Genomic DNA, 56,319 nt, shown 5'->3' with positions numbered 1-56,319 from the left:
TACGCACAGGTGAACTGGAAGGGCGAATCGCGCGAATACCAGAGTGCCGGTGGCGCGGTGCTGCTGACCTTCGCCATGGCGCTGCTGGTGGTCTACCTGGTGCTGGCCGCGCAGTTCGAGAGCTTCATCCACCCGCTCACCATCATGCTGACCGTGCCGCTGGGCGTGCTCGGCGCGCTGGTCGGGTTGTGGGTGAGTGGCGGTACCGTGAACCTGTTCAGCCAGATCGGCATCGTCATGCTGGTCGGCCTGGCCGCGAAGAACGGCATCCTGATTGTTGAATTCGCCAACCAGCTGCGTGACGACGGAAGAACCGTGCGCGAGGCGATCATCGAATCGGCGATGGTGCGCCTGCGCCCGATCCTGATGACCTCGATCGCCACCGTGGTCGGCGCGATTCCGCTGGTGGTGGCCGGTGGCCCCGGTTCGGCCAGCCGTGGCACCATCGGCATCGTGATCATCTTCGGTGTGACCCTCTCGACGTTCCTGTCGCTGTTCGTGGTGCCGGCGTTCTACGCGCGGCTGGCGCCCTACACCCGCTCGCCGGAAGCGGTGAAGCGCGAGCTGGAGAAGCAGGAGGCGGAGTCGCCGTCGGTGGGTGGGCATGCCTGATCCGACCACCGTGCTGCGAGGCGACGGCTTCCAACTGCGCCCCTGGCGCCCGGATGATCTGGAATCGCTGCTGCGCCATGCCAACGACGCCGAGGTATCGCGGGGCCTGCGTGATCGTTTCCCATACCCGTACACGCGCGAGGATGGCGAGGCCTTCCTCGCCGGTCGCGTGCTGGCCCCTGGCACCCTGAACCTGGCCATCGAGATCGACGGCCAGGCCTGCGGCAGCGTCGGGGCCCAGCAGGGCAGTGCCGAGCGCGGGCACATGGCGGAACTGGGCTACTGGCTCGGCCGGGCCTACTGGGGCCAGGGGCTGATGACCCGGGTGGTCGGCCTGTTCGCACCCTGGGTGATGGACGAGCTGCGCCTGTTCAGGCTGCAGGCCGGGGTGGTCGACTTCAACCTCGGCTCGGCCCGGGTGCTGGAAAAGAACGGTTTCCAGGAAGAAGGCGTGGACCGCTGCGCGGTCTACAAGCGCGGGGTGCTGCACGACCTGCGCCGCTTCGCCCGGGTGCGCACGCAGCTGCCCTGAACACGCGGGCCGGCCGCGGTAGAGCCGAGGCCGTGCTCGGCCGCCGTCATCACCACGCCGAGCATGGGCTCGGCTCTACAACACAGCGCTACCGCAGCGGCCTTCGATCAGGGAGAATCGACCGGTCCCCTCCAGCCGACGGGACGTCCTTACAACCCGCCGACTGGAGAGAGCGCGCGTGGAAGCTACCGTACATTTCATCAACAGCATCATCTGGAGCAAGGCACTGATCTTCGTGTGCCTGGGCGCCGGCCTGTTCTTCAGCCTGCGCACGCGCTTCATGCAGATCCGCGGCTTCCTCGAGATGTGCCGCCTCACCGTCAAGGGTGAGAAATCCGACGCCGGTGTGTCGTCCTTCCAGGCCCTGGCCATGTCGATGGCCGGGCGCATGGGTATCGGCAACATCGCCGGCGTGGCCACCGCCATCGCCTTCGGCGGCCCCGGTGCGATCTTCTGGATGTGGGTGATGGGCTTCCTCGGCGCATCCACCTCGTACGTGGAATGTACGCTGGCACAGATCTACAAGACCAAGGACGCCGAAGGCCGCTACCGTGGTGGCCCGGCGTACTACATCGAAAAGGCCATGGGCCTGAAGTGGTACGCGCTGGTCTTCGCCATTGCCACGATCATTGCGGCCGGTTTCCTGATGCCCGGCGTGCAGGCCAACGCCATCGCCGACAGCATCATCAACGCCTGCCGTGGCACCGCGCTGTGTGGTCCGCTGGATGGCCAGACGATGGGCATGGAGTCGGTGCAGGCGCTGAAGCTGGGCATCGGCATCGTGGTGGCGCTGCTGCTGGGCGTGGTGATCTTCGGCGGCGTCAAGCGCATCGCCAACTTCGCCGAAGTGGTGGTGCCGTTCATGGCGGCAGCCTTCATCCTGACCGCCATCGTCATCATGATCATCAACTACGATCGCGTGCCGGAGATGTTCGGCATCATCTTCAGCAGCGCCTTCGGCACCCACGCCGCGTTCGGCGCGATGATGGGCCTGGCGGTGGAGTGGGGCATCAAGCGCGGCATCTACGCAAACGAAGCCGGCCAGGGCTCGGGCCCGCACGCGGCAGCCGCCTCGGAAGTCTCGCACCCGGCCAAGCAGGGCTACGTGCAGGCCTTCGCCATCTACTTCGACACCATGATGGTGTGCACCGCCACCGCGTTCCTGATCCTGGCCAGCGGCACCTACAACGTGTACTCGCCGGCAGGTGCCGGCGCCCCGCCGATCTTCCAGGGCCTGGCCGGCATTCCGGAAGGCGCGGGCTACGCCCAGGCGGGTGTGGAAGCCGTGCTGCCGGGCTGGGGCTCGGCGTTCGTGTCGATCGCGATCTTCTTCTTCGCCTTCACCACGATCATGGCCTATTACTACATGGCCGAAACCAACCTGACCTACGTCAACCACAACAAGAAGCGCCCGCTGACCGTGCTGGTGCTGCGCCTGGGCATCATCGGCATGGTGGTGTTCGGCGCGTTCCATAATGCAACCCTGGCCTGGGCGCTGGGTGACATCGGCGTGGGCCTGATGGCCTGGCTGAACATCATTGCCATCCTCATCATCCAGAAGCCGGCCATGCTGGCCCTGCGCGATTACGAGCGGCAGAAGAAGCTGGGCCTGGATCCGATTTTCGACCCCGATGCCCTGGGCATCAAGAACGCCGATTTCTGGCGTCAACGCAAGCTGGAGTTGTCCCGTAGTGAATGATCCCTGGAAGAATGCCCGCCGTCCGTCGTCGCGACCGCCGCGGGCCACCCCGCTGCCGCCGCGTGAGGGCGGCACCCCGCCACCGCCGGGGCGGGGCAACGACGAACTGCGCCTGTACGGCTGGAACGCCGTGCAGGCCCTGTTCGCCAAGCGCCCGCAGGCACTGCGCAAGCTGTACCTGGTGGATGCGCTGATTCCGCGCATGCAGCCTGTGTTGAAGTGGTGCGTGGCCAACCGTGTGGGCTACCGCGTGGTGGAGGAGGGCGACCTCAACAAGCTGGCCGCTACCACGCACCACGAAGGCCTGGTGGCCGACGTGCTGCGCGCGCCCGTCGTGCCGCTGGCGCAGTGGCTGGAGGATCTGGGCGAAGGCTCGGCGCTGGCGTTGTGGCTGGACGGTGTCGGCAATCCCCACAACTTCGGCGCAATCCTGCGCTCGGCCGCGCACTTCGGTGTCAAGGCGCTGCTGCTGCCGTCCGGCAGCACGCTGGCGTTGTCCGGTGCCGCCGCACGCGTGGCCGAGGGTGGTGCGGAGTCGGTGCCGCTGGTGCAGTTGCCGGAGACTGCCCAGGCGATGGCGCAGCTGCGTGCAGCCGGCTTCGGGCTGGCTGCGACCCTCGTTGAGGGTGGCGACGACGTGTTCCGCGCATCGCTGCCGTCGCGTCTTGTGTACGTGATGGGCGCTGAAGGCGAGGGCATGGACCGCAGCCTTGCCAGCGAATGCGACCTGCAGGTCTCGATTCCCGGCAGCGGCGCGGTGGAAAGCCTGAACGTGGCCTCGGCCACCGCCGTGCTGCTCGCGCAGTGGGCCAGTCGACGCATGAGGTGAGAACGGCAGGGGGCCAGGTCGAGTTGAGCTGAACCCTGGGCCGTTTGAAGTGTCTCGGCTCGGGAAGTGAACGAGCCGGGACGCTATTCCAGCAACGTACGGGCTAGAACTGCACTTTCGTCTGCCAGGAGGTTACGAGCTCCACGTTGGCGCTCAGCAACGCAAGAGCGCACGCCATCTCTCCAGCCTCGAAACATTGTCCGGGCTGGCAAGTGGTGTCGGCGGGATTATGCATGAGCTGGTTTCTCAGATTGCGCAGATAAGTGAGAGCTGGCTTATGCTGGTCGCTAAGCGGTCCTCCTTCACAAAGATTGTCGATGAGCTTCCAGGTTTTGGGAGATTCCGCGCTTCCCGGATTCTTCATCATCCAGTGCCATCGAAGGGAGGATTCGATGACGAACCACGACAGGACGAACGACATTCTGTAGTCGTTGTCGGAGTATGCAGTTTTGGCTTTGAGTAGATAAGAGAGCCAGGTAACGCGATGTTCGTCGCGTGCAATGAGCGCGAACTTCTGAAGCGCAAGACGCGCAACCTCCACATCAACTACCTCGTGTGGAATCCTCCAGCCGGGTGCTTCGAGAGGAGACGGGGCCAGTGCGCCGTCGGAAACCCATCGCGACATTGCATGCATGACCGTCGTCAAGGTGCGGGCGCTGCCAAAACTGACGTTCACCGGGAAGCCATCGAGAAATCCGATCTTGCAGATGTCGTTAGCACGGGTTGCTGTAGCGGAAACTTCGTAGGAGTCCGGATGCTTTATCGACTCTGATTCCAGGCACAACTGCAGTGCGTTGGCGTAATCCAGATGTCGATCCATCCATAGCGCGGACTGATCAAAATCACCTGCAACGCTCATGTCTGGTGTGGTTCGAGAAAGGTGATGCACGTGCAAAAGCATTAGACCGTTGACGCAGATTGCCGCATCGAATTGATCGGTCTGAAGGCTTGCCCTCACCTCCGGAATAATGCCGCGCAGGCAATCATTCTGTTCGGGATCGTAGATGTCGATGCGTTCTCCCAGCCAGAATGGATGGGCGCTGTGGAATCCCAAGTGGAATTCCATTTTGTCGAGCATTTCGAAACCTTCCATGGGCATTTTCCTTGATGATGGGATGCCTTCATGCGGGAGGGCGGCAGATGAAAGGAAGAGGAGAAGACGCCAAACCTGAAAATTGGCGTCTTCCGTCGTCACCGCATCATTCGTTCGGCGGCGTGGTCGCCTTGGCTTCGCTGCCGAAGTTGCCATCGGCCTCTGCCGCCAGGTACGCGAACACGGTGTATGCAGCCACGTTCTGCGCCAGCGCCTTCGGGTCGATCTTGTCCAGCGTGTCGTCGGCGGTGTGGTGCAGGTGGAAGTAGTCCGAGCCGTCCTGCGCCAGCCATGCCCACGCGCCACCCTTGGCGGCCAACGGGCCGACGTCCGGGCCCGGGCCACCCTTGTCGGCCTGGTACTCGATGCCCAGCGGCTTCATCACTTCGGCAATCTGCTTCGTCGCTTCGCGCGAGCCTTCCGGGTTCGGCGAACCGGTATTGAAGGCATAGATGCGGCCGGCACCGAAGTCACTCTCGGCCGCCAGCTGGTGCAGGGCCACGTCCTTGGCATGCGCCTCGGCGTAGGCCTTGCCGCCATACAGGCCCTGTTCTTCGTTGGCGAAGGCGATCACGCGGATGGTGCGCTTCGGCGCCTGCTTGAGCTGGCCGATCAGATGGCCCGCAGCCATGGTGATGCCCACGCCTGCGCCGTCATCCACCGCGCCGGTGCCCAGATCCCAGGAATCCAGGTGGCCGCCGATCACCACCACTTCCTTCGGCAGGCTGCGGCCGGTGATCTCACCGATCACGTTGTACGAGGTGGCGGTGCCATCCCAACCGCAGTCCAGCGCCACCTTCACCGTGGTGCTGCCACGTGCCAGCAGGCGGGCCAGCTGGTCGGCGTCGGGCACCGACAGTGCTGCAGACGGCACCGGGGTCAGGCCGTCGTCGAAGCGGGTGATGCCGGTGTGCGGCACGCGGTGCGAGTCGGTACCGGCCGAGCGCATCAGGAAACCGATCGCGCCCTTGCGGATTGCTTCGGACGGGCCCTTGCTGCGGATCGCGCCACCACGGCCATAGTCGCGGCCATCGCGGAACGGCAGCATCTGGTAATCGACGAACGCGATCTTGCCCTTCAGCGAACCGGCCGGTGCGGCCTGCAGTGCGGCCAGGTCGGCGAAGCGGACCACTTCGGCTTCAACGGTGCCGCCCGGGCTGCCACCCAGCGCCGTGATCTGCAGCGGCTGCGGGTTCCTGCCGGTCACCGCGGCGTGTTCACTGCGGCGCTCCCACTTCGGGAACGTCACCGGTTCCTTCCACACCTTGTCGAAGCCGAGGGCCTTGAACTTGGCTTCGGCCCAGGCCACGGCGCGGGCGTCGGCTTCGCTGCCGGCGATGCGCGGGCCGATTTCGGTGGTGAGCGATTCAACCACCTTCCAGCCGGTGTCATCGGCCAGCGCCTGGTCGCGCAGCTGCGCAGCGGTGGACAGCGACGCCGGGGGCAGGGTGGTGGTGTGCGGCGCCGCGAAGGCCGGGGCGGCCAGCAGGGCGAGGGAGGATGCGATGGCAAGGACGCGGCGACGCATGGACAGCTCCGGGAAGGGACCAAGCCTTGGAGCTTAACAGTCGTTCAGGCCGGCGCATGGGCGGGAGGTCATGGCTGCCGCGAACGCTGTTTTCCGCCACGTCCGGCAAAGCGAAAGCCCCGCCAGGGCGGGGCTTTCGTGCAGTCGCGGTAGTGCCGGCCGCTGGCCGGCTCCCGCATGTTCCGATGTTGCCGGCCAGCGGCCGGCACTACCGGTAGGCGGCCTTACTTCTTCAGGCTGTCGCGGATCTCGCGCAGCAGCACCACTTCCTCGGCCGGTGCGGCCGGGGCGGCTTCCTGCTTGCGCGACAGGCGGTTGATCGTCTTGACCACCAGGAAGATGGCGAAGGCCACGATCACGAACTGGATCAGCGTATTGATGAAGTCGCCGTAGCCGATCACCACGGCCGGGATTTCCTTGCCGTCGGCACCGATGCTGGCCGGTGACAACGTCCACGCCAGCTGCGAGAAATCCACCTTGCCGATCAGCATGCCCAGCGGCGGCATGATGATCTTCTCGACCAGTGCGGTCACGATCTTGCCGAAGGCCGCGCCGATCACCACGCCGACGGCGAGGTCGATGACGTTGCCGCGCATCGCGAATTCCTTGAACTCGGTGAGCATTCCCATTGTTGTTTTTCTCCGGTGGGGGAAGTGGACAGCGCGCAGGGTAGCGCAGGTGATGTCAGCCGGCGATCACGCCGTGGCGCTCGGCCACGTTTTCCAGGCGGGCACTGAAGCGGTCGCCGGGCTTCAGCGCGGCCACTCCGGACGGGGTACCCATGAACACCAGGTCGCCGGCACGCAGCTGCCACAGCTTGGACAGCTCATGCAGAATCTCCGGCACGTTCCAGATCATCTGGTCCAGCAGCGCCTGCTGGCGCACTTCGCCGTTGACCTCCAGCGACAGGTTCAGCGCGGCCAGGTCGCCGACTTCCTCGGCGTGGACGATTTCACTGATCGGCGCGGAAGCATCGAAGCCCTTGGCCGCATCCCACGGGTGGCCCTTGTCCTTGGCGGCGGCCTGCAGGTCGCGGCGGGTCAGGTCCAGTCCAACGGCATAGCCGTAGACCAGCGCCTCGGCGTCGGCCATGGCCAGCTCGCCCACGGGCGCGTCACGGCCGATCGCCACCACCAGCTCCACTTCGTGGTGCAGGTTGGCGGTTGCCGGGGGATAGGGAATGGCATCGTCGTGGCCGACCACGATCGCATCGGCCGGCTTGCTGAAGAACATCGGACGGCCGCGATCGTCGGCCGCCGGCACTGCTGCGCCCATTTCGCGGGCATGGTCGGCGAAGTTGCGGCCGACGCAGTAGATACGGTGCACGGGGAAACTGCCGCCACCGGCTACCGGCACACGCGGCAGGGCTACGGCAGGGATCACATCGGAGACATCGGACATGCGGGCATCCAGGAAGGGCGTGCCCGCAGTCTAGAACGCATGGCGCCCGCCGTCAGCGGGCGCGGAGGGCGTGGATCAACGCGAGGCCGGCAGCACCGGCTTGCGCACCACGCGGTACTCGCCTTCGACCACGGTCGGATCGACCGGACGGGCAACGCCCGGCTTGCGCGAGGCCAGCAGCTTCCACGCCAGGCCGACCAGGATCATCGCCGCACCGACGAACACGCCGATGAACACCATCGCCGCCAGGATCGCCAGGCCAAGCAGGCCCACGGCAACGCGCACCAGCGGGTGACGCGGCTTGCGCGGCGCGAACAGGGTGCGGAACTGGTTGAAGGCGGATGCGCGATTGAACATGGCGGCTCGATAGGCTGGGATCAGCGAAACCAGAGTATCGGGAGGTGCCACTGTCATTGAGTGAAAAACTCGTTAAATATAGCCTGTGCTTATTACGAATCAATGACTTGTGTTCATGTTGCAGCCAGTCACCTGAGCGGGCGTGCGACAATGCGCGTTTACTGTCCGAGCCTTCGCCATGACTGCCGCCGCTGCCCTGATCGCCCTTGATGCCATTGCCGATGGCGCGTTTGCCGAGGTCGAAGCGGTGGTTGATGGCGATGCCGAATCGCTGGTGCTGTACCGCGATGGCGCGCAGGTGCGCGCGTTCCTGAACATCTGCCCGCACGCCGGCCGTCGCCTGGACTGGGCGCCGGGCCAGTTCCTGAAGAGCCGCGAGGGCCACCTGGTGTGCGCCGCCCACGGCGCTTCGTTCGCGCTGGACAGCGGCGACTGCATCGCCGGCCCCTGCAAGGGCGACCGCCTGCGCGCGGTGCCGGTGGACGTGCGCGACGGGCAAATCTACCTGGCCTGACCTATCGGTGTGCGGACCAACGGTCCGCACCCACCGGATCAACAGATATCCAGAGATCCATCCACGCATGGCGTGGATCTACCGTGTCGACCAAGGTCGACATCTACCAAAGCAGTGCAGGACGCCGTTCCGACAGATCGCAGAAATCTGTCGAAGGCGGGGTGGGTCCGGTTGCGGGGGCGTGAGCCGCATGGATGCGGCGACCGAGCTTACAGGGACGTACTCGCAGCGTCCCCCGCAACCGGACCCACCCCGCCATCCCACGGATAGCCCGCTGTTGCTGTTGCTTCGGCCGTTGCCGTTGCCTCTGCGGGTGCAGGGCGCAGCCCTGCCAACAAACCCAACCCTCAGAACATCAGGTTGATCATCAGCACCACCACGCAGGTGTAGATCAGCGACAGCGGGCCGCCGACCCGCCACATCTCGCGCGGGGTGTAGTTGGCCGGGCCGGTGATCATCGAAATCACCGGGTTGGAGGCCGTCATCAGATTGTTGGACGCCGACAGCGCCACGATCAGCGCGAACGCCGTCGGGTTGCCGCCCGCCGCCAGCGCCAGGTTCACCGCAATGGGCACCATCACGATGGTGGCGCCCACATGGCTGATCACCAGCGAGAACGCCGTGGTCAGCAGCGCCAGCGCCACCTCCAGTACCCATACCGGAATACCGGTGGGTAGCTTGTCGATGGTATGGCCGGCCACCCATGCCGCCGCGCCACTGGAATCCATCGCCCAGCCGAGCGGGATCAGCCCAGCCATCATGAACACTGTCTTCCAGTTGATCGAGGCGTAGGCCTCGTCCATGCGCAGCACGCCGGTCAGCAGCATGCCGGCCACGCCGGTCATCAGCGTCAGCGCCACCGGCAGCTTGCTGGTCAGCGCGATCAGGATGGTCAAGGCGAAGATCGCCATCGCGATCTTGAACTTGTGCGGGCGCTGCTCGCCGGTCGGGTAGTCGGTCACCACCACGAAGTCACGGCTGCGGGCGGCCTGCGCCAGGTCGGTCCAGATGCTGTGGAAGACCAGCATGTCGCCGGCGCGCAGCTGCATGTCGCGCACGTCCTCGCGGATCACCTGCTTGTCGCGGTTGATCGCCAGCAGGCTGATGCCGCGCTCCTTGCGCAGGCGCAGATCGGCCGCGCTCTTGCCGATCACGTTCGAGGTCGGTGGCACCACGGCCTCGGAAATGCCGGCGCGGCTGGGGTTGAACAGGTCGCCCAGGTGCTTCAGCCGCGAAGACATGCGCAGGAACTGGTTCTGCGCGAAATCGTTGATCTGCTCGCGCGGGCCCATCGCGCCGAGCACGCTGCCGACCCAGATGCGCATCTCCGCCGGTGGCGCCAGGCGGGTGTCATTGCCGGTTTTCAGGGCCAGCAGCAGCGGGGCATCGTGCAGGTTCTCGGCCTCGCCCAGGGTCATGCCCACCAGCGGGCTTTCGGCACTGACCACCAGCTCGAACACATCGCCTTCGATGCCATAGGTCTTGGCGAAGTAGCTCTCGGTGCGCGCGGGCGTGACCCCGTCGTTGACCAGGTTCTCTTCCTCGATCAGCTTGCGGTCGCCGTAGTAGCGGAAATACAGCAGCGAAGCGATCAGCAGCGCCACGCCGATCGGCAGCGGTGCGAACATGCGCAGCGGCTCGATGGTGGCCAGGCCGGAAGGCAGGTTGTTGTTGGCCGAGGCCAGCAGATCGTTCAGCAGGATCAGCGGTGAATTGCCGACCATGGTCAGCGCACCACCCATCACGATTGCCGCCGAAATGGGCAGCAGCAGGCGCTGCAGGGTCAACCCGGTGCGCGCGGCCAGTCGCGAGGCGACCGGCAGGTACAGCGCCATCACCGACGGGTTCTGCATGAAAGAGGAATTCAGGCCGGCAATGGCCGTGGTCATCATCAGCAGCCGCTGCTCGACACCATGGCCGCGCCGCAACAGCCAGGCGGCCAGCCGGTTCAGCGCCCCGGTGCGGTCCAGGCCCGCACCGAGGATGGTGGTGGCGATGATGCTCATCACCGCGTTACCGGAGAAGCCGCCGAAGATTTCCTCCGGCGCGATCAGCCCGGTGACACCGAGCACCACCAGCACCACCAGCGCGACCACGTCGGCGCGGATGCGCTCGAACAGGAACATCGCCATCGTGAAGCCGACCAGCCCGAGCACGAGCTTCATGTCGTTGGTCAGCGTCAGCGCGGTATCCATGTGGGGCGCGGTGTCCTCAGGCGATCGTCAGGTGCGGTCGTACAGCAGGTCCCAGACGCCGTGGCCGAGCTTCTGGCCGCGGGTCTCGAAGTGCGTCTGCGGCCGCCAGTCCGGGCGCGGCACGCTGCCACGCGGGCCGGCGCGGTTGACCAGGCCAGCGGTGGCGTCGAGCACGTCCCACATCTGCTCGGCATAGTCTTCCCAGTCGGTAGCGCAGTGCAGGCGGCCGCCCGGGCGCAGCTTGCGCACCAGCAGCTCGGCAAATGCAGGCTGCAGCAGGCGGCGCTTGTTGTGGCGCTTCTTGTGCCACGGGTCCGGGAAGTAGATGCGCACTTCATCCAGTGCGCCATCGGCAATCTCGTTCTGCAGCACTTCCACCGCATCGTGGTGGTACAGGCGCACGTGGTCGGCGTTGTCGTCGGCCAGCGCGTTCAGCAGCCGGCCCACGCCGGGCGCATGCACTTCGATGCCGATGTAGTCACGCGACGGATCATGCTGGGCGGCGAAGCGCAGCGCGGCACCGTTGCCGAAGCCGATTTCCAGCACCTTGTGCGCCTGGCGGCCGAAGGTGGCGTCCAGATCACGCGGCTGGCCGTTGTAGTCAATGCCGAAACGCGGCCAGCGCTCGTCGAACGCGCGCTGCTGGGCGGGGGTGAAGCGGCCCTGGCGCAACACGAAGCTGCGCACCTCGCGGCGGCCCTCGCTCACGGTGAAGGGCTTGGGCGGGGCCTTGGAACCGGCGCTGTCGAAGGGATTGGTCATCAGCCGATCAACCCATCCACCGGGGAGGAGGCGCTGGCGTAGCGCTTGCGCGGGATGCGTCCGGCCAGGAAGGCCTCGCGGCCGGCCTCGACCGCCTTGCGCATGGCGCTGGCCATCAGCACCGGGCTGCGTGCACCGGCAATGGCGGTGTTCATCAGCACGCCGTCGCAGCCCAGCTCCATCGCGATCGCCGCATCCGACGCGGTGCCCACGCCGGCGTCGACGATGATCGGCACCTTGGCGTCTTCGATGATCTGCAGCAGGTTGTACTTGTTCTGGATGCCCAGGCCCGAACCGATCGGCGCAGCCAGCGGCATCACTGCAGCGCAGCCGATCTCTTCCAGGCGCTTGGCCAGGATCGGGTCGTCGGAGGTGTAGACCATCACCTCGAAGCCGTCCTTGACCAGCTGTTCGGCGGCCTTGAGGGTCTGCACCACGTCCGGGTACAGCGACTTCTGGTCGCCCAGCACTTCCAGCTTGGTCAGGTTGTGGCCGTCCAGCAGCTCACGGGCCAGCCGGCAGGTACGCACCGCGTCTTCGGCGGTGTAGCAGCCCGCAGTGTTGGGCAGGATGGTGTAGCGCTCCGGCGGCAGCACGTCGAGCAGGTTCGGCTCGCCCGGGTTCTGCCCGATGTTGGTGCGGCGGATGGCCACGGTGACGATCTGGGCGCCTGCAGCCTCGGTGGCCAGGCGGGTTTCTTCCAGATCCTTGAACTTGCCGGTGCCGGTCAGCAGCCGCGAGCCATAGGTCTTGCCGGCGATCACCAGCGAATCGGGGGAGACATGAACGTTCATGGCGCGATTATCGCTTATCCGCCTGAAGATGGGATCACGCAATGGCGTGCAGCCAGCAGAAGGGTAAAGGTAGTGCCGGCCGCTGGCCGGCAGATGCAGGGTGCCTGACAGCGTCGGATTGCCGGCCAGCGGCCGGCACTGCCCGGGATGGCCTCAGCCCCCGCCCAGCGCGTGCACGATCTCCACCACGTCGCCTTCGGCCAGGAGATGCTCGCCATGGCGGCTGCGGCTGACGATCTCGCCGTTGACCTCCACCGCCACCCGGCGCTGCAGCAGCTGCTCGGCCTCAAGCAGGTCGTGGAGGGTCGCCGAAGCGGGCAGGGTGCGGGGTTCGCCGTTGAGCTGGATGTTCATCCCTGCATTGTCGCTGAAAGCCCGTCGGGATCGGAACGTTTGTAATTTGAACCGGGCGCCAGCTCCGGCACAGCAGGTTTCGGCGTGGTCAGGCGACAATCCATGCGGCGGCGCAGCGTGAGCAAACGGCGGCGCGGTGAAACCATTGACCGTGCGCCGGCGTACGTGCGCCGGATTCCAACTTGTTTACCCCACAGGAGTTCCTAGATGCAGCTCAGCAAACACCCGATCCGCTCCCTCATGGCGGCTGCGATCGCACTGGCCGCGCTGCCGGCCATGGCAGGCGAAAATCCGTATTCCAAGGCGGTGTTCTTCGGTGACAGCCTCACCGATGCCGGCTACTTCCGCCCGCTGCTGCCCGAGGCCACGCAGGGGCTCTCCGGCCAGTTCACCACCAACCCGGGCTGGGTGTGGTCGCAGCAGGTCGCCAATTACTACGGCCTCAACAAGGACCCCAACGGCAACGGCCAGAACGGCGACAACTACGCTGTCGGCGGCGCCCGCGTGTCGGTCGAAGGCAGCGGTGCCCTCGGCGCGATCCCTTCGTTGAAGTCGCAGGCGGCCCGCTACCTGGCGGCAAACGGTGGCAAGGCTGACCGTAACGCCCTGTATACCGTCTGGGGTGGCGCAAACGACCTGTTTGCCGCCGCCGGCGCTGCCGGTGCGGGTGCGCCGCCGGCCCAGGTGCAGGGCATCATCGGCGCGGCGGTCACCGACCAGATCGCGCTGGTCGGTGCCCTGAAGCAGGCCGGTGCCCAGTACGTGCTGGTGCCGAACCTGCCGGACGTGGGCATCACCCCGCAGTTCCGCGGCCCCAATGCAGCGGCTGCCACCGCCATGTCGGTCGGCTACAACAAGGCGCTGTATGGCGGCCTGAAGCAGGCGGGCATCGAGTTCATTCCGCTCGATACCTTCAGCATCCTGCGTGAAGTGACCGCCAACCCGGGCATGTACGGCTTCACCAACGTCACCGGCACCGCCTGCAAGATCAACCCGGCCAACACCACGGGCAGCATCATCGGCTGCAACCCGACCACCTACGTCAGCCCCGATGCGTACCAGACCTATCTGTTCGCCGATGGCGTGCATCCGACCGTTACCGGTCACCAGCTGCTGGGCCAGTACGCCGTCTCGGTGCTGGAGGCTCCGCGCCTGCAGCAGGTGCTGAGCCACTCGGCACAGACAGTCGGCCGTTCGCGTGCGGACCAGGTCAGCAACCACCTGGGCGCCCGTCCGGCCGATGGCCTGTCGTGGTGGGGTGGCGTGCGCGGTGACCTGCAGCGCTATGACCACGCCGACCTGTACGACGGCGTGGCGCCGGCCGGCCTGTTCGGTGTCGACTGGGCACGCAACGGCGTGGTGGTCGGCGGCTTCGCCGGCTTCGGTCGCATGAGTGCCGACTTCGGCAACAGCCGTGGCGATTTCACCCAGAAGGACACCACCGCCGGCCTGTTCGCTGCCTGGTATGGCGACCGCGTCTGGGTCAACGGCCAGGTCAGCTACACCTGGTTGTCGTATGACGTGAACCGCAAGGTCCAGCTGGGCCCGGCTACCCGCGAACACGGTGGCTCGCCGGACGGCAGCAACCTGACCGCTGCACTGAATGCCGGTTACGAGTTCGGCACCGAAGGTGGCTTCCGCCACGGCCCGATCGCTGCGGTGATCTGGCAGAAGGTCAAGATCGATGGTTACAGCGAAAGCGCTGCTGCGGGCACGCTGGCCACCGCCCTGGGCTACGACCGCCAGAACGTCGACTCGACCGTCGGCCGCATCGGCTGGCAGGCCCGCTTCGATGGCGGCACCGTCAAGCCGTACGTGCAGGTGACCTACGACCACGAGTTCGAGGACACCAAGCAGGCCAGCGCGTGGCTGCAGACCCTGCCGGAACTGGGCAGCTACCGCGTGCCGGGCCTGGACTTCGACAAGAACTACGCCACCGCTGTTCTGGGTGCGCGCATGGACCTGTTCGGCCTGCAGGGCAACGTTGGCCTGAGCACCACGGCCGCGCAGAAGCGCGCCCGTGACGCGACGATCTTCGCCACCGTGGGTGGCAGCTTCTGATGAATGCAACATCCCGGGCACCGCAAGGTGCCTGGGATGCCTGCACGGCAGCGCCGGGTCATGCCCGGCGGGTGCGGCGGCCACCATTGCGCAACACCGGCCGCTCCGCATAGACTTTCACCCGCAATGCGGGCGTAGCTCAATGGTAGAGCTGTAGCTTCCCAAGCGTGCGACACGAGCCGTGCCGCACGTTCAACCGACCAGGCGGTTTCCTGGCCACAGCTGTACAGATCTCGGTCTGGCAGCAAAACGTCCCCCAGCAACACGGTGGACGATACGTTGAACGGTAGGAGTACATCCCTACTGGCACGGCGAAGGCTGTGCATGCAATTGTTGGTCGTCCACCCTGCCAAGGGTTCTCGAACCAACCCGGTGTTCAGCCACCGGTAGCCAAGGAGTGGTGCGGGAGAAGTAATTCTCCGGTGCTAAGCTCTCCGTTAATGTAGCCATCCTCACGGATACGATTCTCCCGTGAGGGAGGACTCGTGACCTCGGTAGTCGTAACCGAGTAGGCGCTAGGCTGAGTATCAAGGATCAGTACAAACGAATCGCCATATAAACGTCGTCAAGCTAGACGGGCCAACTGCGACTGGGCCCTACCCAAAACGGGACGAGGTCGGATGTTTCTCTGCTTGGTAGAGACACGCTGACAATTGCACCTCCGGCGAAAAGGCGAGATCCTAGGTACTCTGTTGCATGTACGGAACGTGGTAAGCCCAACTGGTTGTCGCCTCGGCGACTAGGTTCTCCGCAAGGAGAAACGATGACCAAGTGGGTATAGGATGGTGGAGTAAGCGAACGCCTCTCTGTAATCGAGGGGATAGGGGATGAAAAGATCGCCCCAACCCGAAAGGGTGCTGACTTCCACCGGGTGGTCTGTCGCTAAACAGGCTTCGCAAACTCATACCCAACGGGGAACGACTCCCCTTTGGGGCGTCTATCCCCTGACGGGCTCTGGGCGGGTGTAGCTCAATGGTAGAGCTGTTGCTTCCCAAGCAACTGACGAGGGTTCGATTCCCTTCACCCGCTCCACTTCAGGAGGTAGATATGGACGCCATCATCGATGGTGATGTCGCCTCCTCACACCTCAGCAACTGGCACTCCATCAACTGGAAAGCCACAAGCTGCGCTGTGTCGAGGATGCAGGCAAGAATAGCGAAGGCAGCTAAGGACAAGCAGTGGCGTAGGGTTAAACGCCTACAAAAGCTACTTGTCCGCTCAACTGCAGCCAAAGCAACGGCTGTACGTCGAGTCACGGAGAACCAAGGCCGTCGTACCCCGGGTGTAGACCGTGCAACGTGGTCGACACCTGCGGCCAAGTGGAATGCCATCAACTCCTTGCAACGTAAGGGATACAAGGCAAAACCGCTTCGCCGAATCCACATCCCCAAGGCCCGAGGTGGCACCCGCCCTCTCGGTATACCGACGATGAAAGATCGAGCAATGCAGGCGCTGTATCTGTATGCACTCGACCCCGTCGCCGAAGCTTATGGGGACATTCACTCATACGGGTTCCGTAGTTTCAGGTCGACAGCCGACGCTGCCGCCCACCTGAAGACCTGTCTGAGCACGAAGACCAGCTCACGCTGGGTGATGGAAGGGGATATCAAAGGTTGCTTCGACAACATCAGTCACGACTGGCTGATGAAACACGTACCAATCGACCGGCATGTGCTGTCGCAGTGGCTGAAAGCAGGCTTCATGGAAGACCGTAAGTTGTTTCCGACGGATGCGGGCACACCACAGGGCGGCATCATTTCCCCTGTGCTCGCAAACATTGTCCTTGACGGGCTGGGCCGGCTCATCGATGCGCTCCCACGCCGCAACAAGTGCAACTTCGTCCGCTACGCAGACGACTTTGTAATCACAGGAGCCTCTGCGGAGATCCTGGAACGCAAGGTCAAGCCGATCGTCGTCAAGTTCCTCGCGGAAAGAGGGCTCACGCTCTCCGAAAGCAAGACGAAGATCACGCACATGGACGAAGGCTTCGACTTCTTGGGTTGGAACTTCCGGAAATTTGGAAATCTCCTCCTTAGAAGGCCGTCGAAACAAAACACCAACGCCTTCATGGCTAAGATCCGCAGCCAGCTCCGGCTGTTGCGGGGATCCACGCAAGACGACGTGCTGCATGTCCTGAACCCGATCATTCGGGGGTGGGGTATGTATCACCAAGTTGTGAACGCCTCAGAACCGTTCGCAAGACTGGATCACCTTATCCACCACGCGGTCTGGTGTTGGGCCAAACGCCGTCACCCCACCAAAGGTCTCCGCTGGATCAAACGTCGGTACTTCCGGCGCAACAAGTCCCGCGATTGGATCTTCGGTGTCGGTAAACACACTCTGATGCGCCTGTCGTCCCTCAAGGTCGGCGAATACATCAAGGTGCGGTCTGACGTTAGCCCCTACGACCCCAAGGACGAGAGCTACTTTAATCAGCGGTTGCAATACCGCATGAAGCGCTCGCTGACCGGAAAAAGGAAACTGCTATGGCTTTGGACAAAGCAAGAGGCCAAGTGCGCCTGCTGTGGGCGGAAACTGACCAGCACCAGCTGGCACATCCACCACAAGGTTTTCAGGGTGTACGGGGGGTCTGACCGCCTCTCCAACCTTGTTTTGCTCCACACCACCTGTCACGAGCAGCTTCACGCCCGTGCCAGGCTACGGCTGTCGCCCCCTCCCATAGACGAAGGGGGTTTGTGACTGCTTGAGCCGTGTGAAGGGTAACTTTCACGCACGGTTCTGAGGGGGGAGGGTGGCCGCGAGGCCACCTTCCCACCCGACTACTGACGTGGGTTCGATTCCCATCGCCCGCTCCATGTCTCCAGGGTGTTCACCCCAGGCAGACGCGGCGCAATCGTTGAACCACACCCCAGTCCAGCGTGTGGCAACGGCGCCGGAACCTCATTCTTCAATGCGTCGGGCTGTGGCTCTTCCGAACCACAGCCCGGGTGGCTTATGCGCCTGCTTGCGCAGCCGCGTCCTTGGCCGCGGCAGTGACGGAACTCCCGAAACCGGTATAGGTCGATCCGTTGCAGTGCAGGTATGCGCGGAAGACGACGCCATTCAACTCGGCGTTGTCAAAATAGCAGTGCGTACCGGTCTTGGATGATTTCTTCACAAGCCGCATTGCCATTGCGTTTGAATCGTCGACGCTGGAGCCAAGACCGGCAACGCTCCAGGACTGGCCCGGGCGGTTGCAGGTGTAGGGATACTTATAGCCATGCGCCGACCCATAGTAGTAGTCGACATTGCACCAGGCCTGCGTCGCCGCCAGGTTGATGGCCAGCTCAAGCACGTTCTGTCCCGCAGTAGTGGTCGTCATGCCATAGGCGGAAAGCGGAGAGGAACTGCATTCCGCTTTGATGCCAACACCCGGTGCCGGGATGCTGACATAGGGATCGCGTGCGAAGACACTGCAGACGGGTCCTTCCTCGGCGACGGCAAGGAAGCCATTGGCGTTGGCCGTCGCAGCATCGATATTGCTGCCAACGCCAGCGACCGTTCCATTCGTGCCGCAGCGCCGGATCACCACCCCTCCGCCGTTCGGCAGCATGTCCATGCCGGGGTCGCAGATGCCAGGCCCGATCGAGGATGCCCCTGCCGGTCCGGTGTAATCACGTTCGGCGTTTGCGGCCATCGGGGCCTGCGCGGAAAGCAGTGCAAGCATCAGCGGAAAAGAAATCGCAGCCATTCAAAACCTCGAATCCATGAGTGAGTCGTGACGCTAGCAGAGGCGCAATTCTGGAAAACTGGAATTCGACCAATCCGCCACTGCTGCAAGCCAGTGATTCGATTCAGAATGCCCACGCCCATGGAAATGTGCGGTAGTTCGCGCTGCGTCTCCGGCTGCGCGGCTGCTGCGGCTGGCTCCTGCAACCTCCGCTGTCTGCCGGGCCTGCCGGGCCGCAGGGTTCAGTTGGTGCTGGGCTTGGGGATGCTAAAAGATCGTTAACCCTTGCCTCCCATCGTCCGCTGCCCGGAGCGCGAATGATCCCCGCACTTTTGCCCCTCAGGCGTTGCTTTGATTTTTCAGGGCGATCCAACCGGAAGGAGTTCTGGTCATACTCCCTGTCTGCTGCCCTTGTGGTGGCAGTGGGCTACACCTTGATGGACGGCGGATACTGGCTGACGGGCACCGTGCTGCTCGACGGGGAGGCCTTCGAGCCATTCCGGACGCTGGGGTGGGTCATGACGGTCTGCGCGGTCATCGTCCTCCTTCCGCCCATGCTGGCCCTGGCCGTTCGACGACTGCACGACATCGACGAGTCCGGCTGGTACGTCGTGATCGCGTTCATCCCGTTGGGCGTATTCGTCCTCTTCCCGGTCATGCTTCTGCCGGGCAACGAGGAAGAGAATCGATTCGGCGGTGTTTCCGGCCTGCCAGGTGCCTGACTCAACGCCGGGCGAAGTCCACCAGGTCGGAAGGGTAGTGGGGGCAGGTGCGTAGCGTGGCGTCGTCACCGCCATACAGCACCACCAGCGCAGCCACTTCAAATGCCCAGTAGCCCCAAGCGTTCGGCCCGATCAGGCGCCGGGTCCGCTTCTGAGCCTTTGGCGGCAGCAGGAAGAAGTCGCGGTACTGCACCTGCAGGTAGCCGGCCAGCAGTGAAGGGTCGAACGCTTCAGCGTCGCGCAGCGGCGCGAACAGCTCGGCGAACGGTCGCGGATGAAAGACCTCATCACTGGCTTCCACCAGGCCCAGCGCCGGCGCGCTGAGGTAGTCCAGCACGCGGTCGGTGTCGAAACAGAGCACCTTCTCCACCAGCGCCGGCAGGCGTTCCTGCGCATCCAGCAGCACGCCCAGTGACAACAGCTGCAGTGCGTATTCGTAGTGCTGCGTTGTACGCGATTGCAACGACGCAGCCAGCGCGATGTCGTGGCCTTGCTGTTGCAGGCTGTCCCGGGCAAGGGCCAGCAAACGCGCATGCTCGAGCCAGAGATCTGCTACGTCGGCATGCATCTGCTGCAACGCCGTGGGGGCGAAGCCGCGGTCAACGCCTTTCAGCAGCAGGTTGCTGCCGGTCTGTGCAACCGTCTCCCAGCCGTAGGCATGCTCCAGGGCCGCATGTCCCTGCAGCGGTTCCTGCACAGATTCACCGCCATTGCGCGCATGGCGTGCAAGCAAGGCCATGCCTGCGTTCCAGTCCGCCTGCCAATCCGGCAGGCGAAGCGTGCGGCGCGGCTGGCCCGGGGCCTTGGCCAGTGCTCTCCATCGCGGCAGCATGTCCTGCAGCAGATTCCGGCGATTCACGGCAGTCATCGATTGCATCATCAGCGAGAGTCTAGCGGCATTGCCGGTTCGAACCCATTGCCTGGCACAGCGTTGAAGGTTTGAATGGTGCACAGTCGCCGCCGCCCAGCCTGCATGACCGTTGATCGAATCGCCCTCCGCCGCTTCACCCAGTGGCTGCCGTTCCTGATATGGGTAGCGATCTGCGTGGTGTGGTGGTCGCCTTGGGGTGTGGTCGTTGGCCTGGCCGCATGCCTTGCCCTGGGCGGCGTGCTGCAGCACTTCGATCTGGTCGGCGATGCCGTAGGGGGCGCACTGCTGCGCTCGCGGGCGAAGCTGCCCTTCGCCACCCGGCCGCCCACGCATGATGTCCTGTTGGATTGGGGCGAGCTGGGCATGGGCGGGCCGGCCTACGGCACCCTGATGCTGCGCGATGGCGCCATTGTCGAGGGCGTATCCACCGCAGGCAGCCACGATGCCAGCGGCGAGTGGCTGGCGCTGGCGGGCAGCGCGCTGCGTGTGGCCAGTGGCTACAGTGATCGCAGCGAAGCGGTGATCGTCTACGACGAAGCGGACAAGAGGGTGATGCACCTGCTGTCGATTGTTCCCAGCCTGTTCTGGCAGGAACTGCACGAGCGCCGGCAGCTTGGCGGGGATGCAGAAGCCGCGATGTGGTTGCGGGATATTCCCAGTCGATCGACCACGCTGCGCCCCTGCCGGGGTCTATGGCTGGAACAGGAGCATCCGGCGCTGGCCGCCGGGGTGCCGCAGGTGTTGCGGCATGTCCTGCCTGATGCCCGGGTGCTGAAGGCCATCCCGCTGCTTCCCGACGACCTGCGCCTGACTGCGCATCCGACCTTGTTCGCGCGCATCTGCCCGTACGCGCTCTGTCTTGATGGCGCGCCCAGTGACCGTCACGTCTGCGATCTGGAGACGGTCATTGCCAGCCCGTCCGGTCGATGCGTGGTGGTGGCGGGAAGCGTGCTTGATGGGGATCTGCGTCCCATCGAGGGCGTATGGCTCGTTCACTGGCAGGGGCGTTGGCAGGCCATTGGCCGCCGTGCGATGGGCGGCACTGGCAAGACCCGGAGTGGGGCCTGGATCGATGTGATCGCGGTCGGCGATGACGGAACGCTTCGCTGCGAAGCCTATGAGGAACACTGGACGTTCGAGGCGATCACACGCGTCCCCACGCCACACACGGCATTGGCGCTGCCTGTGGAATGGCGGGAAACCGCATTGGCCGTGCGTGTCCGCGATGGGGGCTTCTCGCTGCGCCTGCCCCGCGCGGATCAGCGGCCCTCAGTCACAGGTTAGACTGCGTCGAATCAAGCAGGGAGGTTCCGGCATGCGTCGTCGATGCAGGCCGGGAAAGCGCTGGAAAAGCTGAAGAAATGGGCTGCGGGCAGTACCGGATGCGGATGACCGGCCTTTCGTATGGCTCATGCGTCTGCCGCCTGCACCTGTTGCGCATACTCCTCGGTAAACAGCCCTGACAATGCCCGGCGCTGCTCTGCATCGATGGCGCGCGAGGCGTTGGTTGTGTAGTCGAAATGCACCATCACGCAGCGCCCGCTGGCCACCAGGGCCTCGAACTGGAACGCCTGCTGCACGATCGACAGCGAGGAGCGGCCGATGTTTTCGATGCGGGTCTCGATGCGCACTTCGTGTCCCGGCTGTATCTGCTGCAGGAAGTCGATTTCGTAGCGGCGCAGGATCAGCGTCAGGTCGCGCATGCTGGCCTCGCGGCTGAAATGACGGAAGATCTCCTGGCGACCTTCCTCGAACCAGACGGGCAGGGCGGTGTTGGTGACGTGGCCGAGTACATCCACTTCGGAGAAACGCGGAAGGATCGTCAACGGCATGAAGTCTCCGGGGTGTAGTGGGTGGGGTCTCCGGCGACGATGCTGCCATCGCCGGAGACAGTGCGGCGACTACCGGCTGTCAGTCTGAGTAGAAGCCGTTGCCGAGGGTGCCGGGCAGGCCGGGTTCCGGCCACGGCATCAGTGACGTGCAGGCGTCATACAGCGTGCAGAAGTCCTGCCGCAGTTGTGCAGGCACCCAGCTGCCATAGGAAACGTCGGTCGAGTCGCCCTGGCAGGCGTAGGAAACATCGATCCAGCGGGTATTGGCGTGTGAGGCAACGCCCTGGTGCTGTGTCTTGCCCGTGCAGTAGCGCAGGCCCTGCCCGATCAGGGTGTTGTTGGCATCGAAGTAGAGCCGGGAGACTGCGTGGGTTGGCGCAGCCTGTACGTGTGCGGCGCTCCCCATCAGGCCAAACAGCAACAACAGCGGAATTCCCATTCGCATCTGTGGTTCTCCTTGGGTTGTGTAAGCCGGCCGTGTCCTGTCCTGTAGCCGGCAACAGCCATCTTCGCACAGCCCCGGCAGGCACGCAGATGCGGCGGCCTGCAGGGCATCATCCGCCCGCCACACGCCCGCGCTATGCTGCGCGCCTGCCGTCCGATCGTGCCGCGATGAAGCTCGCCATCCTGTCCCGCAACAGCTCCCTGTACTCCACCCGCCGGCTGGTCGAGGCGGCCCGCGCGCGCGGCCACACCGTTCGCATCCTCGACCCGCTGCGCTGCTACATGCGCATCGCCGCCGATGGTTTTTCGATGCACTACAAAGGCCGGCCGATGACCGGCGTGGACATGGTCATCCCGCGCATCGGCGCCTCGATCACCCGCTATGGCACCGCCGTGCTGCGCCAGTTCGAGCTGATGGGCGCGCGCACTCCCAACCCGTCCGATGCGATCCTGCGTTCGCGCGACAAGCTGCGCGCGCACCAGTTGCTGGCAGCCAAGGGCATCGACATGCCGGTCACCGTGTTCGGCGACAACCCCGATGACACCGTCGACCTGCTGTCCATGCTCGGCCCGCCGCCGCACGTGGTGAAGCTCAACGAGGGCACCCAGGGACGGGGCGTGATCCTCACCGAGAAGGCCAGCGCTTCGCGTGGCATCGTCGAGGCCCTGCGGGGCCTGTACGCCAACTTCCTGATGCAGGAGTTCATCGGCGAAGCCAAGGGTGCCGACCTGCGCTGCTTCGTGGTCGGTGACCAGGTGGTGGCGTCGATGCAGCGCCAGGCGCCGGAGGGTGACTTCCGCTCCAACCTGCATGCCGGCGGCACCGCGGTGGCGGCCAAGGCCAGCCGCGCCGAACAGCAGGTGGCGGTGCGTTCGGCCAAGGCGCTGGGCCTGTCGGTCTGTGGCGTGGACCTGATCCGCTCCGCGCGTGGCCCGCTGGTGCTGGAGGTCAACTCCACACCAGGGCTGGAGGGCATCGAAGCCGCCTGCGGGGTGGATGTGGCCACGCGTATCATCGAGCACGTCGAGAAGATCAAAAAATCATGATTAATCAATGGCTTGAAATTCTCATGGGCAAATGAGGCCGGCTTTAACACGCCTTTAATCGGCGTCGGCGTAGCCTTCAGCGAACCGCAGCTCTGCCTCTCAGCAGGATCGGTATCGGGATACGACTTCAGACCCAGGCGGGGCCCCGCCTGGGTCTTTTTTATGCCGCCGGAAGTCCCTTGTGGAGGCAGCGTGACGGCCGTAGAGTGGCGCCCATCGTTCCTGGATGGATCCGGAGGCTGGCGATGTACCGCATCACGATGATCGCGTTGTTGCTGGGGCTGTCTGGTGCTGTCTCCGCCAAGCCGGAGAAGACCGCCATACAGATGGATGGGCAGGCCCCGGTGGCCGAGCAGGTCCGGCGGGTTGAGAAGGCCCTCGATGACGGCGAGTACAACGAGATTTCCGCCGATGACCGCGCCCAGGTGCAGCAGGCACTGGCGCGCATCACCCAGCGCATGGGCGACCACCGCACGCTTCAGGAGCTCCCGCCGCAGGTCCAGGCGGAGGTGTTCAACGACCAGGAGCGTATCAATACCGTTCTTGTCCGCGCCCACGAGGACAGCCGCCAGATCTGCCAGCACACCCGCACCACCGGCAGCAACATGCCTAAAAGCCGCTGCCTGACCGTGGCCGAGCGCCGCCGGATCGAAGAAAAGGGCAAGGCACTGCTCAACGACCAGCGCACCTTCAACAACTTCAACCCCGCCACCAACCACTAGGCCGTCCGGTGCCCCTGCGCATGGCACTTGCTGGCGTGAAGGTGGTGCGAATACAGTCAACACTCAACTCAAACAAGGATTCGTTTGTCATGAAGTCCCTCCTGATGTCGGCGGTCCTGATCTCGGGCCTGACCCTGGCCACCGCCGCCTCTGCATCGAACCAGTCCGGTGAGGTCTTTATCCCCGGCAAGCCGCTGCAGCAGCAGATCGAGCGCATCGAAATCGAACTCAACGATGGCGAGACCTACAGCGAACTGAAGCAGACCGACCGCAGCCGCGTACGCGAGGCGCTGGTGCGCATGCGTACGGCTGTCGAGCAGCATCCTGACCGCGATTCCATGCCTGAACAGGTACGAACCGATGTCTTCAACGACCAGCAGATCGTGAACACGGTTTTGACACAGGCACGTGAAGATAGTCGTCTAATATGCCAACGTGAAAAGGCCACGGGTTCGAACCGGTCCACGACGCAGTGCACTACCGTTGCCGAGCGCGCCCGGCGGAAGGACAAGGCACAGCGTGATATGGGCCAGGCCCAGCGCATCGGCAAATTCGTAAATTAGAGGTGACAGTGAGAATCCTGGTAATCGAAGACAACAGCGACATTGCGGCCAACCTGGGCGACTACCTGGAGGACCGGGGCCACACCGTGGACTTCGCGGCTGACGGGGTTACCGGTCTGCACCTGGCCGTGGTGCACGAGTTCGACGCGATCGTGCTGGATCTCAATCTGCCAGGCATGGACGGCATCGAGGTCTGCCGCAAGTTGCGCAATGAAGCGCGCAAGCAGACCCCGGTACTGATGCTCACCGCCCGCGATTCGCTGGACAACAAGCTGGCCGGCTTCGATTCCGGCGCGGACGACTACCTGATCAAGCCGTTCGCGCTGCAGGAAGTGGAAGTGCGACTGAACGCCCTGTCGCGACGCGGCAAGGGCGTGCAGACCCGCGTGCTGGAAACCGGCGATCTGGAATACAACCTGGATACGCTGGAAGTGCGCCGCCAGGGCAAGCTGCTGCAGCTCAACCCGACCGCACTGAAGATCCTGCAGGCGCTGATGGAAGCGGCCCCGGCCGTGGTGACCCGCCAGGAGCTGGAAACCCGTGTGTGGGGTGAAGAACTGCCCGATTCGGATTCCCTGCGCGTGCACATCCATGGCCTGCGCGCGGTGGTCGACAAGCCGTTTGAAGTGCCGCTGATCCAGACCCGCCATGGCATCGGATACCGCATCGCCCCCCCGGAAGCCTGATTCGGTGGCAACCAAGGGGGAGCGCCGGCGCACGCCTTATCGGCGGCGCCTGCGCAGCCGCATCATCGTTTCGTTCGTGTTGTTGGGCTTCTGCCTGACGACACTGTTTGCGTTCGCCACCAACTGGGCCCGCCTGCGCGTGGAAAACCAGCTGGTGGAAGAGCTGATGAACCGCAACATCGACGAGTATGCGCGCCGCTATTACGAGCACCCCGGGCACAACCCGGACGCACCGGTGCTGCAGATCAAGGCCTATGCCTATTCGAAGGACAAGTTCGACCGGGTGCGCGAAGAGCGCGCGCAGTGGGCGGGCTTCTCCGATGGCATCCACAGCGTCAGCGGCGATGAGCACGGTGAGCCGTACTCCTACAAGCTGGCCGTACGCAAGACGCCCGACGCCTGGTTCTTCCTCGCCTATGACATGACCGACAGCGTGCGCGGCGGCAAGCAGCTCAACCGCGCGCTGGTGCTGTCGGTGCTGGTGTTCAGCGTGCTGTCGCTGGTGCTGGGCTGGTGGTCGGCCTCGAAGGTGATGAAGCCGGTGTCGGATCTGGCCGCGCGGCTGCGTGCCTATCGCGGCGGCACCAGTGATCCCGAGCCGTTGGCGCCACGCTTCCCCGACGACGAAGTGGGGCAGCTGGCCCAGGCGCTGGACGACTATTCCTCGCGGCTGACCGAAGTGGTGCAGCGCGACCGCGAATTCAATGCAGATGTCAGCCATGAGCTGCGCACGCCGCTGGCAGTGATCCGTGGCGCCACCGAGCTGCTGCTGACCCGGCCCGGCCTGGACGAGAAGGTGCTGCAGCGCCTGCAGCGCATCCAGCGCGCCGAACAGCAGTGCAGCGATCTGATCGGCGCGCTGCTGCTGCTGTCGCGCAACGAGCGCGGGCAGGGCACCAGCAACGTCGCCCGCGTGGCCGAGCAGCTGCTGGACGCACACCGTGCGCAGCTGGGTGGCAAGCCACTGGAGCTGCTGCTGGAAGGTGAGCGCAATCTGGTGATCGACGCGCCCGAGGCGGCGTTGTCGGTGGCACTGGGCAACCTGATCGGCAACGCCGTGAAGTACTCGCAGGACGGCGAGGTACGCGTGTTCGTCGGCACCAACTCGGTGTCGGTAACTGACAGTGGCCCGGGCCTGAGCGAGGAAGACGCGGCCAAGCTGTTCCAGCGTGGCTACCGCGGCACGCATGCCGGCCACTCGCAGGGCGGCGGCATCGGCCTGTCGATCGTCAGCCGCCTGTGCGACCTGTACGGCTGGCAGGTAAGCGTGCGCCCCGGCGGCCAGCGTGGCGTGATCGCCACCCTGACGTTCTCGCCGAAGCCGTTGTAAGGGCCCCTGCTTTGGTGGGTGCCGACCTTGGTCGGCACGAACCCCGCCGACCTTGCATCGCGCCCTGTGTCGCTTGTGCCACCACCGTGATCGCTGGCGCGCCCCGCGCGTGTAGATCCACGCCATGCGTGGATGCGCTTCGGTAGTGCCGGCCGCTGGCCGGCAACCAGGCCTCACCCCCCGGCCAAGCCCAGATACTGCGCATGCAGCTGTTCCACCTGCACCTTCAGGTCCTCCGGCTGCCCGTCATTGACCACCACGTCATCGGCCAGCGCCAAGCGCTGCGCACGGCTGGCCTGCGCCGCAATCATCCGGTCGGCCAGCGCAGCATCAATGCCATCGCGCTGCATCAGCCGGGCGTGCTGCACGGCTTCCGGTGCATCCACCAGCAATACCCGGTCCAACCAAGGATAGGCCTTCCGCCCGCCCACCTCGGTCAGCAGCGGAATGGCCGCAATCGCATAGGGGCTCTCAGCCTGCTCGCACTGCTGTTGCATCAGCAGGCGGATGGCCGGGTGGGTGATGGCTTCCAGCGCCGTCCGCTCGGCCGGATCGGCAAAGACGTGGGCGCGCAGGCGGGCCCGGTCCAGGCCGCCGTCGGCCAGCAGCATGTCGGCGCCGAAACGCTCGGCAATGCGGGCCAGCGCCGGGCTGTCGGCAGCCACCACGGCCCGGGCGGCCAGGTCGGCGTCGGCCACCACGATGCCCAGCGCTTCGAAGCGCCGGGTCACTTCACTCTTGCCCGAGGCGATGCCACCGGTCAGGCCAACCACATAGCGGCTCATGGGGCCTCCCCTCAGCGCAGCCCGCTCATCACCATGTACTGCTCCACCAGCGGCGCACCCCACATGAAGTACAACCAGCCGGCAATGGCCAGGTAAGGGCCGAACGGAATCGGCGTGGCGCGGTCACGGCCCCGGCTGTACAGCCAGATCGAGCCGATGATGGCGCCCAGCACCGACGACAGCAGGATGATCGGCAGGATGCCCTTCAGGCCACACCAGGCGCCCAGGGCTGCCAGCAGTTTGAAGTCGCCGTGGCCCATGCCCTCCTTGCCGGTCAGCTGCTTGAACAGCCACCAGACCGTCCACAGCGACAGATAGCCCACCGCCGCGCCCACCAGGGCGGGCTTGGCCGGCATGTACAGGTTGTCGATGCTGCCTATCAGCCCCAGCCACATCAGCGGCAGGGTGAGCTGGTCGGGCAGCAGCTGGGTGCGCAGGTCGATGCCGGACAGGGCGATCAGGAAGCAGGTCAGCACGATGGCGCCGAAGCCCTGCCAGCCGAAGCCGAACTGCCAGACGCATGCCAGCACCAGCACCGAGGTCAGCGCCTCCACCAGCGGGTACTGCAGCGAGATCGGCGCCTTGCAGTGGCGGCACTTGCCACCCTGGATGATCCAGCTGAACAGCGGGATGTTCTCGTACCAGCTCAGCTTGTGCTTGCAGTGCGGGCAGTGCGATGGCTCCACCACGATCCCCGGTGGGGGTGGTTCATAGAAGTCCGGTTCCTCCAGGACTTCGCGCGCATCGCGCTTCCACTGCCACTCCAGCCGCTTGGGCAGCCGCAGGATGACCACGTTCAGGAAACTGCCCAGCAGCAGTCCCAGGGCGGCCGCGGCGGGGTAGCCGAGGCCGGGGTGCTGGTCGAGAAATGCCATTGATACCTTTAGCCGACGACGGCGCCGAGTTTGAAGATGGGCAGGTACATCGCGATGACCAAGCCACCGACAATGGTACCAATGAACACCATGATCATCGGTTCCAGCAGGCTGCTCAAGGCATCCACGGCATTGTTCACTTCCTGCTCGTAGTATTCAGCCACCTTGAACAACATGGCGTCCAGGGCGCCCGCCTCTTCGCCGATGCCGGTCATCTGGATGACCATGTGCGGGAACAGGTTCAGCTGCTTCATGGCCATGTTGACCGGGTAGCCCACCGAGACGTCGTCGCGCATCCGCAGCACACCCTCAGCATAGACCTTGTTGCCGGTGGCGCCAGCCACGATGCCCAGCGCCTCCACCAGCGGCACGCCGGCCTTGAAGGTTACCGCCGTGGTCCGTGCGAATCGAGCAATCGAGCTGTTATGCATGATCTGGCCGATCACGGGAACCTTCAGTATCAGCCGGTCGACCGTGTGCTGCATCTTCTCCGAGCGCCGGTAGGTCATGGCGATGGCGACCACGGATCCGATCATGACAATGGCCATCAGCCACCACCACGACACCATGAAGCGGGACAGGTTCACCACCATCTGGGTGAAGGCCGGAAGGTCGGCGCCGAAGCTCTTGAAGACCTCCTCGAACTGCGGCACCACCCAGACCAGCAGGATGGTGCTGACCAGAAAGGCCACCACCAGCACCATGGCCGGGTAGAACAGAGCCTTCTTGATCTTGCCCTTCAATGCTTCGATGTTCTCCTTGTAGGAGGCAATCGTGTCCAGCACCGTTTCCAGTACACCGGCGCTTTCACCGGCGCGTACCAGGTTGCGGTAGAGCTCGTCGAACTGGACAGGGTGACGGCTGATCGCCTCGTTCAGAGAAGAGCCGCCCTCGATGTCGGCGCGGATCCCGTCCACCATCTTCTTCATGCGCGGGTTCTTGTGCCCGCTGCCGATGATTTCCAGTGCCGAGACGATCGGCACACCGGACTTCATCATCGTCGCCATTTGTCGGCTGAAGAACGCAATGTCCTTGGCGCCCACAGGCTTGCCGGCCGCACCGAACAGCGGCTTCGGTTTGGGCTTGACCTGGCCGGGGTTGATCCCCTGCTTGCGTAGTTCGGCGCGCAGCAGATTGGCGTTCTTCGCCAACTGCTCGCCCTTCATCTTGATACCCCGCTTGTCGGTCCCCTCCCAGACAAACGGCTGCAGCTCCATGGTGCTACGCGCCACGGGCTCTTTCTTGATCGCACTGCGACTGACAGACATGTTGGCTCCCCAAGGCCCGCCATCCCCAGGCGGGTATCCTGACCGGCGATGGTAGCCGGTTCAGGGCCGTCCGGGGAGCCTGCCGGCGTGACGCCGCGCAGGGTTTTCGACCTGGCGAGACGAAAGGTGACGTACCGCGTCACATTGCCGCGTCCATCGCAGATTCGCTTCTGGGGGGTTCCCATCCGCGAAATTGCTGCCATCATTGGCGCGGGGAAATCGGGGAGACGCTGCCATGGGAGATTGGCACGTAACCTGCGTTGATCCACCCGCGGGGACGGGCAGCCTGCTCATCCGGTCGTCTGACCGGCCGGCAGCCACCCCCGACATCAACCACCACTTATCTTGGGGATGTACCACCATGAAGAACCAGAAGGGCTTCACCCTGATCGAACTGATGATCGTTGTCGCGATCATCGCCATCCTGGCTGCCATCGCGCTGCCGGCGTACAGTGACTACACCAAGAAGGCTAAGGTCTCTGAGGTTATCCTCGCTGCTTCGTCCGTTCGAACCTCTGTCTCCGAATATGCTGCCGGCAATGGTTCGCTGCCTCCGGCCGGTTGGACCCCCGAGACGCAAGCCTCGGATTATGTGACTAGCGTTGCCTGGGATGCTACCAATAAGCGAGTTGAGGCAGTTTCGAAGGTCAGTGGCGCCACTGGTAGCGTCTATTTGACTGCTACCCTCCAGACTAATGGTCAGGTCACTTGGGTTTGTGGCGGTACCGTTGATAAAAAGTACCTTCCGGGTACTTGCCAGGCAGGCGCGGGCACCTGATCTAGCAGGCTATTTCCCCAGCATCGGCAACGGTCATTAGCGTGATCCTGCCAATAGGATGCACTGCAACAGCTAAGGGCCCGGTGCTAGCGCACCGGGTTCTTTTTTTGGGCAGGAAATGAACTATGTTCACTCCTAGGTCGTCGGATGTCTGCCAGCTTAATAGTCGTTTGTAGACTTGGCGCGGTTCCGTGTGGCTAGGCGCGGATATGGGGTGCATGCGAAGAGGTCATCTATATGTTCTTGATAACTCTGGTCGGCAAATTGTCGTCACCCGCTTTCGGAAGTGCGAGGGAGCATTGTTGTTTGAGTATGTTACGCCTCACCTGTAGTTCGGAGGCCGCCGGAGGAGCTGCATGAACGCCGCAATCACCGCCAACCTTGTCGGCATCACCGGCTTGGCCCGTCGCTTGGTCCAGGACGGTGCCTTGGACGAGGCCTCCGCCCGCGACGCCATGGCCAAGGCGGCGGCTGCCCGCCAGCCGCTGCCTACGTGGTTCGCGCAGAACAAGCTGGTCAGTGCCTCGCAGCTCGCCGCCGCCAACGCGGTCGAGTTCGGCATGCCGCTGTTCGATGTTTCCACGTTCGATGCCAGCCAGAACGCGATGAGCCTGGTCAGCGAGGAGCTGCTGCGCAAGCACAACGTATTGCCGTTGTTCAAGCGCGGCGGCAAGCTGTTCGTGGGTACCAGCAACCCGACCCATGCGCTGGACGAGATCAAGTTCCACACCAATCTGGTGGTGGAGCCGATTCTGGTCGATGAGGACCAGATCCGCCGCACGCTCGAGCAGTGGCACGCCAGCCACGATGCCATCGGCAACGCACTGGGTGGCGATGACGAGGGCATGGGCAACCTGGATGTCGCGGCCGGTGACGAAGATCTCGGCGCCAGCAGCGGCGACTCCGGCATCGACGCCAAGGGCGACGACACCCCGGTGGTGAAGTTCGTCAATAAGGTGTTGGTCGATGCCATCCGCAAGGGCGCATCGGACATCCATTTCGAGCCTTACGAAGACGACTACCGCGTGCGCCTGCGCATCGACGGCCTGCTGAAGATGGTGGCGCGCGCGCCGGTGAAGTTGAACCAGCGCATCGCCGCGCGCCTGAAGGTGATGGCGCAGCTGGATATCGCCGAGAAGCGCGTGCCGCAGGACGGGCGCATCAAGCTGAACCTGTCCAAGACCAAGCAGATCGACTTCCGCGTCAGTACGCTGCCGACCCTGTTCGGTGAAAAGGTGGTGCTGCGTATCCTGGATGGCAGCGCGGCCAAGCTGGGCATCGACAAGCTGGGCTACGAACCGGACCAGCAGAAGCTGTTCCACGACGCCATCCACAAGCCGTACGGCATGGTGCTGGTGACCGGCCCGACCGGTTCGGGCAAGACCGTGTCGCTGTATACCGCGCTGGGCATCCTCAACGATGAGACGCGCAACATCTCCACCGCCGAAGACCCGGTGGAAATCCGCTTGCCCGGCGTCAACCAGGTGCAGCAGAACAACAAGCGCGGCATGACCTTCGCTGCCGCGCTGCGCTCGTTCCTGCGACAGGATCCGGACATCATCATGGTCGGCGAAATCCGCGACCTGGAGACGGCCGAGATTGCGATCAAGGCGGCGCAGACCGGCCACATGGTGCTGTCCACGCTGCATACCAACGATGCGCCGCAGACCATCGCGCGTCTGATGAACATGGGTATCGCGCCGTACAACATCACCAGCTCGGTGACGCTGGTGATCGCCCAGCGTCTGGCGCGCAGGTTGTGCGGCAACTGCAAGCGACCGGCCAACCTGCCGGAGCACGCGCTGCTGGCCGAGGGCTTCACCCAGGCGCAGCTGGATGCGGGCATCCAGTTGTACGAGGCGGTGGGCTGCGATGAGTGCACCGAGGGCTACAAGGGCCGAACCGGTATCTACCAGGTGATGCCGATGACCGATGAGATCGCCACCATCGTGCTGGCCGGCGGCAACGCACTGCAGATTGCCGAGGCGGCGCAGCAGATCGGGGTGAATGACCTGCGGCAGTCGGCGTTGAAGAAGGCGGCAGCGGGTGTGACCAGCCTGGCCGAGATCAATCGCGTTACCAAGGATTGAGGTAGATCCACGCCATGCGTGGATGACGCGATGCATGAGGTTGCCGGCCAGCGGCCGGCACTACCACGTTGGTGGGTAGATCCACGCCATGCGTGGATGACGCGATGCATGAGGTTGCCGGCCAGCGGCCGGCACTACCACGTTGGTGGGTAGATCCACTCCATGCGTGGATGGCGCGATGCATGAGGTTGCCGGCCAGCGGCCGGCACTACCGCGTTGGTGGGTAGATCCACGCCATGCGTGGATGACGCGATGCATGAGGTTGCCGGCCAGCGGCCGGCACTACCACGTTGGTGGGTAGATCCACGCCATGCGTGGATGACGCGATGCATGGGGTTGCCGGCCAGCGGCCGGCACTACCACGTTGGTGGGTAGATCCACGCCATGCGTGGATGATGCGATGCATGGGGGTTGCCGGCCAGCGGCCGGCACTACCGCGTTGGAGGGTGGATCCACGCCATGCGTGGATGGCGCGGCGGCGCACGCCAACCAAGGTTGGCGCCTACCAGGGCCGTTCGGCCCTTACTCCATCCCCAGCTTCTTCAGCTTGTAGCGCAGCGCGCGGAAGGTAATCCCCAGCTGCGCAGCCGTGCGGGTCTTGTTCCAGCGGTTCTCTTCCAGCGCGCGCTGGATGGCGCTGCGTTCCAGCTGCTCGATGTACGAGGGCAGGGCGGCGCCGCCCGGCTGCAGGTCTGCCACGGCTTCTGCGGGTGCTGCGCCGCCGGGCGCTCGCGGGGCGTGCTGCGGCAGGCGCAGGTCGTCGGCACCAATGCGATCTTCTTCGGCCAGTGCAAGCGCGCGCTCCAGAATGTTCTCCAGCTCGCGCACATTGCCCGGGAACGCATAGTGGGCCAGCGCTTCCAGCGCCGATGGCGCCAGCAGCGGTGTGGCGCGGCCGTGGCTGCGGGCCAGCCGCGCCAGCACGGCGGCAGCCAGTTCCGGCAGGTCCTGGCGGCGCTCGCGCAGCGGCGGCACCTTCAGTTCGATCACGTTGATGCGGTAGTACAGGTCGTGGCGGAAGCGCCCATCTTCGACCAGCTCGGCCAGGTCCTTGTGGGTGGCAGAGAGGATGCGTACGTCCACCGGCTCTTCGTTGGCCGCACCGACCGCGCGCACCGACTTCTCCTGGATCGCGCGCAGCAGCTTCACCTGCATCTGCAGCGGCAGCTCGGCCACTTCGTCCAGGAACAGGGTGCCGCCGTGTGCCGCCTGGAACAGGCCGGGCTTGTCGGCATGCGCGCCGCTGAAGCTGCCTTTGCGGTGGCCAAAGAACTCGCTCTCCATCAGCTCGCCGGGAATGGCACCGCAGTTGACCGGCACGAACGGACCAGCCGCACGCGCGCCCTGGGCGTGGATGGTGCGCGCGACCAGTTCCTTGCCCACGCCCGATTCACCGAGGATGTAGACCGGCGCCTGGCTGCGCGCGACCTTGCCGATGGTGGTGCGCAGAACGTCCATGGCCGGTGAAGCGCCGAGCAGGCGTGCAGCCTGTTCGGTGGCGGGGCCGGGCGCAGGGCGTTCGGTGTTGTTGAGTTCCAGCGCGTGCTTGACCAGGCCGCGCAGCACCGAGATGTCCACCGGCTTGCTGACGAAGTCGAAGGCGCCGGCCTTCAGCGCTTCCACGGCCAGGTCCATGCTGCCGAATGCGGTGATCATCGCCACCGGTGTGCGCGGGTAGTGCTGGGCGATCTCGCTGACCAGCTCGATGCCGTTGCCATCCGGAAGGCGCATGTCGGTGATGCACAGGTCGTACGGGTTGCTGGCCAGCAGCTCGCGCGCTTCGGCCAGGTTGGCGGCAGTACTGATGCGCAGCCCCATGCGGCCGAGGGTCAGTACCAGCAGTTCGCGGATGTCGCGTTCATCGTCGACGACGAGGGCGCTGCGGGTTTCGTTCATGGGCGTGAAAGATAAACGAGGGGGCTGGAAGCGACAAATGTTTGACGCACAGATTTGGAATCAGGTGGGCAACAGCGTGTGCGGGCCGGGCAGCACCAGGCGGAAGCACGAGCCTCCTGCCGGCACCGGGATGTAGTCGAGCCGTGCCTGGTTGGCGCGGCACAACTCGCGGGCGATATACAGGCCCAGCCCGGTGCCGTGCTCGGAGGTAGTGAAGAACGGGCGGAACAGCTGTGCGGCCACGCTCTCGGGAATGCCGGGGCCACGGTCCATCACGTCGATCACCGCGCTGCGCTCGTGCTGCGCCACGCGCAGGCGCACGCGCGCCGGCTGCTGGCCGATGCGGCCGTACTTCAGTGCGTTGTGCGCCAGCACGGTGAGCACCTGGTACAGGTGTTTGCTGTCGACCTGGGCCATCACCGCTGTGTCGCTGATGATCGGTTCGATGCTGTCGGTTTCCAGCGTCTGGCCCTGCTTGTACTCCAGCACGAAGCGGCGCACGAAGGCGACCAGGTCGACGTTCTCGGGTGTGGCGCGCTCGCGCCGTGCCAGCCCCAGCACGCTCTCGACGATGCCGTTGGTGCGCTGGCATTGCTGGCGGATGATCTGCAGCAGGCGGCGGTCGCTTTCGTTGAAACCGGTGCCTTCCTCCAGCAGCTGCACGGCGTAGTTGATCGCCGCCAGCGGATTGCGGATTTCATGGGCGAGGCTGGCCGAGAAGCGGCCCATCGCCGACAGGGTGAGCGATTCGGCGCGCCGCGAGACCACGCTGGAGTCGTCCAGGAATACCAGCGCCAGTTCGCTGCCGGCCAGCAGGCGGGCGAAGCGCGGTTGCACTTCCGGCTGGTCGGGGTTGAGCTGCAGCGGCAGTTCGTCCTGGGCCCAGCCGTTGCGCCAGCGCTGCAGACGGCGCGCCAGTTCCGGCGCAGCACTGGCCAGATCCAGGCGTCCCGTCTCACCGATGCCGTCGTTGTCGCCGAGCAGCATCGAGGCCGCTTCATTGGCCAGGGTGATGCGGTTGTCGGCGTCCACCACCAGCACGCCGGTGCGCATGCGGCGGATGATCAGTTCGTTGATCTGGAACAGGTTGGCCACTTCGTCGCCGCGCTGGTTGGCCAGCTGCTGGTTGCGGCGCGCGCGGTTGCCCACCTGGTAGCTGATGAAGGCCAGCGCCAGGTAGCTGGTGGCGAACATGGCCAGCTCGGCCAGCGTGCGGGTGGGGTCACCGCCTTCGAGCACCTTCCAGAGGTATTCGGTACCGGTGGCCAGGCTGGCAGCAACCGCCAGGCCCAGGCCCCAGCTCAGCGGCAGCAGGGTGGCGGCGGCGGCGATGTTGAACAGCAGCGACATCGAGATGCCGGCGCTGGCACCGGGTAGGGCATGCGCCAGCAGGGTGGCGGCGATGATGTCCACCAGCACGCTGCTGACCACGATCGGGCGCAGCCAGCGTTCGTTGCGGCCGATCGCCAGGGCCAGCAGCGACAGCAGCAGATATATCGCCGCGACGGTATCGGCCAGACGCGGGTGATGGGCCTCGCCGACCATGCCGGACAGGGGGCTGTAGAGCAGGCCGGCGATGACCGCGGCGATCAGCACCCGGTACAGCGCGAAGAAGTACAGCTCACGCCGCGGAATCGATTCGATGCGGTCGATCAATGAAGCACTGGGTGACACGCCGGAACTCCCCTTCTGGCTGCCTGGGTCTGGAATCTGCGGCGGCCCTGCCTGGCATCCCCTGAAGCCGGGCGGGTTCGTCGCTTCTATGTGGCCTGCGGCGGAAGCCGCCGGGCAAGCCCGACACTACACACCTTGGTTGACCAGTATAGGGCCCCCGGCAGGACGCCGCCGGAGCCGCCCGGATCGCGCATTTGGCCTGCCGTGGATACAGGTGGCCAACGCCGGCCCGGGCGCAACTGCCTGAATGGCGGTGGAAATCTGGCCGGGTGTGGCGTTTTGTACAGACTTCTTTGCGCCCCGGCGCCGGCTCGGCCACAATAGTGGGCCCGCCGCGGTCCATGCCGGCGCCCCGCCGGGGCCCTGAGGAATTGCGTGCGGTCGTTCCTATTCCCACGGTGACGCATGAATTTCCACGAATACCAGTCAAAACAACTGCTTGCCGAGTACGGCATCCCGGTCCCGGCCGGCAAGGTCGCTGCGACCCCGGACGAAGCGGTTGCCGCTGCCAACTCCCTGGGCCAGGGCCCCTGGATGGTCAAGGCGCAGATCCACGCTGGCGGCCGCGGCAAGGCTGGCGGCGTCAAGTTCTGCAAGACCACCGACGACGTGAAGGCCGCTGCGGCCAAGATGCTCGGCACCAAGATGGCCACCTACCAGACCGCTGGCGTTGAACTGCCGGTCAACCTGGTGCTGGTGACCACCGCCGGCGAGATCGTCAAGGAACTGTACCTGTCGGTGCTGGTCGACCGTGGCACCAAGACCATCACCTACATCGCCTCTTCGGAAGGCGGCGTGGAGATCGAGCAGGTCGCCGCTGAAACCCCGGAGCTGATCCACTCGCTGAACGTCGACTTCGTCGAAGGCGTGCAGGGTTACCACGGCCGTGATTTCGGCTTCAAGCTGGGCCTGACCGCCAAGCAGGCCGGCCAGTTCGCCAGCATCATGGTGAACCTGTACCGCCTGTTCAACGAAAAGGACCTGGCGCTGGTTGAAATCAACCCGCTGGCCATCCTGGACGACGGCAACCTGTACGCGCTGGACGGCAAGTTCGACAGCGACGACAACGCCGCGTTCCGCCAGAAGGCCCTGGTCGCCATGCGCGACAAGACCCAGGAAGATCCGACCGAAGTGATCGCTTCGGAGCTGGACATCAACTACGTCACCATGGACGGCAACATCGGCTGCATGGTCAACGGCGCAGGCCTGGCCATGGCCACCATGGACGTCATCAAGCTCAACGGCGGCGAGCCGGCGAACTTCCTGGACGTGGGCGGCGGTGCCAACAAGCAGCGCGTCATCGAAGCGTTCAAGCTGATCCTGTCCTCGGACAAGGTTGAAGGCATCTTCGTCAACATCTTCGGCGGCATCGTCCGCTGCGACATGATTGCCGAAGGCATCATCGCCGCCGTGAAGGAAGTGGGCGTCAAGGTTCCGGTCGTGGTGCGCCTGGAAGGCACCAACGTGGAAGAAGGCAAGCAGCTGCTGCGTGACAGCGGCATGGCCATCATCCCGGCTGACAACATCAACGATGGCGCCAAGAAGATCGTTGAAGCTGTCAAGAACGCTGCCTGATTCGACACCAAGGAATTCCCATGTCTGTTTTGATTAACAAGAACACCAAGGTGATCGTGCAGGGCTTCACCGGCCAGCAGGGCACCTTCCACGCCACTCAGATGATCGAGTACGGCACCCAGGTTGTTGGCGGCGTGACCCCGGGCAAGGGTGGCACCACCCACATCGACCTGCCGGTCTTCAACACCGTTGCCGACGCCGTGCAGAGCACCGGCGCCAACGCTTCGGTCATCTACGTGCCGCCGCCGTACGCGGCCGACGCGATCCTGGAAGCCGCTGCTGCCGGCATCAAGGTCATCGTCTGCATCACCGAAGGCATCCCGGTGCTGGACATGCTGCGCGTCAAGAACGTGCTGACCCGTTCGCATCCGGACACCGTGCTGATCGGGCCGAACTGCCCGGGCGTCATCACCCCGGGTGAGTGCAAGATCGGCATCATGCCGGGCCACATCCACCAGCCGGGCAAGATCGGCATCGTGTCGCGTTCGGGCACCCTGACCTATGAAGCGGTCAAGCAGACCACCGAAGTCGGCCTGGGCCAGTCCACCTGCATCGGCATCGGTGGTGACCCGATCAACGGCCTGAACTTCGTTGACTGCCTGAAGCTGTTCAACGAAGACCCGCAGACCGAAGGCATCATCATGGTTGGCGAAATCGGCGGTGACGCTGAAGAAGCCGGCGCCGAGTACATCAAGAACCACGTGAAGAAGCCGGTCGTCGGTTTCATCGCCGGTGCGTCGGCTCCGGCCGGCAAGCGCATGGGCCACGCCGGTGCGATCGCCTCGGGCGGCAAGGGCACTGCCGAAGGCAAGTTCGCCGCCATGGAAGCTGCCGGTGTTGTCACCGTCCGCTCGCCGGGCGACCTGGGCGCTGCCATCGCCAAGCTGGTGAAATAAGACCGCTTGTGTAGAGTCGAGCCATGCTCGACTGACGCTCTTGCTTCAAACAGAAAGGCCGCCTCCGGGCGGCCTTCCTGCGTCTGGTGCCCTGACCATCCCGGTAACCCCATCCACGCATGGCGTGGATCTACTGAGCCGGGGCTGTCCACGCAGAGAGCGCGCCCGGCGCGCGCATGGCGCAGCGCTACAATGGGCACATTGCAACCACAGGCTGGATTCCCATGGCTTCGATCCGCATCGCGATGGCGCAGTTCGACTTCCCGGTCGGCGATGTCGCCGGCAACACCGAGCGCATCATCGAGATGATCGGCCAGGCGCGCGACGAGTACGGCGCCGAGCTGGTGATGTTCCCCGAGCTGGCGGTGAGTGGTTATCCGCCGGAAGACCTGCTGCTGCGCCCGGGCTTCCTGTACGAGTGCGAGCAGGCGATGGCCCGCATCGCTGCTGCCTGCCGTGGCATCACCGCCGTGGTCGGTTGGCCGCAGGCGGCCGGTGCGGTGGTCTACAACGCCGCCAGCGTGCTGCGTGACGGCCTGGTCGAGCAGACCTACCGCAAGCGCGAGCTGCCCAACTATGCGGTGTTCGACGAGCGCCGCTACTTCGATGTCGATCCGGATGGCGGCAGCTGCGTGTTCGAGGTCAACGGCATTCCGGTAGGCCTGCTGATCTGCGAGGACCTGTGGTTCGCCGAGCCGCTGGCCGACACCGTGCGCGCCGGTGCGCAGCTGGTGGTGGTGCCGAATGCCTCGCCCTACGAGCGTGGCAAGCATGCCCAGCGCGATGCAGTGCTGGCCGCACGCACCCGTGAGAGCGGGGCGGCGATCGCCTACCTCAACGTGGTCGGTGGCCAGGACGCGCTGGTGTTCGACGGCGCCTCGGTGGTGGCCGATGGCGACGGTACCGTGCACCCGGCCGCCGCCGCCTTCGTCGACCAGTGGCTGGTGGTGGAGTACGACGGTGAAAGCCGCCGCTTCATGCCGCACGTGTGGATGGACGATGGCGACGAGAGCATGGACGCGCTGGCCTGGCGCGCAGTGACCCGTGGCATCCAGGACTACTGCCGCAAGAACGGCTTCAAGAAGGTGTGGCTGGGCCTGTCCGGCGGCATCGATTCGGCGCTGGTGCTGGCCATGGCCGTGGACGCGATGGGCGCGGAAAACATCACCGCGGTGCGGTTGCCGTCGCGCTATACCGCGGGCCTGTCCAACGACCTGGCCGCCGAACAGTGCCAGGCACTGGGCGTGAAGCTGGAGGCGGTATCGATCGAGCCGGCGTTCAAGGGCCTGATGGAATCGCTGGCGCCGATGTTCGAAGGCACTGCGCCGGACGTGACCGAAGAGAACCTGCAGTCGCGCAGCCGTGGCGTGATCCTGATGGCGCTGGCCAACAAGTTCGGTGGCCTGCTGCTGACCACCGGCAACAAAAGCGAATACGCGGTCGGTTACGCCACCATCTACGGCGACATGTGCGGTGGCTATGCGCCGCTGAAGGACCTGTACAAGACCGAAGTGTTCGGGCTGTCGAAGTGGCGCAACACCGTGGGCGGCGCGCCGGTGATCCCGCCGGCCGTGATCAGCCGCCCGCCGTCGGCCGAGCTGCGCGAGAACCAGCTGGACCAGGATTCGCTGCCGGCCTATGACGTGCTGGACGGCATCCTGTACCGCTACATCGACCAGGAGCAGTCGCGCACGGAGATCGTTGCGGCCGGCTACGACGCGGCCGTGGTCGACCGGGTGCTGCGCCTGGTGCGCATCAGCGAGTGGAAGCGGCACCAGGCCGCGCCGGGGCCGAAGGTCTCGCGCCGGGCATTTGGCCGCGAGCGTCGTTACCCGATCAGCAACGGCTACAAGGGCTGAAGCTGCGGTTTTGGCGGGTAGTGCCGGCCGCTGGCCGGCAACCCGTACACCGCGCATCCACGCATGGCATGGCTCTACTGCGTTCGGTAGTGCCGGCCGCTGGCCGGCAACCCGCATACCGCGCATCCACGCATGGCGTGGCTCTACTGCGTTCGGTAGTGCCGGCCGCTGGCCGGCAACCCGTGTACCGCGTATCCACGCATGGCGTGGCTCTACTGCGTTCGGTAGTGCCGGCCGCTGGCCGGCAACCCGCATACCGCGTATCCACGCATGGCGTGGCTCTACTGCGTTCGGTAGTGCCGGCCGCTGGCCGGCAACCCCGCATACCGCGCATCCACGCATGGCGTGGCTCTACTCCGTTCGGTAGTGCCGGCCGCTGGCCGGCAACCCGTATACCGCGCATCCACGCATGGCGTGGCTCTACTCCGTTCGGTAGTGCCGGCCGCTGGCCGGCAACCCGTATAGCGAGCATCCACGCATGGCGTGGATCTACTGGGCGTCCTCAAGCAGCTGTTCGAGGCTGGCAGTTTCCGCAGCGTCGTTGAAGCGTCCGTCCCCCAGCCGTGCCCGCACAAACGCCAGGCCATCCGCCGCCGCCGCATCCAGCGTGCCGCGGTGGTCGACCGGGTAACGCCGGAACGCGACCGGCTCGCCTCGCAGGGCCAGGCCTGCGGCATACAGCAGGGTGGTCAGATAGGGCACGTCGCGGTCTTCGCTGCCGTGGCCCAGCATCAGCGGTTGGCTGAAGCCGCGGCGCGGTACGCCGAGATAGTCGTACAGCACCGCCCAGATGCCCGGCACGCTGGTCAGCGGTGCAGTGAACATGCTGCCGGTATCCGCACCGTCCAGCGTGGTGGCCAGTTCGCCCAGGCACTGCTCGCGTGCCACTGCCACGCGGGCGCGACCGGTGTCGCTGAGGACGCGGTCGATCTGTGGCGCAACCTGCAACAGACCGTCGAGCAGATACGCGTGATACGCGTTGAGCGCGCCAGGATTGGCGGTGCGGTTGTCCGGCTTCATCACCAGCGCGGTCAGCTCGACGGCGGTGGGCGTGCCGGTGGTGAAGCTGCCACGGTAGTGCAGGGAAGGACCACCATAGGTGGGCGCCAGATGCCCGGCTGTGAGGGCTGCAGCGCCACCCTGTGAATGACCAACCGATACCCAGCGCGGCGACAGCGTTGCGTTGCCCAGATACTGGCGGCTTGCCTTGACCAGGTCGATGGCATTGCGCGCGGCCGTGCGGACGTGCAGATAGGCATGCTCGCCGGGGCTGCCGAGCCCCTGGTAGTCCGCGGCGACCACCGCATAGCCCTGGGCCAGGAACTGATCGAGGAAGCGCCCGTCGCGTTCGGGTTGGTAGGGGCCGGACACCGAGGGCGCGCAGCGATCGGCGATGCCCTGGGTGCCATGTGCCCAGGACACCACCGGCCAGCCGCCCGCTGGAGCCGCGCCGGCGGGCAGGTACAGCAGGCCGGTGCCTTCGGCCAGCTGGCCGCGAAGATCCGGGGTGCGGTAGTGGAGCTTGTAGGCCTGCGCAGCCTTGGACGGCACCCATGACGCGCGATAGGGGGCAGCAGACAGCAGATCGCCCGGTGCACCCGGTGCGGCAGCCAGGGGGCCCGAGGACAGCGCCAGCAGGGCGGTGGCAAGGAGGCAGGCGAGGGGGCGGAAACGGGGGGGCGGTAGGGTCATGGGGCGCTCCTTCACGGCCGGGATGGCCGTTGCGCCGCAGTGTGGAGGGCGTCGCCGGAGCGGGATGCGACCGGCGTCGCATCCGCCGGGAATTCGTAGAATTCCTAGTGTCGTGGTCCATGGGCGTACGAACCATCCACGCATGGCGTGGATCTACCGACAAAGAAAAGGCCCCTTTCGGGGCCCTCTCTTACTTCTTTTCCAGTCGCGCGTTGCGCTGGCCGGTGCTGGCGGATTTCTCGCCGGCGAACGGGTTCAGCTTGCGGATCATCCACGGGTACTTCGGCCACTTGCCTTCCAGCCACGGGTGGTCCGGCTGGTTCAGCTGCAGGACGCGGCGGGCATCGTCGGCCAGGGTCTTGTTGCCCAGGTGGGTGTAGGAATCGGCCAGCACAGCCACGGCGTCGTACTGGAACGCGCTCTGCGGGTAGGTTTCCAGCAGGTAGTTGGCACGGCCGGCGGCCGAGACCCAGGCGCCGCGGCGCATGTAGTACAGGGCGTTGTCCAGCTCATGCTGGGCGAACACGTCACGCAGCTCCAGCATGCGCTGGCGCGCATCGGCGGCGTAGCGGCTGTTGGGGTAGCGGTCCACCACGATGTTGAAGTCCGAATACGCCTGGTGCGGCGTGGACAGGTCGCGACGGCTGGCATCCAGCGACCATACGCGGCGCAGGAAAACCGTACTGCGGTTGGAGTTGGCCAGGCCGCGCAGGTAGTACAGGTACGCGATGTTGCGATGGGTCGGGTAGGTACGGATGAAGCGGTCGATGCTGGACACCGCGTCATCGTGCTTGCCGGCCTTGTACTGGGCGTAGGCGGTCTCGATCATCGCCTGCTCGGTGTACGGACCGTACGGATACTGGGCCACCAAGCGGCGGAAGCTGGCTTCGGCGCCGCTCCAGTTGCCACCCTGCATCAGCTTGTGGCTCTTCTCGTACAACTGTTCGACCGGCGTCCCTTCATCGGGGCGATCACCCTTCTTGGCACCACGGTGGCAGCCGGTGGCGGCGATGACCAGCACCAGCAGCAGGGCGGTGAGGCGGACGGGCGCGGAGAGCATGGCGGAGCGTCGGATCATGGGGTCGAGGCGGGACGCGGCTGGAATACGAAGGGTCGATGATAGCCTAGTGTCCTGTCCAGCGACTGAAACCGGCCGCCGGGACCCCAAAATTTCAAAGAATGCCCCCTGCCATGTCTGAACAACCCTCTGAATCGGCCCGCCAGGCCATCGTCCCCGACACCGCTGCCGGCCGTCGTTTCGACGCCGTGGTGGCCGAACTGTTCCCCGAATACTCGCGTTCGCGCCTGACCGAGTGGATCAAGGCCGGTGAGGTGCTGCTGGACGGCGCCCAGGTGCGCCCGCGCGATCCGCTGCGCGGCGGCGAGCTCGTGACCCTCAATGTGGTGCTCGAGACCCAGACCGACGCCCAGCCGGAGGACATCCCGCTGGACGTGCTGTTCGAGGACGAGCACCTGCTGGTGATCAACAAGCCGGTCGGCCTGGTGGTGCACCCGGGCGCGGGCAACCACAGCGGCACCCTGGTCAACGCCCTGCTGTTCCGCGACCCCTCGGTGGCGGTGCTGCCGCGCGCCGGCATCGTGCACCGCCTGGACAAGGACACCAGCGGCGTGATGGTGGTGGCCAAGACCCTGGAAGCGCAGACCGCACTGGTCGAGCAGCTGGCCGCGCGCGACGTGCACCGCCAGTACCTGGCCATCGTGATGGGTGCGCTGGTGGCCGGCGGTACCGCCGATGCCCCGATCGACCGCCACCCACGCGACCGCCTGAAGATGGCCGTGCGCGAGGATGGCAAGGAAGCAATCACCCATTACCGCCTGCGCGAGCGCTTCCGTGCGCACACTGCGCTGGAGTGCCGCCTGGAAACCGGCCGTACCCATCAGATCCGCGTGCACATGGCGCATGTGCGCCATCCGATCATTGGTGACCCGCTGTACGGCGGTGCGCTGAAGCTGCCCAAGGGCGCCAGCGATGAGCTGGTAGCCGCGCTGCGCGGCTTCAAGCGCCAGGCCCTGCACGCCGAGACCCTGGAGTTCACGCACCCGATCACCGGTGAGCCGGTGCGCAACACCGCGCCGGTGCCGGACGACATGCTGCACCTGATGAAGGTGCTGCGCGAAGACAGCGAAGCCTTCGCCGCACGCGAGCGGGACCGCTGGTGATGGCCGCCGCGTTGCCTTTGCTGCAGGCGGACTGGCCGGCGCCTCCGGGCGTCCATGCGCTGACCACGCGTCGGCACGGTGCGGGCATTTCGCCGGCGCCGTTCGCGCAGTTCAACCTGGGCAACCGGCACGCGGCCGATGGTGATACCCCTGCCAACGTGGAGCACAACCGCCAGCTGCTGCAGCAGGGGCTGGCGCTGCCCTCGGCACCGCACTGGCTGCGCCAGGTGCACAGCAGCACGGTGCTGCGCTTCACAACGCCGCCGGTGCCTGGCGCAAGCGAACCGGTGGCCGACGCTGCGGTGACCTCGGTGCCCGGCGTGGTGCTGGCGATCCTGACCGCCGACTGCCTGCCGGTGGTGTTTGCCGCAGCCGATGGCAGCGAAGTGGGCGCGGCCCATGCCGGTTGGCGTGGGCTGGCCGACGGCATGCTGGAGGCCACCGTGGCCGCCATGCAGACCCCGCCCGCGCAGCTGCGCGCGTGGCTGGGCCCGGCGGCCGGGCCGGCCGACTACGAGATCGGCGAAGAGGTCTTCCACGCCTTCGTCGGCCATGATCCGGCGGCCGAGGCGGCGTTTGTGGCGACACGCCCGGGGCACTGGAAGGTGGACCTGTTCGCCCTGGCACGTCAGCGCCTGCAGGCGGCGGGCATGGACCCGGCGCAGGTGTATGGCGGCACGGTGTCGACGATGGCCGATCCGGACCTGTATTCGCACCGGCGCGACCGTCGCACCGGGCGCATGGCGACCCTGGCCTGGATCGCGCCCTGACCACGCCGTTGTTCGCGCGCGTGCTGGGGCCGGCCTTCGCCACCCTGGCCGTGCCGGTGCAGGCGCTGCATGCCGCACCGTTGCCTTGCCGCTACGTGGGGCAGGCGCGCATCGTGAGAGGGCGACACTGGCTGGTGCCGCTGCTGGCCGCGTTGGCGCGGTTGCCGAAGGACGGTGAAGCGCTGCCCACCGAAGTGGCGTTCAGTGCACACGGGCAGGGCGAGCAGTGGGCGAGGCGGTTTGGCCGCTGGTCGATGGTGTCGCGGCTGTGGGTACACGAGGGCTGCCTGCGCGAGCAGTTGGGCGCGGTGCGCTTCGAATTTGATCTGCAGGCCCGCGAGGGTGGCATCGACTGGTCGGTGCGGCGGGTCTGGGCGTTCGGGCTGCTGCCGCTGCCGAGGCGCTGGTTTGGTGGTGTGCGTTGCCGCGAAGCCTGGCAGGGTGCGCGTTACACTTTCCTGGTCGATGTGACCTTGCCCTGGGCCGGAGCCCTGATCCGCTATGAAGGCTGGCTCGAACCGCAGTGATTCCGCCGCCGAGGCCGGCAGCGCGGTGATCGTGTTCGATGGCGTGTGCGCGCTGTGCAACCGCTGGGTGCGCTTCCTGCTGCGTTTCGACCGCAAGGGCCGCTACCGCTTTGCGGCGATGCAGGGCGCGCAGGGCAGCGCGATGTTGCGCGCGCACGGGCTGGACTCGCAGGACCCGACGTCGTTCCTGCTGCTGGACGAACAGGGCGCTTGGACCGATACCGATGCGATCCTGCGCGTGCTGGCGGGGCTGGGCGGCGCCTGGCGCCTGACCGGTGCATTGCGCGTGCTGCCGCGCAGTTGGCGCGACGCGGTGTACCGCGCGCTGGCCCGCAACCGCTACCGCTGGTTCGGGCGGCATGACGCCTGTTACCTGCCCGCACCGGAGCAGGCCGCGCGGTTCCTGGATTGAAGAAAAAGGGGACGGAGGGGATTAAGTCGTTTGTGCACAAACGACTTAATCCCCTCCGTCCCCTTTTCCCTCAACCTTCCAGCGCGTCCAGATAGCTGCGTCGCCAGTGGTTGATGTCGTAGGTGCGCAGGTGTTCCATCATCGCGTGCCAGCGTTCCTTGCGCCTGCGCAGCGACATCGTTGCCGCGGTGGCGATGGCGTCGGCCACGCCGTCCAGATCATGCGGGTTCACCAGCAGCGCCTGCTTGAGTTCGTCGGCGGCGCCGGCCAGCAGCGACAGCACCAGCACGCCGGGGTCTTCCGGGTCCTGCGACGCCACGTACTCCTTGGCTACCAGGTTCATGCCATCGCGCAGCGGCGTGACCAGGCCCACTGCCGCCGCCCGGTAGAAGCCGGTGAGGGTGGCGTGGGTGAAGTTCTGGTTGACGTAGCGCAGCGGCGTCCAGTCCGGTTCGGCGTGGCCACCGTTGATGTGCCCGGCGATCTGTTCCAGCTGGCTGCGCAGCTGCCGGTACTCGGTGACATCGCCGCGCGAGACCGGGGCGATCTGCAGGTAGGTCAGCGAGCCGCGCTGATCCGGATGGCGCTCCAGATAGCGCTCGAAGCCGAGGAAGCGTTCGGGCAGGCCCTTGGAATAGTCCAGGCGATCCACGCCGATCGCCAGCTGGCGGTCACGCAGGCTGTTGCGCAGGTTCTTCACAGCGGCCTTGGTGGCGGCGGTGCCGGCCTGTCGCGCGATCAGCTCGGTGTCGATACCGATCGGGAACGCCGCGGCACGGAAGCGGCGCCCGCCCGGTGCTTCCAGCTCGCCGTTGTCGAGCACGCGGCCGCCGCCGAACAGGCGCAGGTAGGTCTGGAAGCGATCGGCGTCGCGCTGGGTCTGGAAGCCGACCAGATCGTAGGCGTACAGCGCGGAGAACAACCGAAGGTGGTCGGGCATGGCCTGCAGCAGGTCGGCCGAGGGCATCGGGATATGCAGGAAGAAGCCGATGCGGCAGCCGATGCCACGCTCGCGCAGCAGCGCACCCAGCGGGATCAGGTGGTAGTCGTGGATCCAGACGATGTCGTCCTCGCGCAGCAGCGGCGCGAGCTTGTCGGCGAACAGCGCGTTGACCTTGTGGTAGGTCTCGCGGGTGCCCCGGTCGTAGTCGACCAGATCCAAGCGGAAGTGCAGCAGCGGCCACAAGGTGCGGTTGGCGAAGCCGTTGTAGTAGCCGTCCACCTCGCGCTTGCTCAGGTCGAGGGTGACGAATTCAATGTCACCGTCTTTCTGTGTGTGCAGCGTGCCGCTGCCGTCGCGCACGCTCTTGCCACTCCAGCCGAACCACATGCCACCACGTTCCTTCAGCGCGGCCAGCAGGCCGACCGCCAGGCCGCCGGCGCGGTTCTCGCCGGGCACGGCCACACGGTTTGAGACCACGACCAGACGACTCACGATGCCTCCTGCCAGGACCGCGACAGGCGCATTGCGGCGGTGATCAGGCCGACGTGCGAATAGGTCTGCGGGAAGTTGCCCCAGGCTTCACCACTGTCGAAGGCCAGATCCTCCGACAGCAGGCCCAGGTGGTTGCGCTGCTTCAGCAGCAGCTCGAACATCTCGCGTGCTTCGTCCATGCGCCCGATCGCCGCCAGCGCATCGATGTACCAGAAGGTGCAGATGGTGAAGCTGGTTTCCGGTTCGCCGAAGTCATCTGGCGCGACATAGCGGTACAGCGAGTTGCCATGCTTGAGGTCGCGGCCGATGGCTTCGACGGTGGCGACGAAGCGGGCATCCAGCGCGTCGATGAAGCCGATGTCGGCCAGCAGCAGCAGCGAGGCGTCCAGCCGATGACCACCGAAGGTATCGGTGAAGTGGCCCCGTTCTTCGCTCCAGGACTCGGCCATGATGCGCGCGTGGATGGTGTCGGCACGCTCGCGCCAGTAATGGGCGCGGTCATCGCGCTTCAGGCGCACGGCGATCTTGCACAGGCGGTCGCACGCCGCCCAGCACATCGCGCTGGTGTAGGTATGCACTTCGGTGCGGCCGCGGAATTCCCACAGGCCGGCATCGGGTACGTCGTGCAGGGCGAACGCCTGTTCGCCCAAGGGTTCCAAGCGGGCGAAGGTATGCGCATCCCCCGGGTCCTGCAGGCGCCGGTCGAAGAACAGCTGGGTGGAGGCCAGCACTACGCTGCCGTAGACATCGTGCTGGCGCTGCACCCAGGCCAGGTTGCCGCGCCGCACCGGGCCCATGCCACGGTAGCCGGACAGGCTGGGTACTTCGTCCTCGTCCAGCTTGGCCTCGAAGCCGATGCCATACAGCGGCTGCAACGTGCCGTCGGTGGTGGCCAGGTTGAAGATATAGCCGAGGAACTGTTCCATCGTGCGTGTTGCGCCGAGGCGGTTCAGTGCGCGCACCACGAACGCGGCATCGCGCAGCCAGCAGTAACGGTAGTCCCAGTTGCGCACGCTGCCGGGCGCTTCCGGAATGGAGGTGGTCATTGCCGCGATGATCGCGCCGCTGTCCTCGTACTGGCAAAGCTTCAGGGTGATCGCACTGCGGATGACCGCGTCCTGCCATTCCAGTGGAATGGACAGGTAGCGCACCCATTCGCGCCAGTAGTCGCGGGTGCGCTGGAAGGCTTCCTGCACATAGCCACTGATCGAGCGGTTGAGCGATTCATCCACGCCCAGGATCAGGTGGATGGGATGGTTGAGCACGAACGGCAGGCCATCGCGGATGAAGCGCACCGGCACGTCGGTGGTCAGCCGCAGCACGTGTTCGGGCAGGATCCAGCGCACGTGGTTGCTGCCCCAGGTGGACTCGGGCACGCGTGCGCCCCAGTCGGCCAGTGGCCGTGCGTGCACGGTGATGCGTGGGCTGCCGGCCAGGGGTCGTACCTGGCGGATCAGGCTGACTGGTCGGTAGAAACGGTCGTTCTGGCGCCAGCGCGGGGCGAAATCAAGGATTTCCAGTTCACCACCGTGCGCGTCGCGCAGCACGGTACGCAGGATCGCGGTGTTGGTCAGGTATTCCTGCTCGCTGCTCGCGAAGTCCTCCAGCTCGATGACGAAGTCGCCACCGGTCTGCTGGTTGGGGCCGAGCAGGGCACAGAAGGTGGGGTCGCCGTCGAAGGTGGGCAGGCAGCTCCAGACAACGCGGGCACGTTTGTCGACCAGGGCGCCGAAGCTGCCGTTGCCGACCACGCCCAGATCAAGATCGGGTTGGGTCATCACGCGGTACATCTCGGTTGCGGCCGTGGGGTGGCCGGGTCAATAGGCATTCTCACGCAGCCAGGCGTGCACGCTGCGTATGTCGGGCAGCGCGAACACGGCTTTGCTGGGTTCCCGTTCGCCCACCAGTACGCTCCAGCCATGCTGGCCATTGGCGGCGTCGAAGCCGAACTCATCGGTCAGGTCATCGCCGAGGAACACCGGCAGGCGGCCGCGGAACGGCAGGTACTGCATCATGCGGCGCACGGCACGGCCCTTGTCGGTGCCGACCGGAACGAACTCGACCACATGGTCGCCAGGCTGCAGGCGGTAGCTGGCACGGCCACGCACGTGGCGGTCGGCGAAGGCGCGCACATCACTTGCCGCGTGCGGCGCACCGCGCCAATGCAGCGCCAGGCCGACGCCCTTGTCTTCCACCAGCACGCCGGGATGGCCATGGGCGAAGCGCATCGCCTGCTGGTGCAGCGCGTGCAGCCACTCGGCGGTGTCGTCGTCGTGTTCGTCGCGCAGGACGCGACCGTCTTCGCCGCGCAGTTCGTGGCCATGCAGGCCCGCGGCGGGCAATTTCAGGGGAGCGAACAGTTGATCCAGCTGCTCAAGCGGGCGACCACTGACCAGTGCCACAGCACCTTCCAGGCGGTCGCTGATGCGGCCGATGGCTTCACGCACATCCGGCAGCAACTGCACGGCATCCGGGCGTGCAGCGAATTCGATCAGGGTGCCGTCGACATCGAGAAACAACGCGCAAGCGTCATCCAGCAATGGCGGTGGCGGACGCAGGGGGAGCGGTTCAGCCATGATGCCCAGCTTGACAGCGCGGGCGTGTACGCGGGGTCGAGGGCAGGCTACGGATTGGGTAGTGCCGGCCGCTGGCCGGCAACGTCATGGTCCCTGGATGCACCCTGAGGTTGCCGGCCAGCGGCCGGCACTACCGGACTGATGAATCAGAACGTATAGCGGACGCGGCCGTAGTAGTACGCGCCGTTGCTGCCGATCGGCGACAGCACGTCGTACGGCAGGTTGCCGAAGTAGTGGATATCGCTGTTGGATCGATCCGGGTAGTTGTCGGTCAGGTTCTGGCCGCCGATGGCCACGCTCCATTGCGGGGTGATGCGGTACTCCACTTCCGCATCCAGCTGCCATTCGGCCTGGTAGGTCTGGCGCGGGATGTAGCCATCACCGAAGTTGAACACGCGGGTGGCGCTGCCATAGCGGTTCACGCGGGTACTAAGCGACCAGTGGTCGTTGCTCCATGCGGCCGAGAGACTGCCGCGCGTACGCGGGGTGGCATCGGTGAGGGTGTTGGTCTCTTCGATGCCGAACAGCACATAGTCCGGGTTCAGCGCGCGCAGCTGCGCCGGCGTGGCCAGCACGTTCTTCAGCGTGGTCTTCGTGTACGCATAGGTGCCGGTCAGCAGCAGCTGGCCATCGCCCAGCGACTGGCGCCAGTTGCTCACCAGTTCGGCGCCGCGGGTGCGGGTGTCGGCGGCGTTGACGAAGAAACTGGCGCTCTGCAGGCCGCTGACGCCGTAGTTGGCCGCCACGTAGTCGGTCAATGCATCACCGGTGATGCTCTCCGACAGCGCGATGCGGTCGTCGATGTCGATCTGGAAGAAGTCCAGCGACAGGTCGAAGTGCTCGCCGATGCGGCTGGTGAAGCCCAGCGAGGTATTGATCGACTTTTCCGGCTTCAGGTTCTGCGCACCCAGGCCACGGGCGATCGGATTGTTGACCGACAACAGGCGGCCCTGCACCAGCTGGCCGCCAGCGTTGTAGCCGGTCGAGGTGGATTCGTAGCCGATCTGCGCCAGCGACGGTGCGCGGAAGTTGTTGGAGATCGCGCCGCGCAGCGCGAACGCCGGGGTGAATTCATAGCGCAGGCCAAGTTTGCCGGTCAGTTCACCGCCGAAATCGTCGTTGTGCTCGTAGCGCGCGGCCAGATCGGAGGAGAACTTCTCGCCGAACTGGCTGGACAGGCTGGCGTAGGCGCTGGCCACGTCGCGCGACAGGCGCGCCGCATCCTGCGGGGTCAGGCCGCCACCGGCCTGCGAGCCGGTCGGGCGATCGGTGTAGGGGCCGGCGGCGTAGCTGGCCGGGTCGCCGGGACGGGTCTGGTAGCGCTCGTGGCGTGCTTCCACGCCCAGGCCCAGGGTGTGGCTGATGCTGTCGCTCTGGGTGAACACACGACTCAGATCGAGGTTTCCCACGGTCTGTGCGTATTCGTAGTCGGCGGTCTTGAAGCGGGTCGGGCTGGTCGGGCCCAGCGACGCGTTGAGCGAATCACGCAGGCGGTAGGTGAAGTCGTTCTGGCCGTAATCCAGGCTGCCGTCGTAGCTCCATTCACCCCACTGGCCGCGCACGCCGGCCACAGCCTGCACGTCGCGGTTCTCGCCTTCGGAGATTGGCCGGTAACCGTTCGGATAGACCTGCTTCCAGTTGGCGTCGCCATCGGGGTAGCGGAAGTAGTTCGCACCTTCGGTATCACGCTGGTTGAAGGTGCCGAACGCATAGAACGTAGACGTCTGGCCCACCGGAATCTCGGTGTTCAGCCACAGGTTGATGTCCTTGCTCTTGCCATCGCCCAGCACGTAGTTGCGCTTGCCCTGCAGCGCCAGGTTGTCCGGCGTCTGGTCCCACGGCGGAATCTGGTCGAAGCCGGCGCGGTTGGTGCCGTTGCGGTGCTTGTACTCCAGGCCGACACGCAGGAAGCCGCCGTCCTCACCCAGCGAGGTGCCGACCTTGGCGCTGATGTTGCCGGTCTGGCCGTCGGTGAGGGTACGGCCGATCGGCTTGAGGTCGGTGTGGTTGGCACCGTAGCTGGCCTCGATCTCGCCGCCGTCACCGCCGTTGTCGAGGATCACGTTGATCACGCCGGCCACCGCATCGGAGCCGTACAGCGCACCGGCGCCGTCGCGCAGCACTTCGATGCGCTTGATCGCGCTGACCGGGATCGAATTGAAGTCGACCGGCGTGGTGCCCTTGCCGATCTTGCTGTCGGTGTTCACCAGCGCGGTGTGGTGGCGGCGCTTGCCATTGACCAGCACCAGCACCTGGTCCGGCGACAGGCCACGCAGCTGTGCGGCGCGCACGTGGTCGGCGCCGCCGGAGTTGGACTGGCGCGGGAAGTTGAACGACGGCAGCAGGGCCTGCAGCGCACTGCCCAGCTCACCGTTGACCACGCCGGCCTTGCGGATGTCCTCGGCGGTGAGCACATCCACCGGCGAGGTGGATTCGAGCACGGTGCGGTCGGCGGCACGGGTGCCGGTGACGATCACGGTGTCGAGGTTGGTAGCGTCCTGGGCCAGAGCCGGGACGGCGGTGGAGGAAAGCGCGAGGGCGATGGCGAGGCCGAGCGGCGACGCGGGCAGGCGGATGGACATGGGGGCTCCAGCAACAACGACGACGGGGAAGGGGGAGATAGTTTCACTTACATCCATCCGGATGAAGCGATATATTATCTTCGCGTGATGGCCGGTGCCGATGCAAGTCCCTGCCGGTCCGGCATGAGTTGATGCCCCGTTGGCATCAGCACGCCGGACCGGTGGCGCTGTACGCTGCCGGCTCGCCTTGTCCCCCTTCCCCGGAGCTGTACCGATGAAACACCTTGGCCTCGTCTTCGCCGTGCTGCTGGCCACCAGTGGCTGCGCCAGCCTGTCCTCTCAGGCGCCCAGCGCCTATGCCACGGCCACCACCGCCGAACTGAAGGGTGATGCCGCACGCCCGTCCGCCGGCCACGGTTGGGTGCGCAGCGAGCTGTACTTCGGCGTGGGTGAAGAGCAGGGCGCTGGCAATCGCCCGCAGGCCGACACCATCAGCGATGCGCAGTGGCGCGCTTTCCTGGACAAGGAAGTGACCCCGCGCTTCCCGGATGGACTGACCGTGTTCGATGCGTATGGCCAGTGGCTGTTCCGCGGTGATGCCGCGCCCAACCGCCTGCGCACCAAGGTGCTGGTGGTGCTGCACGAGGACACCCCGCAGCGCCGTGCCGATATCGAAGCCATCCGCCTGGCGTGGAAGCAGCAGACCAAGCATCAATCGGTGCTGTGGTCGCGGCAGGCGGTCGAGGTATCGTTCTGAGTTGAAGGTGCCGCCGCGGTGCCGCAGGGAGCAATGATGAACCACAGGGAATGCCTGCTGGGCCTGGTATTGGCAGGTGTGCTGGCACCGACGGCGCAGGCGCGTGGGGACGATAGCGAAACGCTACGCTTCCAGGTGGCCGCGCATGTGCAGGCGCATGCCGATCCCCGGCAGGACGGCAGCATCGCAGTGCAGCTGTCACCGTCAGGCAAGCGCCAGACGCTGGCGGGTGCGGCGGATGCCGATGGCAATTCGCGCTGGTCGCTGGAAGACGTCGATTTCGATGGATACCCGGAACTGGTCGCGCGTGCATCGGTGGGCATGGTCAACGAGGCGGTGGCGGTGTACCGCTTCGACCCGGCCAGTGCCGGGTTCCGCGCGCTGCAGGCCGACACCCACGGCAAGGACAGTTGCGGTGACCTGATGGGGTTGAGCGTGGATGCTGCCACTCGAACCCTGACCAGCAGCTGCCGCAGTGGCCCGATGTGGTACGCCGACCAGTACCGGTTTGCAGGTGCGAAGCTCTATCTCTACCGCAGCGAAAGCGTGCTGATGCTGGGCGACACGGTGAACGCCGCGTTGCAATGGGAACAGACCGACGAGCAGGGTCCGCTGGCGGTCTGGCGCACCTATGATCCCGCCGGTCGTGTACTGGAGAGCGCCATCGCCGATGGCCTGGGCGCACCGCCCGAAGGGCCGCTACGTGGCCAGCAGGCCACCGTGGTGCCAGCGCGGTTGTTCCTGTTCGATCGGCCCGGCGCATCCAGTACGAAGCGTTACCTGGTACAGGGCGACCACGTGGAGATGCTGGATGAACAGGACGGCTGGATGAAGCTGCGCTACCGCAATCCGAAGCTGGGCGCGGTGGAAGGTTGGATCAACGTCAACGATTGAAGAAAAAAGGGGACGGAGGGAATTAAGTCGTTTGCGGCACATACGACTTAATTCCCTCCGTCCCCTTTTTTTGCGGTGGCATCACTTCATCGGGTCTAGCCTCGGATGTTCCCCCGTTCGAGGATGTATCCGATGAGCAAGCGCGTGGCAGAAATCGTGGTGGACGCCCTGCAGCAGGCTGGTGTCCGCCGTTGCTACGGCATCGTGGGCGATACGCTCAATCATGTGACCGATGCGATGCATGGCAGTGACATCGCCTGGGTGCACGTACGACATGAGGAAGTGGCCGCATTCGCCGCCGGTGCCGATTCGCTGGTGAGTGGCGAACTGACCGCCTGCGCCGGTTCCTGTGGGCCCGGTGGCCTGCATTTCATCAATGGCATCTTCGAGAGCAACCGCAACCGCGCGCCCATGGTGCTGATCGCCAGCCAGATCGTCACCAGCGAGCTGGGCATGGAGTTCCCGCAGGAAGTGGACTTCAAGGCGGTGTATGGCAGCTGCACGGTGTTCTGCGAGCAGGTGCAAAGTGCCGAACAGGCGCGACGCGTGGTGGCGCTGGCCTGCCAGGCCGCGATCAGCCGTCGCGGCGTCGCCGTAGTGATCCTGCCGGCCGACATCAGCGAGGCCGAGGTGAAGCACGATGTGCCGTTCTCGGTGCACTACACCCAGCCGGTGCTGCGTCCCTCCGACGCGGAACTGCAGCGTATCGCCGAGCTATTGGGGCAGGGCAAGCGCATCGGCATCTATGCCGGCGCCGGCTGCCAGGGTGCACACGTGCAGTTGTTGGAACTGGCGCGCAGGTTGCAGGCGCCGGTGGCGCATACCTCGCGCGCCAAGGATTTCGTCGAGCCGGACAACCCGTACAACATGGGCATGACCGGCATCTTCGGCATCGAATCCGGCTTCCACACGCTGATGGAATGCGACACGCTGCTGCTGCTCGGCGCCGACTTCGCCTGGGGCCAGTTCTACCCGGACAAGGCCACCATCATCCAGGTCGACCGCGATGGCAGCCACCTCGGCCGCCGCCATCCGGTGAACCTTGGCGTGGTCGGTGATATCGCGCCGACGCTGGACGCCTTGCTGCCGATGCTGCCGCCGCGCGAGGACAGCAGTTTCCTGGACGAGTGCATCGAGCGCCGTGACAAGGCACTGAAGAAGCGCGAGAAGGAAGAGCAGCCCGGTGAGGGCGAGCTGATCCATCCGCAGCACCTGACCGCGCTGCTGTCGAAGTACGCCACCGATGATGCACTGTTCACCGCCGACGGAGGCTCGCCGATGGTGTGGGTGTTGCGCCACATCCGTGTCAACGGCCGCCGCCGCACGCTGACCAGCTTGCTGCACGGCACGATGGCCAACGCGATGCCACAGGCACTGGGCCTGCAGAAGGCGTTCCCGGGTCGGCAGGTGATCTCGCTGTCCGGCGATGGTGGCCTGGCGATGCTGTTGGGCGATCTGTTGACGGCCGTGCAGGAAAGCCTGCCGATCAAGGTGGTGGTGTTCAACAACGGCTCGCTGAACTTCGTCGAGCTGGAGCAGAAGGTGGAGGGGCTGCTGGACAACTACACCGACCTGAAGAACCCGGACTTCGGCCGCCTGGCCGAGGTGATCGGCTTCCACGGCCGCACCGTGACCCGCAGCGAGGATCTGGAGGAGGCGGTGCAGGACTTCCTGGCGCAGCGCGGCCCCGCGCTGCTGGACGTGCATACCAGCCGCGCCGAGCTGGTGATGCCGCCGCAGATCGAGGCCAAGCAGGTGGCCGGTACCGCGCTGTATGCGGCCAAGGCGGTGTTGAACGGCCGCTTCGACGACGTGAAGCATCTGCTGGTGGACAACTTCCTGAAGAAGTAGGGGGTTGGTTGATGCAGGGCTGCGCCCTGCACCCGCGGTAGTGCCGGCCGCTGGCCGGCAACACCAACAGCAGGAGCAGGTTTCTGAGGGATGGCGGGGTGGGTCCGGTTGCGGGGGACGCTGCAAGTACATCCATGTAAGCTCGGTCGCGCCATCCATGGCGCTCACGCCCCCGCAACCGGACCCACCCCGCCTTCGACAGATCATCGCTGCTGTTGGTAGGTGTCGACCTTGGTCGACACAGTAGATCCACGCCATGCGTGGATAGCGTGGAAATGATCGAATTGTTCTTGTAGAGCCGAGCCATGCTCGGCTGAGAGGCTTCGCGTACAGCAGCCGAGCATGGGCTCGGCGCAACAACGAGAGCCTGCCTTTGCTTTTGATCTTT

Annotated in this window: 50 protein-coding genes and 1 tRNA gene (1 of these 51 running past the window's edge); 27 read left to right on the top strand and 24 right to left on the bottom strand. The window is 65.4% G+C overall.

What is annotated here, in order from left to right:
* The 4 genes from ACSYS9_RS19515 to ACSYS9_RS19500 form a co-directional block, all read left to right on the top strand.
* Positions 1–612 carry the final stretch of an efflux RND transporter permease subunit gene (locus ACSYS9_RS19515; protein WP_071228525.1) on the top strand. Its footprint begins 2,514 nt before the window's first position, so the window shows 612 of its 3,126 coding nt (coding positions 2,515–3,126); its start codon lies off the left edge, out of view; it ends in the stop codon at positions 610–612.
* Complete coding sequence (locus tag ACSYS9_RS19510; RefSeq protein WP_049399968.1) at positions 605–1,144, top strand: GNAT family N-acetyltransferase; 540 nt, start codon at positions 605–607, stop codon at positions 1,142–1,144. Before ACSYS9_RS19515 ends, ACSYS9_RS19510 begins: the two co-directional genes overlap by 8 nt.
* Before the next feature lie 178 nt (positions 1,145–1,322).
* Positions 1,323–2,843: an alanine/glycine:cation symporter family protein gene (locus ACSYS9_RS19505; protein ID WP_071228526.1), complete on the top strand. Its 1,521-nt coding sequence runs from the start codon at positions 1,323–1,325 to the stop codon at positions 2,841–2,843.
* Positions 2,836–3,672 (top strand): TrmH family RNA methyltransferase, encoded by an 837-nt coding sequence (locus ACSYS9_RS19500; RefSeq protein WP_071228527.1) that lies wholly within the window; start codon positions 2,836–2,838, stop codon positions 3,670–3,672. The genes ACSYS9_RS19505 and ACSYS9_RS19500 overlap by 8 nt, the downstream gene beginning before the upstream one ends.
* Positions 3,673–3,775: 103 nt before the next feature.
* On the opposite strand, the gene ACSYS9_RS19495 is transcribed toward ACSYS9_RS19500, so the two are convergent.
* The 5 genes from ACSYS9_RS19495 to ACSYS9_RS19475 form a co-directional block, all read right to left on the bottom strand.
* Positions 3,776–4,765, bottom strand: a complete 990-nt coding sequence (locus ACSYS9_RS19495; RefSeq protein WP_071228528.1) for a hypothetical protein — start codon at positions 4,763–4,765, stop codon at positions 3,776–3,778.
* A gap of 106 nt (positions 4,766–4,871) precedes the next feature.
* Positions 4,872–6,293, bottom strand: coding sequence for a M28 family peptidase (locus ACSYS9_RS19490; protein WP_071228529.1), 1,422 nt, complete (start codon positions 6,291–6,293; stop codon positions 4,872–4,874).
* Positions 6,294–6,517: 224 nt separating this feature from the next.
* Positions 6,518–6,922, bottom strand: a complete 405-nt coding sequence (gene mscL, locus ACSYS9_RS19485) for a large-conductance mechanosensitive channel protein MscL (RefSeq protein ID WP_032130206.1) — start codon at positions 6,920–6,922, stop codon at positions 6,518–6,520.
* A 55-nt stretch (positions 6,923–6,977) separates the two neighbouring features.
* Positions 6,978–7,694 (bottom strand): fumarylacetoacetate hydrolase family protein, encoded by a 717-nt coding sequence (locus ACSYS9_RS19480; protein WP_032130205.1) that lies wholly within the window; start codon positions 7,692–7,694, stop codon positions 6,978–6,980.
* 75 nt (positions 7,695–7,769) lie between these two features.
* Positions 7,770–8,051, bottom strand: coding sequence for a hypothetical protein (locus ACSYS9_RS19475; RefSeq protein WP_005410817.1), 282 nt, complete (start codon positions 8,049–8,051; stop codon positions 7,770–7,772).
* Positions 8,052–8,229: 178 nt separating this feature from the next.
* Here ACSYS9_RS19475 and ACSYS9_RS19470 point away from each other — a divergent pair, with 178 nt between their 5' ends.
* A complete protein-coding gene (locus ACSYS9_RS19470) occupies positions 8,230–8,565 on the top strand; it encodes a Rieske (2Fe-2S) protein (protein WP_049401603.1) in 336 nt (111 codons plus the stop codon).
* 347 nt (positions 8,566–8,912) lie between these two features.
* On the opposite strand, the gene ACSYS9_RS19465 is transcribed toward ACSYS9_RS19470, so the two are convergent.
* The 4 genes from ACSYS9_RS19465 to thiS all read right to left on the bottom strand — a co-directional run bounded on the left by ACSYS9_RS19465 (position 8,913) and on the right by thiS (position 12,670).
* The gene (locus tag ACSYS9_RS19465; RefSeq protein ID WP_071229636.1) at positions 8,913–10,760 is read right to left on the bottom strand and encodes an SLC13 family permease; all 1,848 of its coding nucleotides are present in this window, start codon (positions 10,758–10,760) and stop codon (positions 8,913–8,915) included.
* A gap of 27 nt (positions 10,761–10,787) precedes the next feature.
* Complete coding sequence (trmB, locus tag ACSYS9_RS19460) at positions 10,788–11,522, bottom strand: tRNA (guanosine(46)-N7)-methyltransferase TrmB (protein ID WP_071229637.1); 735 nt, start codon at positions 11,520–11,522, stop codon at positions 10,788–10,790.
* Positions 11,522–12,316, bottom strand: coding sequence for a thiazole synthase (locus ACSYS9_RS19455; RefSeq protein ID WP_010481470.1), 795 nt, complete (start codon positions 12,314–12,316; stop codon positions 11,522–11,524). The genes trmB and ACSYS9_RS19455 overlap by 1 nt, the downstream gene beginning before the upstream one ends.
* A gap of 153 nt (positions 12,317–12,469) precedes the next feature.
* Entirely contained in the window at positions 12,470–12,670 is a 201-nt protein-coding gene (gene thiS, locus ACSYS9_RS19450) for a sulfur carrier protein ThiS (protein WP_049401605.1), read from the bottom strand.
* A gap of 207 nt (positions 12,671–12,877) precedes the next feature.
* On the opposite strand from thiS, the gene ACSYS9_RS19445 reads away from it, so the two are divergent.
* The 3 genes from ACSYS9_RS19445 to ltrA all read left to right on the top strand — a co-directional run bounded on the left by ACSYS9_RS19445 (position 12,878) and on the right by ltrA (position 17,431).
* Positions 12,878–14,731 carry an autotransporter domain-containing esterase gene (locus tag ACSYS9_RS19445; RefSeq protein ID WP_032128836.1) on the top strand — a complete coding sequence of 618 codons (1,854 nt, stop codon included), beginning with the start codon at positions 12,878–12,880 and terminating at the stop codon, positions 14,729–14,731.
* A 958-nt stretch (positions 14,732–15,689) separates the two neighbouring features.
* Positions 15,690–15,763 (top strand) — tRNA-Gly (locus tag ACSYS9_RS19440).
* Positions 15,764–15,778: 15 nt separating this feature from the next.
* Positions 15,779–17,431 (top strand): group II intron reverse transcriptase/maturase, encoded by a 1,653-nt coding sequence (ltrA, locus tag ACSYS9_RS19435; protein WP_071229638.1) that lies wholly within the window; start codon positions 15,779–15,781, stop codon positions 17,429–17,431.
* Between the two features lie 253 nt (positions 17,432–17,684).
* On the opposite strand, the gene ACSYS9_RS19430 is transcribed toward ltrA, so the two are convergent.
* Positions 17,685–18,422 (bottom strand): hypothetical protein, encoded by a 738-nt coding sequence (locus ACSYS9_RS19430; RefSeq protein ID WP_071229639.1) that lies wholly within the window; start codon positions 18,420–18,422, stop codon positions 17,685–17,687.
* 296 nt (positions 18,423–18,718) lie between these two features.
* Between ACSYS9_RS19430 and ACSYS9_RS19425 the strand changes: the two genes are divergently transcribed.
* Positions 18,719–19,123 carry a DUF805 domain-containing protein gene (locus tag ACSYS9_RS19425; protein ID WP_049425112.1) on the top strand — a complete coding sequence of 135 codons (405 nt, stop codon included), beginning with the start codon at positions 18,719–18,721 and terminating at the stop codon, positions 19,121–19,123.
* Between the two features lies 1 nt (position 19,124).
* On the opposite strand, the gene ACSYS9_RS19420 is transcribed toward ACSYS9_RS19425, so the two are convergent.
* The gene (locus ACSYS9_RS19420) at positions 19,125–19,982 is read right to left on the bottom strand and encodes a PoNe immunity protein domain-containing protein (RefSeq protein WP_256201541.1); all 858 of its coding nucleotides are present in this window, start codon (positions 19,980–19,982) and stop codon (positions 19,125–19,127) included.
* A gap of 114 nt (positions 19,983–20,096) precedes the next feature.
* Here ACSYS9_RS19420 and ACSYS9_RS19415 point away from each other — a divergent pair, with 114 nt between their 5' ends.
* The gene (locus ACSYS9_RS19415) at positions 20,097–21,278 is read left to right on the top strand and encodes a hypothetical protein (RefSeq protein WP_256201542.1); all 1,182 of its coding nucleotides are present in this window, start codon (positions 20,097–20,099) and stop codon (positions 21,276–21,278) included.
* Positions 21,279–21,403: 125 nt separating this feature from the next.
* Here the strand turns inward: ACSYS9_RS19415 and ACSYS9_RS19410 are convergent, their stop codons facing one another.
* Together ACSYS9_RS19410 and ACSYS9_RS19405 are read right to left on the bottom strand one after the other, a co-directional pair.
* Positions 21,404–21,826, bottom strand: a complete 423-nt coding sequence (locus tag ACSYS9_RS19410; protein ID WP_049425109.1) for an acyl-CoA thioesterase — start codon at positions 21,824–21,826, stop codon at positions 21,404–21,406.
* A 79-nt stretch (positions 21,827–21,905) separates the two neighbouring features.
* Positions 21,906–22,271: a hypothetical protein gene (locus ACSYS9_RS19405; RefSeq protein ID WP_223224661.1), complete on the bottom strand. Its 366-nt coding sequence runs from the start codon at positions 22,269–22,271 to the stop codon at positions 21,906–21,908.
* A gap of 167 nt (positions 22,272–22,438) precedes the next feature.
* On the opposite strand from ACSYS9_RS19405, the gene rimK reads away from it, so the two are divergent.
* The 5 genes from rimK (at position 22,439) to ACSYS9_RS19380 (ending at position 26,618) form a co-directional block, all read left to right on the top strand.
* Positions 22,439–23,317 (top strand): 30S ribosomal protein S6--L-glutamate ligase, encoded by an 879-nt coding sequence (gene rimK, locus ACSYS9_RS19400; RefSeq protein ID WP_071229673.1) that lies wholly within the window; start codon positions 22,439–22,441, stop codon positions 23,315–23,317.
* Positions 23,318–23,562: 245 nt separating this feature from the next.
* A complete protein-coding gene (locus ACSYS9_RS19395; RefSeq protein ID WP_071229641.1) occupies positions 23,563–24,039 on the top strand; it encodes a hypothetical protein in 477 nt (158 codons plus the stop codon).
* Between the two features lie 89 nt (positions 24,040–24,128).
* On the top strand, positions 24,129–24,602 hold the full coding sequence (locus ACSYS9_RS19390; RefSeq protein ID WP_071229642.1) for a hypothetical protein: 474 nt from the start codon (positions 24,129–24,131) through the stop codon (positions 24,600–24,602).
* A gap of 8 nt (positions 24,603–24,610) precedes the next feature.
* Positions 24,611–25,288 (top strand): response regulator transcription factor, encoded by a 678-nt coding sequence (locus tag ACSYS9_RS19385; RefSeq protein ID WP_071229643.1) that lies wholly within the window; start codon positions 24,611–24,613, stop codon positions 25,286–25,288.
* Positions 25,251–26,618, top strand: coding sequence for a sensor histidine kinase (locus ACSYS9_RS19380; RefSeq protein WP_032128829.1), 1,368 nt, complete (start codon positions 25,251–25,253; stop codon positions 26,616–26,618). Before ACSYS9_RS19385 ends, ACSYS9_RS19380 begins: the two co-directional genes overlap by 38 nt.
* Positions 26,619–26,791: 173 nt before the next feature.
* Here the strand turns inward: ACSYS9_RS19380 and coaE are convergent, their stop codons facing one another.
* The 3 genes from coaE to ACSYS9_RS19365 are packed head-to-tail and all read right to left on the bottom strand — an operon-like array spanning position 26,792 to position 29,546.
* Positions 26,792–27,403, bottom strand: coding sequence for a dephospho-CoA kinase (gene coaE / locus ACSYS9_RS19375; RefSeq protein WP_071229644.1), 612 nt, complete (start codon positions 27,401–27,403; stop codon positions 26,792–26,794).
* Between the two features lie 11 nt (positions 27,404–27,414).
* Entirely contained in the window at positions 27,415–28,278 is an 864-nt protein-coding gene (locus ACSYS9_RS19370) for a prepilin peptidase (RefSeq protein ID WP_046985453.1), read from the bottom strand.
* Between the two features lie 8 nt (positions 28,279–28,286).
* Entirely contained in the window at positions 28,287–29,546 is a 1,260-nt protein-coding gene (locus ACSYS9_RS19365) for a type II secretion system F family protein (protein WP_071229645.1), read from the bottom strand.
* 361 nt (positions 29,547–29,907) lie between these two features.
* Here ACSYS9_RS19365 and ACSYS9_RS19360 point away from each other — a divergent pair, with 361 nt between their 5' ends.
* Together ACSYS9_RS19360 and pilB are read left to right on the top strand one after the other, a co-directional pair.
* Positions 29,908–30,324, top strand: a complete 417-nt coding sequence (locus ACSYS9_RS19360; protein ID WP_071229646.1) for a pilin — start codon at positions 29,908–29,910, stop codon at positions 30,322–30,324.
* Between the two features lie 356 nt (positions 30,325–30,680).
* Positions 30,681–32,414: a type IV-A pilus assembly ATPase PilB gene (gene pilB / locus ACSYS9_RS19355; RefSeq protein WP_071229647.1), complete on the top strand. Its 1,734-nt coding sequence runs from the start codon at positions 30,681–30,683 to the stop codon at positions 32,412–32,414.
* 522 nt (positions 32,415–32,936) lie between these two features.
* Here pilB and ACSYS9_RS19350 read toward each other — a convergent pair.
* The gene (locus ACSYS9_RS19350) at positions 32,937–34,310 is read right to left on the bottom strand and encodes a sigma-54-dependent transcriptional regulator (RefSeq protein WP_010481514.1); all 1,374 of its coding nucleotides are present in this window, start codon (positions 34,308–34,310) and stop codon (positions 32,937–32,939) included.
* A gap of 60 nt (positions 34,311–34,370) precedes the next feature.
* Entirely contained in the window at positions 34,371–35,984 is a 1,614-nt protein-coding gene (locus tag ACSYS9_RS19345) for a sensor histidine kinase (protein ID WP_071229648.1), read from the bottom strand.
* A 405-nt stretch (positions 35,985–36,389) separates the two neighbouring features.
* Between ACSYS9_RS19345 and sucC the strand changes: the two genes are divergently transcribed.
* The 3 genes from sucC to ACSYS9_RS19330 all read left to right on the top strand — a co-directional run bounded on the left by sucC (position 36,390) and on the right by ACSYS9_RS19330 (position 40,314).
* The gene (gene sucC, locus ACSYS9_RS19340; RefSeq protein ID WP_004154430.1) at positions 36,390–37,559 is read left to right on the top strand and encodes an ADP-forming succinate--CoA ligase subunit beta; all 1,170 of its coding nucleotides are present in this window, start codon (positions 36,390–36,392) and stop codon (positions 37,557–37,559) included.
* A gap of 20 nt (positions 37,560–37,579) precedes the next feature.
* Entirely contained in the window at positions 37,580–38,455 is an 876-nt protein-coding gene (gene sucD / locus ACSYS9_RS19335; protein ID WP_005410793.1) for a succinate--CoA ligase subunit alpha, read from the top strand.
* Between the two features lie 224 nt (positions 38,456–38,679).
* Positions 38,680–40,314 carry an NAD+ synthase gene (locus ACSYS9_RS19330; protein WP_071229649.1) on the top strand — a complete coding sequence of 545 codons (1,635 nt, stop codon included), beginning with the start codon at positions 38,680–38,682 and terminating at the stop codon, positions 40,312–40,314.
* Positions 40,315–40,803: 489 nt separating this feature from the next.
* Here the strand turns inward: ACSYS9_RS19330 and ACSYS9_RS19325 are convergent, their stop codons facing one another.
* The gene (locus ACSYS9_RS19325; RefSeq protein WP_071229650.1) at positions 40,804–42,006 is read right to left on the bottom strand and encodes a lipase family protein; all 1,203 of its coding nucleotides are present in this window, start codon (positions 42,004–42,006) and stop codon (positions 40,804–40,806) included.
* Positions 42,007–42,196: 190 nt separating this feature from the next.
* On the bottom strand, positions 42,197–43,084 hold the full coding sequence (locus ACSYS9_RS19320; protein WP_029379759.1) for an outer membrane protein assembly factor BamD: 888 nt from the start codon (positions 43,082–43,084) through the stop codon (positions 42,197–42,199).
* Positions 43,085–43,197: 113 nt separating this feature from the next.
* Here ACSYS9_RS19320 and rluD point away from each other — a divergent pair, with 113 nt between their 5' ends.
* Genes rluD through ACSYS9_RS19300 form a run of 4 tightly spaced genes read left to right on the top strand, consistent with a single transcriptional unit; the run spans position 43,198 to position 45,896 of the window.
* A complete protein-coding gene (rluD, locus tag ACSYS9_RS19315; protein ID WP_080291790.1) occupies positions 43,198–44,187 on the top strand; it encodes a 23S rRNA pseudouridine(1911/1915/1917) synthase RluD in 990 nt (329 codons plus the stop codon).
* Entirely contained in the window at positions 44,187–44,957 is a 771-nt protein-coding gene (gene pgeF, locus ACSYS9_RS19310) for a peptidoglycan editing factor PgeF (RefSeq protein ID WP_049398202.1), read from the top strand. Before rluD ends, pgeF begins: the two co-directional genes overlap by 1 nt.
* Before the next feature lie 20 nt (positions 44,958–44,977).
* Complete coding sequence (locus tag ACSYS9_RS19305) at positions 44,978–45,484, top strand: DUF4166 domain-containing protein (RefSeq protein ID WP_081352369.1); 507 nt, start codon at positions 44,978–44,980, stop codon at positions 45,482–45,484.
* Complete coding sequence (locus ACSYS9_RS19300) at positions 45,459–45,896, top strand: thiol-disulfide oxidoreductase DCC family protein (protein ID WP_071229652.1); 438 nt, start codon at positions 45,459–45,461, stop codon at positions 45,894–45,896. Before ACSYS9_RS19305 ends, ACSYS9_RS19300 begins: the two co-directional genes overlap by 26 nt.
* A gap of 70 nt (positions 45,897–45,966) precedes the next feature.
* Here ACSYS9_RS19300 and otsA read toward each other — a convergent pair whose 3' ends face one another.
* From otsA to ACSYS9_RS19280, 4 genes are all read right to left on the bottom strand, one after another.
* Entirely contained in the window at positions 45,967–47,331 is a 1,365-nt protein-coding gene (gene otsA / locus ACSYS9_RS19295) for an alpha,alpha-trehalose-phosphate synthase (UDP-forming) (RefSeq protein ID WP_032128815.1), read from the bottom strand.
* Entirely contained in the window at positions 47,328–49,109 is a 1,782-nt protein-coding gene (locus tag ACSYS9_RS19290) for a glycoside hydrolase family 15 protein (protein ID WP_071229674.1), read from the bottom strand. The genes otsA and ACSYS9_RS19290 overlap by 4 nt, the downstream gene beginning before the upstream one ends.
* Positions 49,110–49,148: 39 nt before the next feature.
* On the bottom strand, positions 49,149–49,907 hold the full coding sequence (gene otsB / locus ACSYS9_RS19285) for a trehalose-phosphatase (protein ID WP_032128814.1): 759 nt from the start codon (positions 49,905–49,907) through the stop codon (positions 49,149–49,151).
* A 146-nt stretch (positions 49,908–50,053) separates the two neighbouring features.
* Complete coding sequence (locus ACSYS9_RS19280; RefSeq protein WP_032128813.1) at positions 50,054–52,489, bottom strand: TonB-dependent receptor plug domain-containing protein; 2,436 nt, start codon at positions 52,487–52,489, stop codon at positions 50,054–50,056.
* Between the two features lie 214 nt (positions 52,490–52,703).
* On the opposite strand from ACSYS9_RS19280, the gene ACSYS9_RS19275 reads away from it, so the two are divergent.
* From ACSYS9_RS19275 to ACSYS9_RS19265, 3 genes are all read left to right on the top strand, one after another.
* Positions 52,704–53,186: a DUF3574 domain-containing protein gene (locus ACSYS9_RS19275; protein ID WP_071229653.1), complete on the top strand. Its 483-nt coding sequence runs from the start codon at positions 52,704–52,706 to the stop codon at positions 53,184–53,186.
* A 36-nt stretch (positions 53,187–53,222) separates the two neighbouring features.
* Positions 53,223–54,080, top strand: coding sequence for an XAC2610-related protein (locus ACSYS9_RS19270; RefSeq protein ID WP_071229675.1), 858 nt, complete (start codon positions 53,223–53,225; stop codon positions 54,078–54,080).
* 132 nt (positions 54,081–54,212) lie between these two features.
* On the top strand, positions 54,213–55,931 hold the full coding sequence (locus ACSYS9_RS19265; RefSeq protein ID WP_071229654.1) for a thiamine pyrophosphate-dependent enzyme: 1,719 nt from the start codon (positions 54,213–54,215) through the stop codon (positions 55,929–55,931).
* Positions 55,932–56,319 lie beyond the last annotated feature (388 nt).

This window comes from Stenotrophomonas sp. STK17_22 (assembly GCF_051983905.1).
GTDB lineage: Bacteria > Pseudomonadota > Gammaproteobacteria > Xanthomonadales > Xanthomonadaceae > Stenotrophomonas > Stenotrophomonas maltophilia_A.
The sequence above is the reverse complement of the archived record's forward strand: the minus strand, read 5'-3'. Positions and strand labels throughout refer to the sequence as shown.

What these genes read in the sequence shown, in the direction of transcription:
- ACSYS9_RS19510 (WP_049399968.1), top strand. Translation starts at nt 605, where the DNA reads ATGCCTGATCCGACCACCGTGCTGCGAGGCGACGGCTTCCAACTGCGC.
- ACSYS9_RS19495 (WP_071228528.1), bottom strand. Translation starts at nt 4,765, where the DNA reads ATGGAAGGTTTCGAAATGCTCGACAAAATGGAATTCCACTTGGGATTC.
- ACSYS9_RS19490 (WP_071228529.1), bottom strand. Translation starts at nt 6,293, where the DNA reads ATGCGTCGCCGCGTCCTTGCCATCGCATCCTCCCTCGCCCTGCTGGCC.
- mscL (WP_032130206.1), bottom strand. Translation starts at nt 6,922, where the DNA reads ATGGGAATGCTCACCGAGTTCAAGGAATTCGCGATGCGCGGCAACGTC.
- ACSYS9_RS19480 (WP_032130205.1), bottom strand. Translation starts at nt 7,694, where the DNA reads ATGTCCGATGTCTCCGATGTGATCCCTGCCGTAGCCCTGCCGCGTGTG.
- ACSYS9_RS19475 (WP_005410817.1), bottom strand. Translation starts at nt 8,051, where the DNA reads ATGTTCAATCGCGCATCCGCCTTCAACCAGTTCCGCACCCTGTTCGCG.
- ACSYS9_RS19470 (WP_049401603.1), top strand. Translation starts at nt 8,230, where the DNA reads ATGACTGCCGCCGCTGCCCTGATCGCCCTTGATGCCATTGCCGATGGC.
- ACSYS9_RS19465 (WP_071229636.1), bottom strand. Translation starts at nt 10,760, where the DNA reads ATGGATACCGCGCTGACGCTGACCAACGACATGAAGCTCGTGCTCGGG.
- trmB (WP_071229637.1), bottom strand. Translation starts at nt 11,522, where the DNA reads ATGACCAATCCCTTCGACAGCGCCGGTTCCAAGGCCCCGCCCAAGCCC.
- ACSYS9_RS19455 (WP_010481470.1), bottom strand. Translation starts at nt 12,316, where the DNA reads ATGAACGTTCATGTCTCCCCCGATTCGCTGGTGATCGCCGGCAAGACC.
- thiS (WP_049401605.1), bottom strand. Translation starts at nt 12,670, where the DNA reads ATGAACATCCAGCTCAACGGCGAACCCCGCACCCTGCCCGCTTCGGCG.
- ACSYS9_RS19445 (WP_032128836.1), top strand. Translation starts at nt 12,878, where the DNA reads ATGCAGCTCAGCAAACACCCGATCCGCTCCCTCATGGCGGCTGCGATC.
- ltrA (WP_071229638.1), top strand. Translation starts at nt 15,779, where the DNA reads ATGGACGCCATCATCGATGGTGATGTCGCCTCCTCACACCTCAGCAAC.
- ACSYS9_RS19430 (WP_071229639.1), bottom strand. Translation starts at nt 18,422, where the DNA reads ATGGCTGCGATTTCTTTTCCGCTGATGCTTGCACTGCTTTCCGCGCAG.
- ACSYS9_RS19425 (WP_049425112.1), top strand. Translation starts at nt 18,719, where the DNA reads ATGATCCCCGCACTTTTGCCCCTCAGGCGTTGCTTTGATTTTTCAGGG.
- ACSYS9_RS19415 (WP_256201542.1), top strand. Translation starts at nt 20,097, where the DNA reads ATGACCGTTGATCGAATCGCCCTCCGCCGCTTCACCCAGTGGCTGCCG.
- ACSYS9_RS19410 (WP_049425109.1), bottom strand. Translation starts at nt 21,826, where the DNA reads ATGCCGTTGACGATCCTTCCGCGTTTCTCCGAAGTGGATGTACTCGGC.
- ACSYS9_RS19405 (WP_223224661.1), bottom strand. Translation starts at nt 22,271, where the DNA reads ATGCGAATGGGAATTCCGCTGTTGTTGCTGTTTGGCCTGATGGGGAGC.
- rimK (WP_071229673.1), top strand. Translation starts at nt 22,439, where the DNA reads ATGAAGCTCGCCATCCTGTCCCGCAACAGCTCCCTGTACTCCACCCGC.
- ACSYS9_RS19395 (WP_071229641.1), top strand. Translation starts at nt 23,563, where the DNA reads ATGTACCGCATCACGATGATCGCGTTGTTGCTGGGGCTGTCTGGTGCT.
- ACSYS9_RS19390 (WP_071229642.1), top strand. Translation starts at nt 24,129, where the DNA reads ATGAAGTCCCTCCTGATGTCGGCGGTCCTGATCTCGGGCCTGACCCTG.
- ACSYS9_RS19380 (WP_032128829.1), top strand. Translation starts at nt 25,251, where the DNA reads ATGGCATCGGATACCGCATCGCCCCCCCGGAAGCCTGATTCGGTGGCA.
- coaE (WP_071229644.1), bottom strand. Translation starts at nt 27,403, where the DNA reads ATGAGCCGCTATGTGGTTGGCCTGACCGGTGGCATCGCCTCGGGCAAG.
- ACSYS9_RS19370 (WP_046985453.1), bottom strand. Translation starts at nt 28,278, where the DNA reads ATGGCATTTCTCGACCAGCACCCCGGCCTCGGCTACCCCGCCGCGGCC.
- ACSYS9_RS19365 (WP_071229645.1), bottom strand. Translation starts at nt 29,546, where the DNA reads ATGTCTGTCAGTCGCAGTGCGATCAAGAAAGAGCCCGTGGCGCGTAGC.
- ACSYS9_RS19360 (WP_071229646.1), top strand. Translation starts at nt 29,908, where the DNA reads ATGAAGAACCAGAAGGGCTTCACCCTGATCGAACTGATGATCGTTGTC.
- pilB (WP_071229647.1), top strand. Translation starts at nt 30,681, where the DNA reads ATGAACGCCGCAATCACCGCCAACCTTGTCGGCATCACCGGCTTGGCC.
- ACSYS9_RS19350 (WP_010481514.1), bottom strand. Translation starts at nt 34,310, where the DNA reads ATGAACGAAACCCGCAGCGCCCTCGTCGTCGACGATGAACGCGACATC.
- sucC (WP_004154430.1), top strand. Translation starts at nt 36,390, where the DNA reads ATGAATTTCCACGAATACCAGTCAAAACAACTGCTTGCCGAGTACGGC.
- sucD (WP_005410793.1), top strand. Translation starts at nt 37,580, where the DNA reads ATGTCTGTTTTGATTAACAAGAACACCAAGGTGATCGTGCAGGGCTTC.
- ACSYS9_RS19330 (WP_071229649.1), top strand. Translation starts at nt 38,680, where the DNA reads ATGGCTTCGATCCGCATCGCGATGGCGCAGTTCGACTTCCCGGTCGGC.
- ACSYS9_RS19325 (WP_071229650.1), bottom strand. Translation starts at nt 42,006, where the DNA reads ATGACCCTACCGCCCCCCCGTTTCCGCCCCCTCGCCTGCCTCCTTGCC.
- ACSYS9_RS19320 (WP_029379759.1), bottom strand. Translation starts at nt 43,084, where the DNA reads ATGATCCGACGCTCCGCCATGCTCTCCGCGCCCGTCCGCCTCACCGCC.
- rluD (WP_080291790.1), top strand. Translation starts at nt 43,198, where the DNA reads ATGTCTGAACAACCCTCTGAATCGGCCCGCCAGGCCATCGTCCCCGAC.
- pgeF (WP_049398202.1), top strand. Translation starts at nt 44,187, where the DNA reads ATGGCCGCCGCGTTGCCTTTGCTGCAGGCGGACTGGCCGGCGCCTCCG.
- ACSYS9_RS19300 (WP_071229652.1), top strand. Translation starts at nt 45,459, where the DNA reads ATGAAGGCTGGCTCGAACCGCAGTGATTCCGCCGCCGAGGCCGGCAGC.
- ACSYS9_RS19290 (WP_071229674.1), bottom strand. Translation starts at nt 49,109, where the DNA reads ATGACCCAACCCGATCTTGATCTGGGCGTGGTCGGCAACGGCAGCTTC.
- otsB (WP_032128814.1), bottom strand. Translation starts at nt 49,907, where the DNA reads ATGGCTGAACCGCTCCCCCTGCGTCCGCCACCGCCATTGCTGGATGAC.
- ACSYS9_RS19280 (WP_032128813.1), bottom strand. Translation starts at nt 52,489, where the DNA reads ATGTCCATCCGCCTGCCCGCGTCGCCGCTCGGCCTCGCCATCGCCCTC.
- ACSYS9_RS19275 (WP_071229653.1), top strand. Translation starts at nt 52,704, where the DNA reads ATGAAACACCTTGGCCTCGTCTTCGCCGTGCTGCTGGCCACCAGTGGC.
- ACSYS9_RS19270 (WP_071229675.1), top strand. Translation starts at nt 53,223, where the DNA reads ATGAACCACAGGGAATGCCTGCTGGGCCTGGTATTGGCAGGTGTGCTG.
- ACSYS9_RS19265 (WP_071229654.1), top strand. Translation starts at nt 54,213, where the DNA reads ATGAGCAAGCGCGTGGCAGAAATCGTGGTGGACGCCCTGCAGCAGGCT.